Origin of the sequence: Agrobacterium burrii, assembly GCF_017313405.1 — a bacterium.
GTDB lineage: Bacteria > Pseudomonadota > Alphaproteobacteria > Rhizobiales > Rhizobiaceae > Agrobacterium > Agrobacterium burrii.
In genome coordinates, this window is sequence record NZ_JAFLNA010000001.1 from 106,504 (window position 1) to 162,922 (window position 56,419).

At 59.3% G+C, this 56,419-nt stretch carries 55 protein-coding genes and 1 pseudogene (2 of these 56 running past the window's edge); 24 read left to right on the forward strand and 32 right to left on the reverse strand.

Annotated features, from left to right (window positions below; translation table 11 throughout):
* Positions 1-456: the 3' portion of an LOG family protein gene (locus JZX89_RS00700; protein ID WP_080842185.1), read on the forward strand. 165 nt of this gene lie to the left of the window's left edge; 456 of the gene's 621 nt are visible here — the last part of the coding sequence; its start codon lies off the left edge, out of view; it ends in the stop codon at positions 454-456.
* Between the two features lie 242 nt (positions 457-698).
* Positions 699-2,459: a peptidoglycan D,D-transpeptidase FtsI family protein gene (locus JZX89_RS00705; RefSeq protein WP_207132803.1), complete on the forward strand. Its 1,761-nt coding sequence runs from the start codon at positions 699-701 to the stop codon at positions 2,457-2,459.
* A gap of 54 nt (positions 2,460-2,513) precedes the next feature.
* Here the strand turns inward: JZX89_RS00705 and rarD are convergent, their stop codons facing one another.
* From rarD to alr, 14 genes are all read right to left on the reverse strand, one after another.
* Positions 2,514-3,422: an EamA family transporter RarD gene (gene rarD / locus JZX89_RS00710; RefSeq protein ID WP_207132804.1), complete on the reverse strand. Its 909-nt coding sequence runs from the start codon at positions 3,420-3,422 to the stop codon at positions 2,514-2,516.
* Between the two features lie 241 nt (positions 3,423-3,663).
* Complete coding sequence (gene pip, locus JZX89_RS00715; protein ID WP_207132805.1) at positions 3,664-4,620, reverse strand: prolyl aminopeptidase; 957 nt, start codon at positions 4,618-4,620, stop codon at positions 3,664-3,666.
* The gene (locus JZX89_RS00720) at positions 4,617-5,102 is read right to left on the reverse strand and encodes a GFA family protein (protein WP_207132806.1); all 486 of its coding nucleotides are present in this window, start codon (positions 5,100-5,102) and stop codon (positions 4,617-4,619) included. The genes pip and JZX89_RS00720 overlap by 4 nt, the downstream gene beginning before the upstream one ends.
* Positions 5,102-5,563, reverse strand: coding sequence for a GFA family protein (locus JZX89_RS00725; RefSeq protein WP_207132807.1), 462 nt, complete (start codon positions 5,561-5,563; stop codon positions 5,102-5,104). The genes JZX89_RS00720 and JZX89_RS00725 overlap by 1 nt, the downstream gene beginning before the upstream one ends.
* Positions 5,560-6,036: a GFA family protein gene (locus tag JZX89_RS00730; protein ID WP_207132808.1), complete on the reverse strand. Its 477-nt coding sequence runs from the start codon at positions 6,034-6,036 to the stop codon at positions 5,560-5,562. Before JZX89_RS00730 ends, JZX89_RS00725 begins: the two co-directional genes overlap by 4 nt.
* Positions 6,033-6,401, reverse strand: a complete 369-nt coding sequence (locus JZX89_RS00735) for an endonuclease domain-containing protein (RefSeq protein ID WP_207132809.1) — start codon at positions 6,399-6,401, stop codon at positions 6,033-6,035. The genes JZX89_RS00730 and JZX89_RS00735 overlap by 4 nt, the downstream gene beginning before the upstream one ends.
* Before the next feature lie 253 nt (positions 6,402-6,654).
* Complete coding sequence (gene cysS, locus JZX89_RS00740; protein WP_207132810.1) at positions 6,655-8,040, reverse strand: cysteine--tRNA ligase; 1,386 nt, start codon at positions 8,038-8,040, stop codon at positions 6,655-6,657.
* Positions 8,041-8,256: 216 nt separating this feature from the next.
* Positions 8,257-8,997 (reverse strand): SDR family NAD(P)-dependent oxidoreductase, encoded by a 741-nt coding sequence (locus tag JZX89_RS00745; protein ID WP_149897962.1) that lies wholly within the window; start codon positions 8,995-8,997, stop codon positions 8,257-8,259.
* Between the two features lie 146 nt (positions 8,998-9,143).
* The gene (gene purF, locus JZX89_RS00750; RefSeq protein ID WP_149897961.1) at positions 9,144-10,652 is read right to left on the reverse strand and encodes an amidophosphoribosyltransferase; all 1,509 of its coding nucleotides are present in this window, start codon (positions 10,650-10,652) and stop codon (positions 9,144-9,146) included.
* Between the two features lie 138 nt (positions 10,653-10,790).
* Positions 10,791-11,378, reverse strand: a complete 588-nt coding sequence (locus tag JZX89_RS00755) for a CvpA family protein (protein ID WP_046798795.1) — start codon at positions 11,376-11,378, stop codon at positions 10,791-10,793.
* A gap of 89 nt (positions 11,379-11,467) precedes the next feature.
* The gene (radA, locus tag JZX89_RS00760) at positions 11,468-12,874 is read right to left on the reverse strand and encodes a DNA repair protein RadA (RefSeq protein WP_149897960.1); all 1,407 of its coding nucleotides are present in this window, start codon (positions 12,872-12,874) and stop codon (positions 11,468-11,470) included.
* A gap of 6 nt (positions 12,875-12,880) precedes the next feature.
* The gene (locus JZX89_RS00765) at positions 12,881-13,189 is read right to left on the reverse strand and encodes a type II toxin-antitoxin system RelE/ParE family toxin (RefSeq protein ID WP_153513491.1); all 309 of its coding nucleotides are present in this window, start codon (positions 13,187-13,189) and stop codon (positions 12,881-12,883) included.
* On the reverse strand, positions 13,128-13,439 hold the full coding sequence (locus JZX89_RS00770; RefSeq protein ID WP_207132811.1) for a type II toxin-antitoxin system ParD family antitoxin: 312 nt from the start codon (positions 13,437-13,439) through the stop codon (positions 13,128-13,130). Before JZX89_RS00770 ends, JZX89_RS00765 begins: the two co-directional genes overlap by 62 nt.
* A gap of 65 nt (positions 13,440-13,504) precedes the next feature.
* A complete protein-coding gene (gene alr / locus JZX89_RS00775) occupies positions 13,505-14,680 on the reverse strand; it encodes an alanine racemase (RefSeq protein ID WP_207132812.1) in 1,176 nt (391 codons plus the stop codon).
* 86 nt (positions 14,681-14,766) lie between these two features.
* Between alr and JZX89_RS00780 the strand changes: the two genes are divergently transcribed.
* The 3 genes from JZX89_RS00780 to JZX89_RS00790 all read left to right on the forward strand — a co-directional run bounded on the left by JZX89_RS00780 (position 14,767) and on the right by JZX89_RS00790 (position 16,719).
* Positions 14,767-15,624 carry an AraC family transcriptional regulator gene (locus JZX89_RS00780; protein WP_207132813.1) on the forward strand — a complete coding sequence of 286 codons (858 nt, stop codon included), beginning with the start codon at positions 14,767-14,769 and terminating at the stop codon, positions 15,622-15,624.
* A 91-nt stretch (positions 15,625-15,715) separates the two neighbouring features.
* Positions 15,716-16,420 carry an AzlC family ABC transporter permease gene (locus tag JZX89_RS00785; protein ID WP_207132814.1) on the forward strand — a complete coding sequence of 235 codons (705 nt, stop codon included), beginning with the start codon at positions 15,716-15,718 and terminating at the stop codon, positions 16,418-16,420.
* Positions 16,417-16,719 (forward strand): AzlD family protein, encoded by a 303-nt coding sequence (locus JZX89_RS00790; RefSeq protein WP_207132815.1) that lies wholly within the window; start codon positions 16,417-16,419, stop codon positions 16,717-16,719. The genes JZX89_RS00785 and JZX89_RS00790 overlap by 4 nt, the downstream gene beginning before the upstream one ends.
* A 202-nt stretch (positions 16,720-16,921) precedes the next feature.
* On the opposite strand, the gene JZX89_RS00795 is transcribed toward JZX89_RS00790, so the two are convergent.
* Positions 16,922-18,409, reverse strand: coding sequence for a replicative DNA helicase (locus JZX89_RS00795; RefSeq protein WP_149897954.1), 1,488 nt, complete (start codon positions 18,407-18,409; stop codon positions 16,922-16,924).
* A gap of 309 nt (positions 18,410-18,718) precedes the next feature.
* On the opposite strand from JZX89_RS00795, the gene JZX89_RS00800 reads away from it, so the two are divergent.
* From JZX89_RS00800 to JZX89_RS00810, 3 genes are read left to right on the forward strand one after another with little or no spacing between them, the layout of a single operon-like run.
* Entirely contained in the window at positions 18,719-19,174 is a 456-nt protein-coding gene (locus JZX89_RS00800; RefSeq protein WP_207132816.1) for a MarR family winged helix-turn-helix transcriptional regulator, read from the forward strand.
* Entirely contained in the window at positions 19,171-20,916 is a 1,746-nt protein-coding gene (locus tag JZX89_RS00805) for an MFS transporter (protein WP_207132817.1), read from the forward strand. Before JZX89_RS00800 ends, JZX89_RS00805 begins: the two co-directional genes overlap by 4 nt.
* A 19-nt stretch (positions 20,917-20,935) precedes the next feature.
* On the forward strand, positions 20,936-22,003 hold the full coding sequence (locus JZX89_RS00810) for an HlyD family secretion protein (RefSeq protein WP_153513497.1): 1,068 nt from the start codon (positions 20,936-20,938) through the stop codon (positions 22,001-22,003).
* Positions 22,004-22,272: 269 nt separating this feature from the next.
* Here the strand turns inward: JZX89_RS00810 and rplI are convergent, their stop codons facing one another.
* From rplI to JZX89_RS00840, 6 genes are all read right to left on the reverse strand, one after another.
* Positions 22,273-22,848, reverse strand: a complete 576-nt coding sequence (gene rplI, locus JZX89_RS00815; RefSeq protein ID WP_149897951.1) for a 50S ribosomal protein L9 — start codon at positions 22,846-22,848, stop codon at positions 22,273-22,275.
* A 14-nt stretch (positions 22,849-22,862) separates the two neighbouring features.
* Positions 22,863-23,837: a DUF2232 domain-containing protein gene (locus JZX89_RS00820; protein ID WP_174372785.1), complete on the reverse strand. Its 975-nt coding sequence runs from the start codon at positions 23,835-23,837 to the stop codon at positions 22,863-22,865.
* A gap of 185 nt (positions 23,838-24,022) precedes the next feature.
* Entirely contained in the window at positions 24,023-24,271 is a 249-nt protein-coding gene (rpsR, locus tag JZX89_RS00825; protein ID WP_003496832.1) for a 30S ribosomal protein S18, read from the reverse strand.
* 13 nt (positions 24,272-24,284) lie between these two features.
* Positions 24,285-24,746, reverse strand: a complete 462-nt coding sequence (gene rpsF / locus JZX89_RS00830; RefSeq protein ID WP_045016900.1) for a 30S ribosomal protein S6 — start codon at positions 24,744-24,746, stop codon at positions 24,285-24,287.
* Positions 24,747-25,012: 266 nt separating this feature from the next.
* Entirely contained in the window at positions 25,013-25,648 is a 636-nt protein-coding gene (locus JZX89_RS00835; RefSeq protein WP_207132818.1) for a DUF2272 domain-containing protein, read from the reverse strand.
* A 174-nt stretch (positions 25,649-25,822) separates the two neighbouring features.
* On the reverse strand, positions 25,823-26,866 hold the full coding sequence (locus JZX89_RS00840) for an aldo/keto reductase (protein ID WP_207132819.1): 1,044 nt from the start codon (positions 26,864-26,866) through the stop codon (positions 25,823-25,825).
* A gap of 221 nt (positions 26,867-27,087) precedes the next feature.
* Here JZX89_RS00840 and fabD point away from each other — a divergent pair, with 221 nt between their 5' ends.
* The 4 genes from fabD to fabF all read left to right on the forward strand — a co-directional run bounded on the left by fabD (position 27,088) and on the right by fabF (position 30,968).
* On the forward strand, positions 27,088-28,032 hold the full coding sequence (gene fabD / locus JZX89_RS00845) for an ACP S-malonyltransferase (RefSeq protein ID WP_149897946.1): 945 nt from the start codon (positions 27,088-27,090) through the stop codon (positions 28,030-28,032).
* 97 nt (positions 28,033-28,129) lie between these two features.
* On the forward strand, positions 28,130-28,867 hold the full coding sequence (gene fabG / locus JZX89_RS00850; RefSeq protein ID WP_149897945.1) for a 3-oxoacyl-[acyl-carrier-protein] reductase: 738 nt from the start codon (positions 28,130-28,132) through the stop codon (positions 28,865-28,867).
* Between the two features lie 351 nt (positions 28,868-29,218).
* Entirely contained in the window at positions 29,219-29,455 is a 237-nt protein-coding gene (locus JZX89_RS00855) for an acyl carrier protein (RefSeq protein WP_003502080.1), read from the forward strand.
* 250 nt (positions 29,456-29,705) lie between these two features.
* Positions 29,706-30,968 carry a beta-ketoacyl-ACP synthase II gene (gene fabF, locus JZX89_RS00860; protein ID WP_153513502.1) on the forward strand — a complete coding sequence of 421 codons (1,263 nt, stop codon included), beginning with the start codon at positions 29,706-29,708 and terminating at the stop codon, positions 30,966-30,968.
* Between the two features lie 226 nt (positions 30,969-31,194).
* Here fabF and JZX89_RS00865 read toward each other — a convergent pair whose 3' ends face one another.
* The gene (locus JZX89_RS00865) at positions 31,195-31,377 is read right to left on the reverse strand and encodes a hypothetical protein (protein WP_153513503.1); all 183 of its coding nucleotides are present in this window, start codon (positions 31,375-31,377) and stop codon (positions 31,195-31,197) included.
* Here JZX89_RS00865 and mltG point away from each other — a divergent pair.
* The 3 genes from mltG (at position 31,367) to gmk (ending at position 34,207) form a co-directional block, all read left to right on the forward strand.
* Positions 31,367-32,587, forward strand: coding sequence for an endolytic transglycosylase MltG (gene mltG, locus JZX89_RS00870; protein WP_149897942.1), 1,221 nt, complete (start codon positions 31,367-31,369; stop codon positions 32,585-32,587). The genes JZX89_RS00865 and mltG overlap by 11 nt on opposite strands.
* A gap of 65 nt (positions 32,588-32,652) precedes the next feature.
* The gene (locus JZX89_RS00875; protein ID WP_153513504.1) at positions 32,653-33,540 is read left to right on the forward strand and encodes a YicC/YloC family endoribonuclease; all 888 of its coding nucleotides are present in this window, start codon (positions 32,653-32,655) and stop codon (positions 33,538-33,540) included.
* A 4-nt stretch (positions 33,541-33,544) separates the two neighbouring features.
* On the forward strand, positions 33,545-34,207 hold the full coding sequence (gene gmk, locus JZX89_RS00880; RefSeq protein ID WP_149897940.1) for a guanylate kinase: 663 nt from the start codon (positions 33,545-33,547) through the stop codon (positions 34,205-34,207).
* A 13-nt stretch (positions 34,208-34,220) separates the two neighbouring features.
* Here gmk and JZX89_RS00885 read toward each other — a convergent pair whose 3' ends face one another.
* The 7 genes from JZX89_RS00885 to lptF form a co-directional block, all read right to left on the reverse strand.
* Positions 34,221-34,832 carry an alpha/beta hydrolase gene (locus tag JZX89_RS00885; protein WP_207132820.1) on the reverse strand — a complete coding sequence of 204 codons (612 nt, stop codon included), beginning with the start codon at positions 34,830-34,832 and terminating at the stop codon, positions 34,221-34,223.
* A gap of 73 nt (positions 34,833-34,905) precedes the next feature.
* The gene (gene rsmA / locus JZX89_RS00890) at positions 34,906-35,736 is read right to left on the reverse strand and encodes a 16S rRNA (adenine(1518)-N(6)/adenine(1519)-N(6))-dimethyltransferase RsmA (protein ID WP_153513506.1); all 831 of its coding nucleotides are present in this window, start codon (positions 35,734-35,736) and stop codon (positions 34,906-34,908) included.
* On the reverse strand, positions 35,736-36,758 hold the full coding sequence (gene pdxA, locus JZX89_RS00895; RefSeq protein WP_207132821.1) for a 4-hydroxythreonine-4-phosphate dehydrogenase PdxA: 1,023 nt from the start codon (positions 36,756-36,758) through the stop codon (positions 35,736-35,738). Before pdxA ends, rsmA begins: the two co-directional genes overlap by 1 nt.
* Before the next feature lie 26 nt (positions 36,759-36,784).
* Positions 36,785-37,732, reverse strand: a complete 948-nt coding sequence (locus tag JZX89_RS00900; protein ID WP_149897936.1) for a SurA N-terminal domain-containing protein — start codon at positions 37,730-37,732, stop codon at positions 36,785-36,787.
* 299 nt (positions 37,733-38,031) lie between these two features.
* Positions 38,032-40,413: an LPS-assembly protein LptD gene (locus tag JZX89_RS00905; RefSeq protein WP_207132822.1), complete on the reverse strand. Its 2,382-nt coding sequence runs from the start codon at positions 40,411-40,413 to the stop codon at positions 38,032-38,034.
* Complete coding sequence (lptG, locus tag JZX89_RS00910) at positions 40,413-41,501, reverse strand: LPS export ABC transporter permease LptG (RefSeq protein ID WP_046798818.1); 1,089 nt, start codon at positions 41,499-41,501, stop codon at positions 40,413-40,415. Before lptG ends, JZX89_RS00905 begins: the two co-directional genes overlap by 1 nt.
* Positions 41,498-42,667, reverse strand: a complete 1,170-nt coding sequence (gene lptF, locus JZX89_RS00915) for an LPS export ABC transporter permease LptF (protein WP_207132823.1) — start codon at positions 42,665-42,667, stop codon at positions 41,498-41,500. Before lptF ends, lptG begins: the two co-directional genes overlap by 4 nt.
* Positions 42,668-42,998: 331 nt before the next feature.
* Here lptF and JZX89_RS00920 point away from each other — a divergent pair, with 331 nt between their 5' ends.
* From JZX89_RS00920 to JZX89_RS28465, 3 genes and pseudogenes are all read left to right on the forward strand, one after another.
* Entirely contained in the window at positions 42,999-44,492 is a 1,494-nt protein-coding gene (locus tag JZX89_RS00920) for a leucyl aminopeptidase (RefSeq protein ID WP_207133077.1), read from the forward strand.
* 25 nt (positions 44,493-44,517) lie between these two features.
* On the forward strand, positions 44,518-44,967 hold the full coding sequence (locus tag JZX89_RS00925; RefSeq protein WP_149897932.1) for a DNA polymerase III subunit chi: 450 nt from the start codon (positions 44,518-44,520) through the stop codon (positions 44,965-44,967).
* Positions 44,964-45,165 (forward strand): annotated as a pseudogene (locus tag JZX89_RS28465) (GGDEF domain-containing protein); the annotation flags it as partial. The gene JZX89_RS00925 and the pseudogene JZX89_RS28465, both read left to right, overlap by 4 nt.
* Before the next feature lie 24 nt (positions 45,166-45,189).
* Here JZX89_RS28465 and JZX89_RS00930 read toward each other — a convergent pair.
* Entirely contained in the window at positions 45,190-46,116 is a 927-nt protein-coding gene (locus JZX89_RS00930; protein WP_207132824.1) for a Gfo/Idh/MocA family protein, read from the reverse strand.
* Between the two features lie 403 nt (positions 46,117-46,519).
* Here JZX89_RS00930 and JZX89_RS00935 point away from each other — a divergent pair, with 403 nt between their 5' ends.
* From JZX89_RS00935 to JZX89_RS00955, 5 genes are all read left to right on the forward strand, one after another.
* Positions 46,520-47,635, forward strand: a complete 1,116-nt coding sequence (locus tag JZX89_RS00935) for a GGDEF domain-containing protein (protein WP_246746641.1) — start codon at positions 46,520-46,522, stop codon at positions 47,633-47,635.
* Positions 47,636-47,749: 114 nt separating this feature from the next.
* Positions 47,750-49,690: an EAL domain-containing protein gene (locus JZX89_RS00940; RefSeq protein ID WP_207132826.1), complete on the forward strand. Its 1,941-nt coding sequence runs from the start codon at positions 47,750-47,752 to the stop codon at positions 49,688-49,690.
* A gap of 163 nt (positions 49,691-49,853) precedes the next feature.
* Positions 49,854-51,530 (forward strand): sensor histidine kinase, encoded by a 1,677-nt coding sequence (locus JZX89_RS00945; protein ID WP_207132827.1) that lies wholly within the window; start codon positions 49,854-49,856, stop codon positions 51,528-51,530.
* Positions 51,527-52,135 (forward strand): response regulator transcription factor, encoded by a 609-nt coding sequence (locus tag JZX89_RS00950; RefSeq protein ID WP_207132828.1) that lies wholly within the window; start codon positions 51,527-51,529, stop codon positions 52,133-52,135. The genes JZX89_RS00945 and JZX89_RS00950 overlap by 4 nt, the downstream gene beginning before the upstream one ends.
* A gap of 89 nt (positions 52,136-52,224) precedes the next feature.
* Positions 52,225-52,707, forward strand: coding sequence for a GlcG/HbpS family heme-binding protein (locus tag JZX89_RS00955; protein WP_207132829.1), 483 nt, complete (start codon positions 52,225-52,227; stop codon positions 52,705-52,707).
* A gap of 65 nt (positions 52,708-52,772) precedes the next feature.
* Here JZX89_RS00955 and JZX89_RS00960 read toward each other — a convergent pair whose 3' ends face one another.
* Positions 52,773-54,656, reverse strand: coding sequence for an ABC-F family ATP-binding cassette domain-containing protein (locus tag JZX89_RS00960; protein ID WP_149897925.1), 1,884 nt, complete (start codon positions 54,654-54,656; stop codon positions 52,773-52,775).
* Between the two features lie 172 nt (positions 54,657-54,828).
* Positions 54,829-55,875: a GGDEF domain-containing protein gene (locus JZX89_RS00965; RefSeq protein WP_207132830.1), complete on the reverse strand. Its 1,047-nt coding sequence runs from the start codon at positions 55,873-55,875 to the stop codon at positions 54,829-54,831.
* Between the two features lie 248 nt (positions 55,876-56,123).
* On the opposite strand from JZX89_RS00965, the gene JZX89_RS00970 reads away from it, so the two are divergent.
* On the forward strand, positions 56,124-56,419 hold the beginning of the coding sequence (locus JZX89_RS00970; protein ID WP_207132831.1) for a glutathione S-transferase family protein. The gene runs 400 nt beyond the window's last position; the window shows 296 of its 696 coding nt (coding positions 1-296); the start codon lies at positions 56,124-56,126; the stop codon falls past the right edge of the window.

Below are 56,419 nucleotides of genomic sequence, written 5' to 3' on the forward strand. Positions count from 1 at the left end.
GTCGCCAGCGGCGTTCTTTCCAACGGCGGCGAAGTAACCGGCATCATACCGGAATTTCTGGTCGATATGGAGGCAACGCGCCATTCTCTCGGACAATTGAACGAGCTTGTCGTTACGAAAGACATGCATGAGCGCAAACATATGATGTTCGAGCGCTCGGATGCCTTCGTGACCCTGCCGGGCGGTGTAGGCACGCTGGAAGAGATTGTCGAGATCATGACCTGGGCGCAGCTTGGCCGTCACGCCAAGCCGATGGTCTTTGCCAATATCAACGGCTTCTGGAACCCGATGCTGGAACTGGTGCAGCACATGCGCGACCAGGGTTTCATCCACCGCGCCCACCTGTTGAACCCACTTGTCGTCGACGAGGTGAAGGACATCGTGCCCGCCATCATCGACCGGGCGCTGGCGCAGCAGAACCCGGAAGGCGACCCTTCGGTCATTTCCCGCCTCTGAACCATGTCGCCCGAGAGCGTTAAGCGGTTTCGGGATAACGGCACGCATCGCGCATCGAAAAATCGTTAATGAACCGCCTCGCAGTTCATTATAATTTTAAGTGTATATTAATACCGATTTAACAGCGGCATCGCTCAACCAGCTCTTTTCATGGCCCTGCGACTGATCCTGTGCGAGCGTCACCAGGACGTTGGCCGTCGCGGAATCTCATTTCGCCGCCATGAGATTGGGTGCATCAGGAAATGATTGCTTTTGTGGTGCGGCTTAAAAGCCGGACACATTTCATTATTCAGAGAAGCCCGTTGCGGGGCAGGGAAGGCGTGCTTGGCTCTGCCGCTCGCCGCCGGGTGGATACGCGCATGCGGCTCGGTATCCTGATCGCCGTTTTCGTCGCGATCTATGCCGTCGTGGCTGCGCGCCTCGTTCAATATGGGATTGCGGAACCCGTCGCAACGGCGTGGATCAACACCGGCGCCACCGCCGTCGCGTCGCGGCCGGATATCGTCGACCGCAACGGCAAGCTGCTGGCGACCGATCTCAACATGGTGTCGCTTTATGCCGATCCGCGCCGGGTGGTCGATCCGGATGAGGTGGTGGAGAAGCTGGCGACCGTCATTCCCAATCTCGACTGGCGCGACACGCACCGCAGATTGCGCTCGGATACCGGCTTCCAATGGCTGCGACGCCAGCTCACGCCCCGTCAGCAGGCGGATATCCTCAATCTCGGCATACCCGGCATCGGCTTCCGGCCGGAAAAACGCCGGTTTTATCCGGGTGGCCCGACGGCCTCGCATATTATCGGCCACGTGAATGTCGATAATCAGGGCCTTGCCGGCATGGAGCGTTATCTCGACCAGCAGGGGCTCGCCGATCTGCGCGCCACCGGTCTCGCAAGCGGCGTGGCGCTGGAGCCGGTGAAACTGTCGATCGATCTGCGGGTGCAGAACATCGTCCGTGAGATCGTCATGAAGGCGAAAACCGACTATCAGGCGGAAGCGGCGGGTGCGGTGATCCTGGATGTGGAGACGGGCGAGGTGCTGGCCATGGCCTCGGTGCCGGACTACGACCCCAACGAACCGTCCCGTAACCTTGCCGATGGCAGCATCGACAGGGAGTATGAAAAGGGCTGGTTCAACCGGATGAGCAATGCCACCTTCGAGATGGGCTCGACCTTCAAGAGCTTCACGCTCGCCATGGGGCTGGATGCCGGCGCGATCACGTTGAATTCGGTGGTCGATGCGTCGCGGCCGATCCGCATGGGCGGCTTCACCATCAAGGATTTCTGGGGCAAGAACCGCCCGCTTTCAATCGCGGAAGTGTTTCAATACTCATCCAACATCGGCACGGCCGCGGTTGCCGACATGGTCGGTGTCGAAGGCCACCAGCAGTTCCTGACGAAACTCGGGCTGCTGTCGCGCATGGAGACCGAAATGCCTGGTGTGGCCATGCCTACCCAGCCGAGGATGTGGAAGAAGATCAATTCCGTCACCATTTCCTTCGGGCACGGTATCGCCACCACGCCGTTGCAGACGGCGGTTGCCGCCGCAGCGCTTATCAATGGCGGAAACCTGATTTCGCCGACTTTCCTGTCGCGTTCAAGGGAAGATGCGGCAACGGTTTCCCGTGCCGTCATCAAGGGAAAGACCAGCGCCGATATGCGGTATCTTTTCAATTGGAACGGTATCAAGGGCTCCGGCAGGCGTGCGCAGGTCGAAGGATTTCACGTCGGCGGCAAGACCGGCACCGCCGACAAGGTCATCAACGGCCGATATGCCAAGAATATCAATTTCAACAGCTTCGTCGCCGCCTTTCCGATGCACAGGCCGAGATATGTCGTGCTGTCGATGATTGATGCGCCGAAGACGGGCGAGAATGGCGGGCGCACGGCTGCCTCCACCGCAGCGCCGATGATCCGCGAAATCGTCGCCCAGACAGCAGCGCTCCTCGGTGTCAAACCGCGTTTTGGTTACGAAGCGGATCCGCAATTGCTGATGGACTATTGATATCTGCCTCTCCTTGTTCCCGCGACGGGCACAGGAACGAGGGAAGGAGCCAGATTACCGCTTGAGCCGCATCAGGCTGGAGCCGGTATAGATCGCCAACGCTACCCAGATCATCGCAAACGCCGCCATCCGCACGGTGTCGAAGGGTTCCTTGAAGATGAAGATGGCGATGAGGAAGATCATCGTCGGCGCAATATATTGCATGATGCCGATGGTCGATAGCCGCAGCAGTTTTGCGCCATTGCCGTAGAGAATGAGCGGAACGGCGGTGACTACGCCGCTTGCCGCCAGAAGCCAGGTGTCGGCGGAATTGCCGCCCATGAAATGCGCCTGTCCGCTGAAGCCCAACCAGGCCATGACCAGCACGGCCGGAATGGACAGCAGCATGACTTCCAGCAGGAAGCCCTGCGTCGCACCAATCGGCAATGTCTTGCGGAAAAAGGCGTAAAAACCCCAGGAAACAGTCAGCGCGATGGACACCCAGGGCAAGCTGCCGGCATGCCAGGTGAGGATTGCCACCGCCAGCGCGACGAGGCCGATGGCTGCGATCTGCGCCAGATAGAGTTTTTCCTTCAGGAGAACAGCTCCGAGGAAGATGCTGAACAGCGGATTGATGAAATAGCCAAGCGCGGCATCCAGCGCGCGGCCCGCGCCGATGGACCAGATATAGACGCCCCAGTTGATGCTGATGAGGGCGGCGGTGAGGCTCGCCATGGCCAGCATCTTCGGGTTTTTCAGTGCTGAGCGGATTTCCGTTGTCCGACCCAGCGCAATCAGCACTGCCGCTGCAATCGGCACCGACCAGATGACGCGATGCACGATGACTTCGATCGGAGAAATATGCGCAACCGCCTTCATGTAGATGGGAAGGAAGCCCCACAGCAGATATGCGGAGAGCGCGAAAGCAAAACCGCGCGCGCTGTCGCCGCCCTCTTGGGCCGGGAGCGATTTGTCGAGTGCCATGGGGAGTACCGCCAAAATTGTTCGGATGGCGTTTTATAGCGGATCGCCACAGTGGCGGCCAATTCATTTCCGTGAAGGGTTCATGAGAAAAACTGCATGAATAACAGGCGCTTTGCTCTTGAAATAAGCTGCTACCGTAACCGTCCGGGCGCTCCACGCGGGAAATCCCCCGTGAAACCCCATGTGAAACCCCACATGAATCATTGTCTCATCCGGCTGTTTTAAGCAGCTGAAAAGACTCTTATTTCCCGGCAAAGCGATCGTTGGCGCGGATCAGCTGGTCAAGAATGCCCGGCTCACTCATCGCATGTCCAGCCGCCTCGACAATGTGGAAATCCGCCTTCGGCCATGCCTTGGCCAGCTGCCAGGCATATTTCAGCGGGCAGGGCATGTCGTAACGCCCGTGCACGATGACACCAGGAATATCCCCAAGCTTGCCGGCATCGCGCAGCAGTTGCCCTTCCTCCAGCCAGCCGGCATTAACGAAGAAGTGGTTCTCGATGCGTGCAAACGCGATGGCATATTTATCTTCGCCGAAATCCTCGACACGGTCAGGATCGGTGACAAGCGCGATGGTCGCGCCTTCCCACTGGCTCCATGCCTTGGCGCATTCAAGCTTCTTTGCCTCGTCAGTGCCGGTGAGATAGCGATTATAGGCCTGCATCATCTCTCCGCGCGCAGCCTCCGGGATGGGCGCGATGAATTTTTCCCACTGGTCCGGATACATTTCCGAGACGCCGAACTGGTAATACCAGTCCAGCTCCGGCCGGGTGACGGTATAGATACCGCGCAGAACCAGTTCGCTCACGCGGTTGGGATGGGTTTCGGCATAGGCGAGCGCCAGCGTCGAGCCCCAGGAGCCGCCGAACACCAGCCATTTTTCGAAGCCGAAGAGTTCGCGCAGCCTTTCAATGTCGGCGACCAGATGCCAGGTGGTGTTGGTCTCCAGTTCCGCATGCGGCGTGGAACGGCCGCAGCCGCGCTGATCGAACAGGATGACGTCGTAAAGTGCCGGATCGAAAACCCGGCGATGCGTTGGGTTCACCCCGCCGCCGGGACCGCCATGGAGGAAAACCGCCGGTTTCGCGCCACGCGTGCCCACCCGTTCCCAATAGATCACATGCCCATCGCCGACATCGAGCATACCGGTCTCGAAAGGTTCGATCTCGGGGTAAAAGCCGCGCAGTTCTTCGGTCATGGATTACTGTCCTCTGGTGGCCATTTGGCCGTGTCGTGGTCCGGATGCTGCCGGCTGTTCACCGGCGCGGGCGCGTCATCCGTTGCAGGTTCCGGCTCGACCGGCAAGCCGTCAAGCTCGGAAAACCAGTGCATCTTGCTGGTGAGATTGGACTGCGCCTCCGGTTTTATCCGCTCTGGCTCATCCAGCGAACCAAGGGTAATATTGATGAAATCGGCGCCCGGCATGTCATAAAAAAGCGGCGTGCCGCAGCGGCCGCAAAAACCGCGGCGCACATGGTCGGAAGACTGGAACCATGATGCTTCGCCGCGGGTCATCTCAAACTGCGTGAGGGTACTTGCCGCAAGTGGCATGAAATAATTGCCCGACGCCTTCTGGCACATGCGGCAATGGCATAGATGCGGATAGCGCAACCCGCCCTTGATCCGGTAACGCACTTCGCCGCACTGGCAGCCGCCGGAAAAGCCCGTCAGCTCGCCCATCAGCGACCTTCTTCCGGCGGCCAGACCTGAGTGTCGTGATCCGGGTGCTGATAGGAGTTGATCTCGGCCTCGTCCACGCCCTGTTCCACGGCCGGTTTGGAAAATAGCTGCTCGATCCACGGCATGCGCTTGTGAAAATTGACCTGCACCTGCGGCTCGATCCGCTCGGGGTGATCGAAAGCGCCGATGGCGATCTCTACGCCACCCGGATAATGATAGGTCAGCGGCGTGCCGCATTTGTTGCAGAAACCGCGATGGATCTTGGTTGAGGAGCGGAAGAGGGCAGGCTGGCCGCGTGTCCAGACCAGATGCGCCTGATCGGCGCTGACCAGCGCGCCGAAGAAATTGCCGAAATGTTTCTGGCACATGCGGCAATGGCAGATGGAGGCCCGGCCAAGCTTGCCGGCGTGAAAACGCACCGCACCGCACTGGCAGCCGCCGGAAAAGCCCGCTTCACTCATTTTCTGCTCTCCGGCGGCCAGCTTTCGGTGTCGTGGTCGGGATGCTGATAGGAGATCAGGTTGGTGAGATAGTCCACCGAGGCCAGGTCGTCTTCCGTGGGAACGGCGGGCAGCGTGTGGATGCTGTCGACGAAATCGATCTTGCGCTCGACGCCCCACTGAATGGTCGGCGGCAGGGCGGCTGGATCGTCGAAAGCACCGGCGGCAACCGCCATGCCATCCGGCGCCTCATAGGTCAAAGGCGTGCCGCATTCCGGGCAGAAGCCGCGCTTGACGACACTGGAAGACTGGAAGCGCTTCGGCTCACCGCGTGTCCATTCGAATTCGACCTCACGCACGGAGACCAGCGGCGCATAATAAGCCCCGAAAGCCTTCTGGCACATGCGGCAATGGCAGACGGAGCTGTCTTTCAGATCGCCGGTCGCGCGAAAGCGGATCGCGCCGCACTGGCATCCGCCGGTATGGGTGGTCATGGTTGGTTCTCCTTTACCGTTCGGATAATGTGGAGACAGACATTATCGATGTCTTTGAGGATATCATCGTTCCAGAAGCGGAGGACGGTCCAGCCGTCTTTTTCAAGCCGGGCGGTTCTTTCATTATCGTACCGTAATGCTGCCTCGGATGTATGTTGAGAGCCATCGATCTCGATAACAAGGCGATGATCGGAACAGGCAAAATCGACGATAAAACCGGCAATCGGCATTTGTCTGCGGAAACTCAAGCCTTCAAGGCGATGGGCGCGAATAGCGTTCCAGAGCTTCAGCTCGGCATCCGTCATTACTTTCCGCATCTGCTTCGCGTATTTGCGATGCATCGGGTCTACGTCTGCATGCGGCATGATTTGGCTCGTCGTTTAGTGCCTCGCCTTAGATTGGTCGAGCTAGCTCAAAACCGCAAGCGGATTGTGGTGAGCGAGGATACCCCCCTCTGCCCTGCCGGGCATCTCCCCCACAAGGGGGGAGATCGGCATGACGCGCCTGCGTCGCTCAATTTCGACCGAAGAGAAATGCGGGGCCTAACTACGAGCCGATCTCCCCACCTGTGGGGGAGATGCCCGGCAGGGCAGAGGGGGGTAAGCGGCGAACCGCAGCTTACCGCTTCAACTCCCACGTCGTCGTCCGCTCGCCCGTCTCCTTGTCCTTGCCATCCTTCAACTGAATGCCCTTCTCCGAAAGCTCGTCGCGCAACCGGTCAGCCTCCGCAAAGTTCTTCGCCTTCAGCATCTCGAGCCGCAATTCCACCAGCGCATCGACAGCCGAAACGATAGCCTCATCCACTTCCGCCTTCTTGGGCAAAACACCAAGCAAAGCGGCGCTGGCCGCGAAGGCCGGCAGCTTGGAAGGGTCCACATTGGCGGCGTGCGCCAGCGCGTGCAGCGCCTGCACGGCGGCAACGGTGTTGAGGTCGTCGGCAAGCGCCTCGAGTACCGTTTCATCCGGTGCTGCGTCAGAGGCATCAGCCGTCGGCCACTTGGCCAGCAGGCGTTCGGCCTCTTCCAGACGCTTCACCGAAAAGTCGATCGGTTCGCGATAATGCGTCATCAGCATCGCAAGACGAAGCACGTCGCCCGGCCATTGGCGACCGCCGAACTTTTCCGTGTGCAGCAATTCATAGATGGTCACGAAGTTGCCTTCGGACTTCGACATCTTGCGGCCTTCCACCTGCACGAAGCCGTTATGCATCCACACATTGGCCATGACATGCGTGCCATGGGCGCAGCGCGATTGCGCGATTTCGTTCTCGTGATGTGGGAAGATGAGATCGAGCCCGCCCCCGTGAATGTCGAACACCTCGCCGAGGTATCGCCCGGCCATGGCCGAGCATTCGATGTGCCAGCCGGGACGACCACGGCCCCACGGGCTCTCCCAGCCCGGCTCGTTATGCGAGGACAGTTTCCACAGCACGAAATCGCCCGGGGTCTTCTTGTGGGCTTCCACCGCCACGCGTGCGCCCGCCTGCTGCTCGTCCAGAGGCCGCTTCGAAAGCTGGCCGTAGTCGGCCATCGAGCGGGTATCGAACAGCACCTCGCCGCCCGCCGTATAGGCATGGCCGCGGGCGATCAGTCTTTCGATGAGGTCGATCATCTCGGCGATATAATCGGTGGCGCGCGGTTCGACGGTCGGCGGAAGGCAGCCGAGCATGGCCACATCCTCATGGAACTGGTCGGCGGTCTTTTTCGTCACCGCATGGATCGCGTCGTTCAGCGGCAGATGCGGATAGTCGCGCAGCGCCCGCGCATTGATCTTGTCATCGAGATCGGTGATGTTGCGGGCATAGGTCACGTGGGTCTCGCCATAGACGTGACGCAGCAGCCGGTAGAGAACATCGAACACGATGACCGGGCGCGCATTGCCGATATGGGCAAAATCATAGACCGTCGGGCCGCAGACATACATGCGCACATTATCGGCGTCGATCGGCGCAAATTCCGCCTTTTCGCGTGTCAGGGTGTTGTGGAGTTTGAGGCGCAAGGACATGCGGGTGTTCCCTAAAGGCAGTCAATTGTCCTGACCGGACCGTTTGTCTGTTGGACCTTGCGGGGAGACGAAAACGATCTGGCCGGCGGCGAACCAGCAAAATTTATTCAGCAGCAGGTGCAGATCGTTGTTTTCATGTCTTGCCTTATGGCGCGGCGGTGCCGTCCGGTCAAGAGCATCCGTGGTGACCGCATCGGCTCCCAGAGCATGAAATAGTCACTCCGGCAGGCGGTAGTCCACGAATTTCCTGTCCCGCACGACAAAGAGCTTGCCGGTTTCGGCAAGCTCAGGCGATGCAAGCGGAAGAATGGCGGCGGCGACCTCGGAAGGATGCGGCACATCTGCGGGATCTTCGCCGGGCATGGCCTGGGCGCGCATGGCGGTGCGTGTAGCGCCGGGATTGACGCTGTTGATGCGCAGCGCGCTTTTTTCGGTCTCTGCGGCCCAGGTGCGGGCGAGTGCTTCCACCGCAGCCTTGGAGGTGGAATAGACACCCCAGAAGGGGCGACAGCTATGGGCGGCCCCCGAAGACAGGATCAGCGCACGGCCGGCGTCCGATCGCAGCAGCAGCGGCTCAACCGAGCGGATCAGCCGCCAAGTGGCGGTGACATTGATGGTCATCACCCGCTCGAAGACCTTGGCCTCGATATGGCCAACCGGCGAGATGACGCCGAGAACACCGGCATTGGCGACGAGAATATCGAGCTTGCCCCAGCGCTCGAAAATATTGGCGCCCAAAGCGTCAATGGCATTCATGTCGGAGAGGTCGAAGGGAACCAGCGTCGCCGTGCCGCCGACAGCCTTGATGGCGTCGTCCAGTTCCTCAAGGCCGCCAACCGTGCGGGCGCAGGCTATGACATGCGCGCCGGCCTTGGCCAGTTCCAGCGCCGTGAAATAACCGATACCGCGCGAAGCGCCGGTGACGAGCGCGATCCGGCCCTTGAGATTGATGGTCATGTTGCCCCTCCGAAATGATTGCGCCTCCTTTTACGAAGCCACAGCGGCCGGCTGCAAGCGATTAAATCGTCGCACGGGACGGCCTGAACAAAAGGCAAGAAAAAAGCGGCCCCCGGAAGCCGGTGGCCGCTTGTTCATTCGGGCTATCAGCCGTTGCTGGCCAGCATGGAAATCTTGCTGCCCATCGCCTCGCCATTCTGGTCGAGAAGGCGGGTTGGATAGTCGCCGGTGAAATAATGATCCGTAAACTGCGGCCGCGCATGGTTGCGGTTCTCGCCGCCGACGGCGCGGTAAAGCCCGTCGATCGACAGGAAAGCCAGCGAATCGGCGCCGATGAATTTCGCCATCGCCTCGACATCGGCATATTGGTTGGCGAGCAGCTTGTCCGCATCAGGCGTGTCGATACCGTAGAAATCCGGATGGAAGATCATCGGGCTGGCGACACGGATATGCACTTCCTTGGCGCCCGCCTCGCGGATCATTTGCACGATCTTGACCGAGGTCGTACCGCGCACGATGGAATCATCCACCAGCACAACGCGCTTGCCTTCGATCATCGCCCGGTTGGCGGAATGCTTGAGCTTGACGCCGAAAGCACGGATCTGCTGCGTCGGCTCGATGAAGGTGCGGCCGACATAATGGTTGCGGATGATGCCGTATTCGAACGGAATGCCGCTTGCCTGCGCAAAACCGAGCGCCGCCGGCGTGCCGCCATCGGGAACCGGGACAACGACATCGGCTTCCAGCGGTGCTTCTTTGGCAAGGTTCATGCCCATATTCTTGCGCGTCGTATAGACGTTGCGGCCGCCGACGACGGAATCGGGACGGGCAAAATAGACATATTCGAACAGGCAGAGGCGTTCCGGCTGCGGCTTAGACGGCTTGCGCGCATCGATGGTGATCGAGCCATCCGGCTGGATTTCGCAGATGATGACTTCGCCATTTTCAACGTCGCGGACGAATTTCGCGCCGATGATATCGAGAGCACAGGTTTCCGAACAGAAGATCGGCTTGCCATCAAGTTCGCCCATGACCAACGGGCGGATACCGATCGGGTCGCGCGCGGCGATCAGCTTGGTACGCGTCATCGCCAGCATCGAATAACCGCCTTCCATCTGCCTGATAGCGTCGATGAAACGGTCGGCGGTAGAGGAGTGGCGCGAGCGGGCGATGAGGTGGAGAACGACTTCGGTATCCGATGTCGACTGGCAGATGGCGCCGGTGGCGATGATCTGGCGGCGCAGCGTCAGGCCGTTGGTGAAATTGCCGTTATGGGCAATCGAAATGCCGCCTTCTTCCAGCTCGGCAAACAACGGCTGCACGTTGCGCATCGCCACTTCGCCTGTCGTGGAGTAACGCGTGTGGCCAATGGCGATGGAGCCGGGCAGGCGGGCAAGCGTGACGGGATTTGTATAATGATCGCCGACGAGGCCCATATGGCGTTCCTGGTGGAAGCGCTTGCCATCGAAGGAGACGATGCCCGCTGCCTCCTGGCCACGATGCTGAAGCGCATGGAGGCCGAGAGCGGTGAGCGCCGAGGCGTCGGCATGGCCGAGAATGCCGAAAACGCCGCATTCTTCATGCAGCGTATCGCCGTCGATCTCTTCCTTGAAAGTGGCCCCAGGGAACGGGGAATGCGAAAGCGGCTCAATCATCCGGCTTGCCCTTGCTCTCTAACGAGAAAAAAGAAAGACCCCTCCGGTGAGCATGTCTCCCGGTCGGTCTCTCTGTGTCATGCTTGATATTTAGCACAAATAGCGCGCCTTGCATGCATTGCAAGGCGCACCCTCGTGTCAATTATTCGTTGCCGGCGGATTTGTTGCCGGCACATCTTCCGCAGGCGCCTGCGCGGCCGTCGGTTCCTGTGGCTTTCCAAGGATACGGGCGCGGATCTGCGGCTCGATATCGTCAGGCAGAACCGCCTCCAGCTTGCCCACCAGCCCGTCGAGGAACGGCTTGGACTTGGCCTGCGTCACCCATTCCGGCTGCGTCTTCACATCCACCAGCCAGTTCCAGAAGGCGACCGCGACGACAAGCAGCAGAATGCCGCGTGCTGCACCGAACAGGAAACCGAGCGTGCGGTCCAGCGCGCCGATGCGGCTGTCGATGATGAAATCGGCAATGCGCGAGGTGATGAAAGAAATCACGATCAGCGAGACGAGGAAGACCACGCCAGCCGAACCGGCAATGGCGATCTTGTCATCATCGGTATAGTTGCGCGCATAGGGCAGCAGGACCGGATAGAGATAATAAGCGGCGGCGACCGAACCGGCCCAGCTTGCGATCGACAGAATCTCGCGGGAAAAACCGCGTACCATCGCGAGAACGGCGGAGAAAAGAACAACGGCGATGACGATGCCGTCGAAAATTGTAATGGGCATATACCAACTCCGGAGGTGCGACGCCTTGTCAGACGCTGCCTTGCCAATTTTGCGATCCTCTTACACCACTGTTTCCCTTGGCGAAAGGATCAATATTCGTCGTCCTCAACCTGTTTGAACCGGTTGCCGGAGCCGGCGATGCGCGCCACGAGGTCCGGAAGGCTTTCAATTTCCGTCCAGCGACCCTTGCCCGCTTTCGGCAATTCAGCCGAACCAGACGGCAGAAGTGCGGCGGAAAAACCAAGTTTCTCAGCTTCTTTCAACCGCTGCACCGTGTGCGCCACCGGCCGCACCGCACCCGACAGGCTGATTTCGCCGAAATAGACGCAATCGGCCGGCAGGGCAAGACCGGCAAGCGAGGAAACCAGTGCAGAGGCAATCGCCATATCCGCCGCCGGTTCGGAAATACGGTATCCGCCCGCCACATTGAGGTAAACGTCGTGTTGACCGAGCTTCACGCCGCAATGGGCCTCCAGCACCGCAAGAATCATCGCAAGCCGCGAACTGTCCCAGCCGACGACGGCACGGCGCGGCGTGCCAAGCGAGGTGGCCGCCACCAGCGCCTGCACTTCGACGAGCACCGGACGGGTGCCTTCGATACCGGCAAAAACCGCAGCGCCGGGGGATTTTTCATTGCGCTCGCCCAGAAACAGTTCGGAGGGGTTGGAGACTTCCCGCAGACCGCCATCCGACATTTCGAACACGCCGATCTCGTCCGTCGGCCCGAAGCGGTTCTTTACGGTGCGCAAAATACGGTAATGGTGGCCACGATCGCCTTCGAAATAAAGCACGGCATCGACCATGTGCTCCACCACGCGCGGCCCGGCGATCTGGCCTTCCTTGGTCACATGGCCGACAAGCACCATGGTCGCGCCCGTCTGCTTGGCGAAACGGATCATCGCCTGCACGCCGGTGCGCACCTGCGTCACCGTGCCGGGGGCGGAATCGGCCGTGTCGCTCCACAGTGTCTGGATGGAATCGATGATGATGAGATCGGGCCGTTTGCCTTCCGAAACCGTCGCCAGAATATCTTCGACATTGGTTTCCGCTGCCAGCAGCACATCGGTATCTGCAGAACCAAGTCGCTGGGCTCGCAGGCGCACCTGCGCCACGGCTTCTTCGCCCGAAACATAGATGACACGGTGTCCGCGCCGCGAAAGGGCGGCCGCCGCCTGCATCAGCAGGGTCGATTTGCCGATGCCCGGATCGCCGCCGATCAGGACCGCCGAACCGCGCACGAAACCGCCGCCGGTCGCCCGGTCCAGTTCGCTGATGCCGGTCGGAATGCGCGGCGCTTCCTCGATCTCGCCGGACAGCGATGTCAGCGTGACGGGTCTGCCCTTCTTCGGCACCTTGCCCGGCCCGGAACCGATGCCGCCCATCGGGTCTTCTTCGACGATGGTATTCCACTCGCCGCAGCCTTCGCATTTCCCCGCCCAGCGGTTATGCACCGTGCCACAGTTCTGGCACACGAATTGAGTCTTGGCTTTGGCCATGTGTTTTCAGTTTTCTTCTTGTTTGAAATCTTTGGCGGAGATGTCCTGATGGCCGTGCAGCACGCGCAGAACATACATCTTCTTGTCATCGACAACGAAATAGATGCACCGATCACGATAGGGGAAAGCCCGCAAATTCGGCGCAAAGCTCCGAGGTACGCCTGTTATCCCGTATCGTGCCAGCGAGATCATTTTAACGTTGATATCGTCCAGAAAGCGCCTTGCAGCAACGGGATTGAATTGCGCGATATAATTATGATCGGCGAGAAGATCGTCCAGCGCCCGTGCGGTGATCACCAGACGCCTTCGCTTCATTCTGTTCCCCCGCGAGCTTTATGATATGTGCGGTTAAATCATTCGCCGTGGAAAATTCCATCACCCGGCCGGCTTCCACATCGTCTAGCCCTTCCTGGATCAGTCGCTGAAGCTCTACGAGCTTGCCTTCCTTACTGCCAAGCAGACGCAAACCGGCGGATATCACCGCATCTGCATCCTCAAAGATGCCCGCCGCCACCTGCTCCTCAATGAACTTCTCGTCCTGCTCGCTCAAATGGATTTCGGGCATTTCGATCTCCTTTTGTTCTCTTGTAGCATAGGTCGCTTCCGCTTTCCAAGAGCTAAGGTCTCAGCTTACTCGTCAGCCATCAGATATTGCCGCTCGTAGCGCAGGCCAAGCCCTGTCAGCATTTCATAGCCGATGGTGCCGGCCGCCCGCGCGGTCTCATCGACCGGCACATTCGGGCCGAAAAGCTCGATGTAATCGCCGCTGCGAATGGCATTTGCGGGCACATCCGTGACGTCGAAAATGGTCAGGTCCATGGTCACGCGGCCGGCCACCGGCACCTTATAACCATTGACCACGCCATATGCGCCGCCATGGCCCATTTCGCGCAGCGGAATGCCAGAGCCGGAAAGCGAACGCTGATACCCATCGGCATATCCCACGGAGGCGATGGCGAGCCGGCTTGCGCGTTTGAGCAGGAAGCTGCCGCCGTAGCTCACCGTCTGGCCTTCGCCGGCCTCGCGTATCTGAATGATCCGCGCCTCTGCCTTGGCGACGGGCCGCATGGGGTTGGGCATATCGTTGACCGCCTCGCCGCCATAAAGGGCGATGCCGGGGCGGGTGAGGTCGAAGTGATAATCGGAGCCGAGAAATATTCCGGCAGATGCCGAAAGGCTTGATTCGATACCTTCGAAAGCACCGCTAACCCTGCGGAATGATTCGAGCTGGACCCGGTTCATCGGCGAAGATGGCGTATCGCCGCAGGCGAGATGCGACAGCACCAGAACCGGATCGAAACTCGCCGGCCGCGTCACGTCGTCGGCCAGAAACAGCGCGTCGTCGAGCGGCAGCCCAAGCCGGTTGAAGCCGGTATCCACATGCAGCGCGCAGGGGTGGTCGCCACGCTCGGCCACCGTCGCCATCCAGAAGGACAGCTGCTCCTCGGAGGCCAGCACCGGCACCAGATCATTGTCGAAGACCTGCCGTTCCTGCCCCTGCCAGATGCCTGATAGCACGAAGATGCGCGCTTCCGGGGCATAGGAACGCAGGGTAGCGCCCTCGGCCACCGTCGCCACGAAGAAATCCCGCGCGCCGGCATGGTAGAGGGTGGCACCGCAATCCTCGATGCCGAGACCATAGGCATCGGCCTTGACGACAGCCGCCGTCCGCGCGCTTCCCGAACGCTTTTTCATATCCCGCCAATTGTCGGCGAGCGCGCCGAGATCAATGGTGAGCCTTAGTGGCGCGTGTTCGAAAGCGTCGGTTTCATTTTCAGCAAATGTGTCTTCGAAGTCGTCTGTCATGCCATGCGTCCGGTTGATTTTTGAACCGGCCAGACCCTAGCACTTTTGTTCAAGACGGTAAGGATCGAATGCTTTAAACTCGGCTCATGCACAATGTTTCGCAGGAACAGGCCATAGATGTCATGCCGATAGCCGCGACGGAAACGACGCGTTTCTGGCGCGACCGGCGTTTCGGCGGCATGGAATGTCTGAGCGCGACGTTTCTCACCCACGAATATTCGCCGCATGCGCATGATACTTTCTCGATCGGCGCAATCGAAAGCGGCTCGCAGATTTCCACCATTCAGGGCACCACCGAACAGACGGGGCCAGGCCATCTTTATCTCATCAACCCGGATGAGGTTCACGACGGCGCGCCGGGCGGCGGCGGTTATCGTTACCGGATGATCTATCCCGACAGCTTGCTGCTGCGTGATGTCATCGAGGATGTCACGGGCAGGGTCTTTCACGGCACACCGTCTTTTCCAAGGTTTCTGCCGCGCGATCCGCAGATGGCCGCAGCATTCCAGATGGCGCACCGGCGGCTGGAAACGAAATCCGGCGCTCTGGAAGCGGATGAGGGCATGTTCTCGGTTCTCGCCGCCCTGTTCGGCAGGCACGGCAGCGCCATCCTCCTGCCCATCGAAACCCGCGAGAAAACGGCTGTTCATGCCGCCCGGGATTATCTGTCCGACAATTACGAGACGGATATCGGCCTGGAGGAGCTGGCCTCGATTGCCGGTCTCAGCCGCGCGCATCTGATCCGGGCGTTTAGGAGAGAATTTCATATCACGCCGCACGCCTATCTCACGGATGTGCGCATCCGGCAGGCGCGCCGGCTGCTGCGGGCTGGTGAGATGCCGGCTGATGTTGCGGCGCTTTGCGGTTTTGCCGATCAGGCGCATTTCACGCGGCATTTCAAGGCGCGCACCGGCGTCACACCGGGGCAATTCCGGCTGGCGTGATCTGCCACCTGCGTTTGCGCCGCGATGTCACTTTCATTCAAGACCTTTAGATTTTCCGGGCGTATCGCACTCTTCTGAAAAGGAGAATGCGATGTCCATATCGGAAAAGCGCGCGGAATTCGGGGCGGGGCTGAGAGCTGCTGCCCCCTTGCTGGTCGCCATGGTGCCGATTGGCGTGGTGTTCGGCGCGGTCGCCATCGGCAAGGGCCTGTCGCCGCTGGAAGCCTCGCTAATGTCGCTGCTGGTCTTTGCGGGCGGCTCGCAATTTGTCGCCATGGATTTGTGGACACATCCGGCGAGCTGGAGCGCACTCGGCTTTGCCGCGTTGCTGGTCAATCTGCGCCATGTGCTGATGAGCGCCTCCATCGCCGGCAAGCTGGATGATTTTACCGGCTGGCGAAAATATGCGGCCATGCTGGTGCTGACGGATGAATCCTGGGCGCTGTCGGAATTTCGGGCGATGACGGCAAATTTGACCGCAGCCTTTTTTATCGGCGCGGCGCTGCCGATCTATCTGCTCTGGAACTTTAGCACACTTGCAGGCGCGCTGCTCGGCTCGGTCATGGGCGACATGTCGATCCTCGGTCTAGATTTCGCTTTCCCGGCCGTCTTCATCGTGCTGCTTATGGGGTTCTGGAAGGGCAGGGAGACAGGCTTCGTGCTGCTGGCAAGCGCATCCGCCGCCTGTCTCACCCATGCGCTGGTTCCGGGCGCCTGGTATATTGCAGCCGGCGCCCTGGCGGGGCTTGCCGTCGCTGCCTTCGGTCACGAAGAACAGGCGGAGCAGCCGGCATGACGCTTGATGTCAATACCCTGCTGACGATCCTTGCCATGATGGCGGCAACCGTTGCCACGCGTCTGGGTGGCCTGCTGCTGGTCAGCCATTTCACCCTTACGCCCCGCCTGAAGAAGGCGCTCGGTGTGGTGCCGCCCGCCGTTCTGATGGCCGTTGTCACGCCGACAGCACTTGCCAGCGGCCCGGCTGAAACCATCGCCTGCGGGGTGACCGCGATTGCGGCGCTGCGTCTCAGCCTGCTGCCGGCCGCCACGCTCGGCGTCGTCACGGTGGCGTTGCTGCGCGGAATCGGATTGTAAGAAAACCCTGCCAAGGCCCTGAAAAGACTCCCTCGCTCATATCGAACGCAGGGTAGGCGGTGAGGGCGAAAACAGTTTCGCCCTCATGATCCGGTTCGAGCATTTCCGTCAAAAGTGCGAAGCGGTTTTACGTCCGCAAAATGCGTAAAACAAAGAGATAGAGCGCTTTCGCGTTTCGGAGAAAAGCGGAAGCGCTCCAGGATCAATGCTCCTCGTACTGGCTGAAGCTCGAGTCGGCCAGATCCGCGAAACGGGTGAATTCGGACTGGAAGGCGAGCTTCACCGTGCCTGTCGGTCCGTGACGCTGCTTGGCGATGATGACGTCGGCGGTGCCTTTTACCTTATCGAAAAGGGCTTCCCACTCCGCATATTTGGGATCGGAAATATCCCGCGGCTCCATGTTCTTGACGTAATATTCCTCGCGGAACACGAACAGCACAACGTCGGCGTCCTGCTCGATGGAGCCGGATTCACGCAGGTCGGAAAGCTGCGGGCGCTTGTCCTCGCGGCTTTCCACCGCACGGGAGAGCTGTGACAGCGCAATGATCGGAACGTTGAGTTCCTTGCCGAGCGCCTTGAGACCCGTGGTGATCTGGGTGATTTCCTGCACGCGGTTTTCACCGCTCTTTCCGGCGCCGGTCATCAGCTGAATATAGTCCACGACAAGAACGTCAAGGCCACGCTGGCGCTTCAGGCGGCGCGCGCGGGCGGAGAGCTGGGCGATGGAGATACCACCGGTCTGGTCGATGTAAAGCGGCACCTTCTGCATCATCTGGCTGCAGGCGACGAGCTTTTCGAAGTCCGATTCAGTGATGTCACCGCGGCGGATTTTCGAGGACGACACTTCCGTCTGCTCGGAAATGATACGGGTAGCCAGCTGTTCGGACGACATTTCGAGCGAATAGAAACCGACGACGCCGCCGTTTTTCGCCTTGAACGAACCATCAGGCTGCACTTCCTGATCATAGGAGGCCGCGATGTTATAGGCGATGTTGGTGGCGAGCGACGTCTTGCCCATACCCGGACGACCCGCAAGTACGATAAGGTCGGAACGCTGCAGGCCGCCCATGCGGGCGTCAAGCGAATGAATGCCGGTGGAAATGCCGGAGAGATTGCCGTCACGCTCGAAAGCGGCGCCCGCCATGTCGATCGCCAGCGCAACCGCATCGTTGAACGACTGGAAGCCGCCGTCGTAACGGCCGGTTTCCGCCAGTTCGAACAGACGGCGCTCGGTGTCTTCAATCTGCGCCTGCGGCGGCATGTCCAGCGGCGCGTCAAAGGCGATGTTGACGACATCCTCGCCGATCTGGATCAGCGCGCGGCGCAGCGCCAGATCGTAGATCGCCCGGCCGTAATCCTCGGCGTTGATGATCGAGACGGCTTCTGCGGCCAGACGCGCCAGATATTGCGCCACCGTCAGGTCGCCGACCTTGTCGTCGGCGGGCAGGAAGGTCTTGATCGTCACCGGATTGGCGGTCTTGCCCATGCGGATGATATCGCCCGCCACCTCGAAAATCTTGCGATGCAGGGCTTCGTAAAGATGCACGGGCTTCAGAAAATCCGAAACACGGTAATAGGCGTCGTTATTGACGAGGATAGCGCCAAGCAGCGCCTGTTCGGCCTCGATATTGTTCGGTGCCTCGCGGTAATGCGGTTCTGCGGGGGTGATCTTTCTCACAGCGTCGTTCATGGTTTGCGCGATCTCCCTTGCCTTGTCCTTAAGCCTTGGGTTTGGCTTCCTGGGGCATGGCAGTCAATGATATTGTTGCAACACTATACGGCAGGCTGACGTCCGCTCTGTAAAGCTGGATCACATCTTCAGTTGTCCCCAGCAATCCACAGGCGGGTGGGGACAAGGCGCCGGAATTTTCCGGCAACGTGATTCGCTGCCATGAGTTTACCGCATAGCAGACCCGGCATGAAAGAAACTTGAAAATCGTCAGGCTTACGAATAAATAGGCAGAAAATAAGTAGTGTGCTAATTATAAGGCTTGCTGACATGTCCCGCGAGACCGACAAGGAACAGCTTCTCGATGAGGTTTCCGCTTTCACCCGCAAACTGCGCGCGTTTTTTGATGCGCGGGTAGGGGAAAGCGGCCTGACGCTGGCGCGTGCCCGTGCGCTTTTTGCCCTGTCGCGGCGTGGCCCGCTGACGCAGACCGAGCTTGCCGAAGAAATGGAAATCGAAACTCCGACGCTGGTGCGGGTTCTCGATGGCATGGAAAAACAGAACCTTATCGAACGCCGCTCCGATGAAAACGACCGCCGCGCCAAGCGCATCCACATGACGGAAGAGGGTGAAAAGACCTCCGGCGCGGTGCAGGCGGTGGCAAAGACGCTGCGCTCGGAAATCACCGCCGATATTTCCTCTGAGGATCTGGCCAAGACGCTGGATGTGATGCGGCGGCTTTCGACCAATCTGCAAAACCTTGCGGCCGGGAGGGTGCAATCATGAGCACCGTGTTGCCGCAGACCACGGACGAAGCTGCCGCTGAAAAGGATGTGACTGTTGTCAGGCCAGAGGAAACCGTGGCTACCACTCAAACGGCGAGCGATGCCGATGGTGGTGAGATCTCGACGGAACCTGCTGTTCCCGCCGCACCGCAGCCGGTTGAGCGGCCGGTGTGGCTGCGGCTGTGTTTCATTTTTGCAGGCCTGTCGTTCTTCATAACCCAGGGTCTGGGCATGAACCTCGTCATGGCCAATATCTACCAGTTACAGGGCGAATTTTCCGCCACGGTGGCTGAGGTGGCATGGCTTTCCGCCGCCTATATGGCACCCTATGCCACGTTTTCCATCGCGCTCTTCAAGATCAGGGCGCAATATGGCCTGCGACCCTTTGCAGAAGTCTCGATCATCACCTTTGTCGTCGCTTCCTGTCTCAATCTGTTCGTGACGGACCTGCATTCGGCAACCGTGATCCGTTTCGTCAGCGGCATGGCCGCCGCGCCGATCTCGTCACTTGGATTCCTTTATATTCTCGAGGCCTTTCCGCCGGCGCGGAAATTCTCGCTCGGTTTCAGTATTGCGCTGACAGGCACATTGCTGTCGGCACCCATCGCGCGCATGGTTTCTCCGTCCCTGCTGGAAATCGGCGGGTGGAACGCGCTGTATTCCATGGAAGTGGGCTTTGCGCTGATCTCCTTCGCCATGATCTATGTGCTGAAAGTCACGCCGCCGCCGCGCGCCAAAGTCATCGAGCGCATGGATATTCTGAGCTATCTGCTGTTTGCGGGCGGTCTCGGTTGTCTGGCGGTCATGCTGACGCTCGGCCGGTTCTACTGGTGGTTCGAAACATGGTGGCTGGGCGTGCTTCTGGCGACGTCGATCGCGCTCCTGACGCTCATGGCCTTCATTGAATTGCCGCGCAAGAACCCACTGCTCGACCTGCGCTGGATTTTCTCGAAAACCAACCTGCATGTTATCGCTGTCCTGCTCGTCTACCGCGCGGTTTCATCCGAGCAATCCTCAACGGCGGTCGGCTTTTACCAGCAACTTGGCCTGCTGAACGAACAGACGACGACGCTTTATGCGCTGGTGCTGCTGGCGACGGTGCTTGGCGGTGCGGCCTGCGCCTGGCTGATGCTGACGAAATATGTCGATACGGCCCATGTGATCGCGCTGACGCTGATTGCGGCCGGCTCGTTCATGGACAGCCAGTCCACCAATCTGACGCGGCCGGCGGAGATGTACCTCAGCCAGATGATGATCGCCTTCGGCGCTGCCATGTTCCTGCCGCCCGTCATGTCCAAGGGATTTGCCGCAGCACTTGCGCGTGGCGCGCCCTATCTGGTGAATTTCATCGCCATCTTCCTGTTCACCCAGATCACAGGTTCGATGCTGATGACCGGGTTGCTCGGCAGTTTCGTGACGCTGCGCGAAAAATTCCATTCCAACGTTCTGGTGGAAAATATCCTGCTCACCAACCCCGTGGTCGCCCAGCGCGTATCCCAGCTTTCCGGCGCTTACAGCCATGTCATCACCGATCCGGCGCTGCTGAAGGCCGAGGGGCTGTCGCTTCTGGGACAGCAGGTCAGCAGGGAGGCCTATGTGCTCGCCTATAACGACACATTCCTGCTGATATCGGTTGTTTCGGCGCTGGCGCTGGCAGCGCTTTTACTCCACCTTGCATGGATGCGCATCCGTCCGTTCCTTTTCCGGGACAATGTCGAAGCCGCACCGGCACTACAGTCTTGAACATTCCAAGAGTGACAAAATGCTGAAGAAGTTTTTTACCCCCGTTTCCATTCTCGTGCTGCTCGGCGGTCTCGCCGGCATAGCGCTCGTGCTTTACGCCTGGCGGCTGCCGCCGTTTCTCTCCACCGTGGAAATGACCGACAATGCCTTCGTGCGCGGTTACGTCACGACCATGAGCCCGCAGGTCAGCGGTTATGTCGTCGATGTGCCGGTCAAGGACTATCAGGAGGTCAAACAGGGCACGTTGCTGGCAAAGATCGACGATCGCATCTACCGGCAGAAACAGGCGCAGGCGGCTGCATCGCTCGATACGCAAAAGGCGGCGCTCGACAATTCCCGCCAGCAGGAAAACGCCGCCAATGCCAATATTCTCTCCAGTCAGGCGGCTGTCGACAGCGCCGGGGCTTCGCTGAAACAGGCGCAACTGGCATCCGACCGGCAGGATAATCTCATCAAAAGCGGCGTCGGAACCTCCAGCCTGCAGGAAGAGGCGCATGCCGCGCTTGAAAAGGCCCGGGCATCCCTGTCGCAGGCGAAAGCCGCCCTCGAAGTTTCGCGGCAGGATTTGCAGACGATCATCGTCAATCGCAGCTCGCTGCAAGCCGCTGTCGCCAATGCCGAAGCCGCCGTCGAACTCGCTAAAATCGACCTCGACAATACCGAAATCCACGCGCCGGTGGACGGCAGGCTCGGCGAAGTCGGCGTGCGCACCGGCCAATATGTCACCGCCGGCACGCAATTGATGGCTGTCGTGCCGCATGATGTCTGGGTCATCGCCAACTTCAAGGAAACCCAGCTTGCTGGCATGCAGGTCGGCCAGCCGGTAACGATCTCGGTAGATGCGCTGCATCGCCGCAAGCTCAACGGCCGTGTCGAGCGGTTCTCGCCGGCCACCGGATCGGAATTCGCGGTCATCAAGCCCGACAATGCGACGGGCAATTTCGTGAAGATCGCCCAACGACTTGGAGTTCGCATCGCGATCGATGCGGATCAGCCGCTGGCGGCGGATCTGTCGCCGGGCATGTCGGTGGTGGTGCATGTGGATAAAAGCGCGGCGGTTGAGGGGGCGGAGACGGCGGCGAGGTAGCGGGTGTTGAGGGTGCGGAGAGGTTACCCCCCTCTGTCCTGCCGGACATCTCCCCCACAAGGGGGGAGATCGACAGGCGGCTACCGCTCGATCATCTCAACGCTGCGAATGTAGCGACGTAATATCGCCTTGCCGATCTCCCTCCTTGTGGGGGAGATGCCCGGCAGGGCAGAGGGGGGTGAACCTCTCCACACACTCAACATCCCAAAATACAAAAAAACCCCGGATGCTTCCATCCGGGGTTTTCCTTATGGCCGCTAGGCCAAGTCTTATTCGTCGTCGCCGTTGCCGTCAGCTTCCGGATCGAAGAAGTCTTCCGGACGCAGTGCGTCTTCGTCAACGCCGTAGATGGCGTCGGCGGAGGTGAGGCTTTCGCCCTTGGACTGGCGTTCGGCTTCTTCGGCGGAACGGGCAACGTTCAGCGAAACCTGAAGCTCGACTTCGGCGTGCAGGTGCAGGGTAACGTCGTGCAGGCCGATGGTCTTGATCGGCGTGTTCAGTTCAACCTGGTTGCGGCCGATGTTGAAGCCTTCGGCAGCCAGGATATCGACGACGTCGCGAGCAGCGACAGAGCCGTACAGCTGGCCGGTTTCGCCAGCCGAACGGACGACGATGAAGGACTTGCCTTCAAGCGCTTCGGCAACCTTCTGGGCTTCCGACTTGCGCTCGAGGTTACGGGCTTCAAGCGTTGCGCGCTCGGTTTCGAAACGGGTCTTGTTGGCGGCGTTGGCGCGCAGCGCCTTGCCCTGCGGCAGCAGGAAGTTACGCGCGTAACCGTCGCGAACCTTGACGGTTTCGCCCATCTGGCCGAGCTTGTTGATACGTTCGAGAAGAATGACGTCCATCTTCTTGATCCTTTCTATGGTTTGGTTTCGTTCGTTGTGTCGGTTTTCCGTGCAGGCGTCAGAGAGATCGTGCTGCGCACGTCGCTCAAGCCGAGCACGAGAATGATGAACAGCGGAAAGACAAAGACCGCCGAGAGATAAGCGAGGATGAGAACCGGCAGCCGCCAATCCTTTCCGCGCGCCTTTTTATGCAGCGAGGCAAACCCCGCCATCAGGAAGCCCGCGCCGAAGGTGCCGCAGATGACCGCGCCGACCATGGCGGCAACGCCCCCGAAGAACATGGCGACGATGCCGCCGAGAAAAATGAAGATGGCGTTGCGGTGCATGCGCAGCGCAGACGCGATGTCTTCGCGCGGGCGAAGGCCCTTGCCGAAGGACCCGACCAGCCGGGCCGCAAAATAATAGGCCGCAAACAACAGAATGACCCACAGACCGCCCTGAACGATCGGCAACATCAACACCAGCAGCGATTTCGTCTGCGTCAGCGCCTCGGCATTGGCCTCGAACAGCGGCTCGCGGCTCTGCACTGACGTCATCATCAGGTCGACGATGCGGGCGACGAGATCGGGACCGTAGCCGATCATCCAGCCGAGTATGATGACGGCGACAGAGACCAGAATGCACAGGTGCAGCACGATGCCGGACAGCGGATACCATGCAAGCAGATCATCCGGACCGCCGAGTTCGGAGGCCGGGCGCGCCAGATTGGCAAGATGCGAAAGCCAGCCCGCCGGGATCAGCGTGAAGATGGCGATGGTGAGCGCGAAAAGCGGCGACATGACCAGCGCGCCGATAATGGCGGTGGTGATGATCGCGACGATGGCGGCGCGGTTGCCCCAGCCCATCCCGGCGATGAAGATCGGCATGGCCGATCCGGCGTAGAGCAGGAAGGAAAAGGACGACTGTGCCGTTGCGCCAAGCGTTAAAAACGCGGCGCATATGCCGGCGAGAACGCCGGAGATCAGCACTGTCTGGTTCAACTTTTGCACTTCGCTGTCCTGCTGAAACTTAAGCAGTTAGAGGATCGTTCCTAAGGAGCGTCATCCCCAACATGGGTTTTATGGTATCGATCCGCGCCCAACGCGGAAGGATTTGAACTCGCAACCTACTGATTAAAAGTCAGTTGCTTTAGAGAAAACGAGGCCGCGCCAAAACGCAGCCTCGCTTTAATTCATTACGCTACGACGTAAGGCAGCAGGCCGAGGAAACGGGCGCGCTTGATCGCCTGGGCGAGTTCGCGCTGCTTCTTCTGGGAAACGGCCGTGATGCGGGAAGGAACGATCTTGCCGCGCTCGGAAATGTAGCGCTGCAGCAGACGAACGTCCTTGTAGTCGATCTTCGGAGCGTTTGCGCCGGAGAAAGGGCACGTCTTGCGACGGCGGTGGAACGGGCGGCGTGCCTGGGAAGAGGATGTATCAGCCATTGGTCAATTCTCCTTATGCACGGTCTTCGCGCGGACGGCGCGGACGATCTTCGCGGTCGCCGAAGCCACCTTCACGCGGCGGACGCGGACCACGATCTTCGCGCGGGCCACGGTCCGGACGGTCGCCGTCACGGCGCGGACGGTCGTCACGATCGCGCTTCTGCATCATCGCGGACGGGCCTTCTTCGTGGGCTTCGACGGCGATGGTCATGTAGCGAAGAACGTCTTCGTTGATGCGCATCTGACGCTCGATTTCATGGATCGCAGGCGCCGGAGCGTCGATGTCCATGAGAGCGTAGTGAGCCTTGCGGTTCTTCTTGATGCGGTAGGTAAGGGACTTCAGACCCCAGTTCTCGACGCGTCCGACTTTACCGCCGAACGATTCGATAACGCCCTTGTACTGCTCGACAAGTGCGTCGACCTGCTGGGCAGAAATATCCTGCCGGGCAAGGAAGATGTGTTCGTAAAGAGCCATTTAAGCTTTGCCTTTCTTGCGTTTCATCCTTCACCCGGCAACGGCGCTAAGCCTCAACGACTGCTCCTGGTTAGGCGATAAAGCCTTAAAGCAAGAAAAGCGTTGTTCGAGACGGTCGAGAGCGGAGACACGGGAGGCCGGAAAAACCTTATGGTTCCTGCTGTTTCGTTACCGAAACCAGCCCTCCGTTCAGCCACCAGCCAATTGGACCGGGTGTTGTGAACAGCGCGCTTATACGGATTTTTCACGTTTTGGCAATGGTTTTGTCAGTTAAGCGCGTTTTTCTTCAGAACGACGAACCATTTATGCCTGGTATCGGCGATATGGCCGCTTTCACTGAGCGGGATCGTTTTCTTTGTCACCGAGTCGAGAACATTGAAGCCTATGACGTCGATTTCGCCCGGTCGTCTGGCAACGACAATATCGGTATGGGACTTATAGCTGCCCACCTTGTCATAATAACCCTGCGCTTGCTGGAAGCTGACTTTGTCATAGGTGTAGCCAACGATATCGCCGACATCCGGGGTCGCACCAGCCTCCTTCAGCCGGTATCCGTGATAGAGGGCGCTCGTCGAGTTTTGCTTACGCGCTTTTATGAAATGGCGAATCCATACGGAATGCGATTCCGCGAAAGGAAACTCTTTCTTGCTGAATTGCGCGGCATGGAACACGTAGGAAATTCCGACGGCCGACCAGAAATAGTGGTCGTTCATAACATCATCCTCCGTCGGCGTTCCACCTCCAACGGAATTATAGTTCTTGATGACGTATTTTGCGAATATGCGGTCGTCATCCTTGTGCCGGATGTGTTTGGCGTCAGTAGAAAGGTTCCATGTGGAGTTTCCCCAGTGCTTCCACTCCTGATCGGCAACATTGAGAATATCTGAGACTGTCTTGGCCATCGAATTCTCCCAATTGTAATATATTTGTTATTTTTGTAAAAAATCCGGTCAATTATTTTATCTATTTATGAAGTTCACCGGCGTGTACCGATATACGCGCCGGTGAACATAATAATACAGAATTCAATTGGTATTGAAAGATGGTTTTATTTGAATTTAGGGCCCGGGGATAGTTTAGATCGCCATCGGATACTTCCGATGGATCGCCGCAATCCCCTTCAGCACCTCTTCTGACAGCTTCACATCCGCAGCCGCAATATCCACCTTCAACTGCTCGTTCGTCGTCGCGCCGATGATGGCCGAGGCCATGAAGGGGCGGGTGAGGCAAAATGCGATCGCGAGCTGCGCCGGATCGAGCCCATGTTGCGCCGCAAGCTCCAGATAGGCCTTGACCGGCGCTTCCTGATACGGCTGCAGGCGGCCGCCGAGCTCCCTGTTGATGGTGCCGCGGGATCCCGCCGGATATGCGCCATTCTGGTATTTGCCGGTGAGAAGTCCGGCCGCCAGTGGCGAATAAGCGAGCAGGCCGACATCCTCGTGATGAGCGACTTCCGACATGTCCAGATCGAAGCTGCGATAGAGCAGATTATATTCGTTCTGGATGGTGGCGACGCGCGGCAGGCCACGGGCCTCGGCGATGTCGATATATTTCTGCGTGCCCCAGGCGCTTTCGTTGGAGAGGCCGATGGCGCGGATCTTGCCGGCTTTCACCAGTTCGCCGAGCGTATCGAGCTTTTCCGTGATTTCGGCGATCGTGCGCTCCTTGTCCTGGCCGGAGGCATCGAAACCCCAGGCGCCGCGGAAGTGGTAGGTGCCGCGGTTAGGCCAGTGGATCTGGTAGAGGTCGATATAGTCAGTCTTCAGACGTGCAAGGCTGGTATCCACCGCCTCGCGGATGGCGCTCGCATCGATATCGCGGCCACCGCGAATATAGTCGCGCCCCGAACCGGCGACCTTGGTGGCGAGCACCACCTGATCGCGCTTGCCGGTCTTTTCGAACCATGTGCCGATATATTCTTCCGTCCGCCCCTGCGTTTCGGCGGAAACGGGGGTGGTGGGGTAAAGCTCGGCCGTGTCGAAGAAATTGACGCCGTTTTCGACGGCGTAATCCATCTGCGCATGCGCCTCGGCTTCAGTGTTCTGCGTGCCCCACGTCATGGTGCCAAGGCAAATTTCGGACACGGATATACCCGTGCGGCCCAATAGTCTCTGTTTCATGGAAATGTCCCGGTGCTTGGCGAGATGGTGTGAAAGGTCGCATGAAAGTAATAGGGAATTGCCGCAGTGCAAGAAAAAATATGACTAAAAGAAAGAGTGAATAGGGTGGCAAAACCCTGCGGATGCGCCTGCCGCAGGGCGTCAAGTCTTGACACCGCTGGCCGGAATGTGAATGGAAGTCGCTGGAATAAGGGCAATCCAGAAAAGAAGGACCACATCCCATGGGTATTGCATTCACATTTCCCGGTCAGGGAAGCCAGGCCGTCGGCATGGGCAAGGAACTTGCCGATACCTATGTCGAGGCGCGCGCCGTGTTTGCGGAAGTTGATGAGGCGCTCGGCCAGAAGCTTTCCGATATCATGTGGAACGGCCCGGAAGAAACGCTGACGCTAACGGCGAACGCCCAGCCCGCCCTCATGGCGGTGTCCATGGCGGTCATGCGGGTTCTCGAAGCGCGCGGCCTGAAACTGTCCGACGCTGTTTCTTATGTTGCCGGCCATTCGCTCGGCGAATATTCGGCGCTCTGTGCCGCCGGCACTTTTTCGATTGCCGATACCGCGCGGCTTCTGCGCATCCGCGGCAACGCCATGCAGGCCGCCGTGCCTGTCGGCGAAGGCGCGATGGCGGCGATCATCGGGCTGGAGCATGATGTGGTTTCGGCAATCTGCGACGAGGCCGGTGTTCTCGGCGTCTGCCAGATCGCCAATGATAATGGCGGCGGCCAGCTGGTCATTTCCGGCTCCAAGGCCGCTGTCGAGAAAGCCGCCGCGATCGCTTCCGAAAAGGGTGCCAAGCGCGCCATCATGCTGCCGGTTTCCGCGCCCTTCCACTCCGCGCTGATGGCGCCGGCTGCGGAAGCCATGCGTGAGGCGCTGGCCAAGGTCGAAAAGAACAATCCAGTCGTGCCTGTTATCGCCAATGTGCGTGCCGCTCCCGTTTCCGACGCCAATGAGATCGCCGCTTTGCTGGTAGAGCAGGTGACGGGCCAGGTACGCTGGCGCGAGACGGTGGAGTGGTTTGCCGCCAACAACGTGACCCAGCTTTACGAGATCGGCTCCGGCAAGGTGCTGACGGGCCTTGCCCGCCGCATCGACAAGACCGTGAACGGCGTTGCCGTCAACGGCGCTGCCGATATCGACCAGCTTCTTGCCACTCTGATAGGCTGATAGCGGGTTTCGCCCGCAATGGCTTTTTTGTTTTTGACAATTCCCGATGCAGAACCGCAAAATTTCCTGCGGAGTTGCTCTAAAGAAGGAACAGGACATGTTAGATCTGACAGGCCGCAAGGCTCTCGTTACCGGCGCGACCGGCGGCATCGGCGAGGAAATCGCCCGCCTTCTGCACAAACAGGGCGCAACCGTCGGCCTGCACGGCACGCGCGTTGAAAAACTCGAGGCGCTGGCGGCGGAACTTGGCGATCGCGTCAAGATTTTCCCGGCTAACCTTTCCGACCGTGCCGAAGTCAAGGCGCTCGGCGAAAAGGCCGAAGCCGAGCTGGAAGGCGTCGATATTCTCGTCAACAATGCCGGTATCACCAAGGACGGCCTCTTCGTGCGCATGAGCGACGATGACTGGGACAACGTCATCGAAGTGAACCTGACCGCCATGTTCCGCCTGACGCGTGAGCTGACGCACCCGATGATGCGCCGCCGTTTCGGCCGCATCATCAACATCACCTCCATCGTCGGCGTCACCGGCAATCCCGGCCAGGCAAATTATTGCGCCTCCAAGGCCGGCATGATCGGTTTTTCGAAGTCGCTGGCGCAGGAAATCGCCACCCGCAACGTCACCGTCAACTGCGTGGCCCCGGGCTTCATTGAAAGCGCCATGACCGGCAAGCTGAACGACAAGCAGAAAGACGCCATCATGGGCGCCATTCCCATGAAGCGCATGGGCACCGGCGCGGAAGTCGCGTCTGCCGTTCTTTATCTGGCTTCCAACGAGGCAGCCTACATGACCGGCCAGACCCTGCACGTCAACGGCGGCATGGCGATGATCTGACGGCGCTTCCAGCCGTCATGAAAACGATTGCGGCGCTATTTCAGCACCTTGTTGGGTAGCTTGCGCCGCAAGGCCCCGCCGACCGGTTTCCGGCTAAATTGCCTGTCATACGCTGTGCTTAGCGCGTTTTCAGGCTTTTCGACCGATTGAAACCGTGTTAATCGGGCCAAGACTGTGAACAGTCGTCCCGGAGAGACAGGAAGCCGTTGCGATTTTGCGTGACGATGTCTAGCTTGGACCGGGTTGAACGGGTTTGCCAGCGGTGCCGGATTTGAACGGCGCATGAGGGCTTCTAACAGGGCAGGGTGCCGCAAGGCATTCCCTTTCAAAATAAAGGTCGAGGAAACCGACATGAGCGATATCGCAGAACGCGTAAAGAAAATTGTAATTGATCATCTTGGCGTTGACGCCGACAAGGTTGTTGAAGGCGCCAGCTTCATTGACGATCTGGGCGCTGACTCGCTCGACACCGTTGAACTGGTCATGGCTTTCGAAGAAGAATTCGGCGTTGAAATTCCCGACGACGCAGCTGACTCGATCCTGACCGTTGGCGACGCCGTCAAGTTCATCGAGAAGGCCCAGGCCTGATCGACCTTCATGGGGAGGTGCAATATCCTCCCGTCTTGGCCCGGCTCGTCCGGGCCAATGTTTTATAAAGAGACGGTACGTGCCCGAACAGGCGCGCGTTCCGGCCTCCGCATAAGCGTCCCGGCCGGAAACGGTGCGTGACGAAGATTGTGCGGACATTCGAAATGCTGCAGCGTCTCGCAAACGTCACTCGATGGCGTCCGGCATTGCAGAAGAGACTGATGATTTGGATAAGGGCGGAGCGTTGGCGATGAGGCGTGTCGTTATCACCGGTACCGGCATGGTATCTCCTCTTGGATGCGGAACGGAAATCACCTGGGAAAGGCTGCTCGCCGGCCAGAACGGCGCCCGTCTCGTGACTGAGTTCGAAGTCGAAGATTTGCCCGCAAAGATCGCCTGCCGCATTCCCGTCGGTGATGGCTCCAACGGCACCTTCAATGCCGATGACTGGATGGAGCCCAAGGAACAGCGCAAGATCGATCCTTTCATCCTGTATGGCATGGCCGCCGCCGACATGGCGCTTGCCGATGCGGACTGGCACCCGGAAACGGATGAAGACCAGATTGCCACCGGCGTTCTGATCGGCTCCGGGATCGGTGGCCTGGAAGGCATTGTCGATGCGGGTTACACGCTTCGCGACAAGGGTCCGCGCCGTATTTCACCATTTTTCATTCCCGGCCGTCTGATCAACCTCGTATCCGGCCAGGTTTCCATCCGCCACAAGCTGCGCGGCCCGAATCATTCCGTGGTGACGGCCTGCTCGACCGGCGCGCATGCCATTGGCGACGCCGCCCGGCTGATCGCGCTCGGTGATGCCGAGGTCATGGTTGCCGGTGGTGCCGAATCACCGGTCTGCCGCATTGCGCTTGCCGGTTTTGCCGCCTGCAAAGCGCTTTCCACCCAGCACAACGACGATCCGCAGAAGGCATCCCGCCCCTATGACCGCGACCGCGACGGTTTCGTCATGGGTGAGGGTGCGGGCATCGTCGTTCTGGAAGAGCTGGAACACGCCAAAGCGCGCGGCGCGAAGATTTACGCCGAAGTCGTCGGTTATGGCCTTTCCGGCGATGCCTACCACATCACGGCCCCGTCCGAGGACGGCGATGGCGCCTATCGCTGCATGGCTATGGCGCTGAAGCGCGCCGGCCTGACGCCTGATGATATCGACTATATCAACGCCCACGGCACCTCCACCATGGCCGATACGATCGAGCTTGGCGCAGTCGAACGGCTTGTCGGCGATTCGGCTACGAAGATTTCCATGTCTTCCACCAAGTCGGCCACCGGCCATCTTCTCGGTGCTGCGGGTGCAATCGAGGCGATTTTCGCCGTGCTCGCGATCCGCGATAATATCGTGCCGCCGACGCTGAACCTCGATAATCCCGATGTGGAGACGAAGATCGATCTGGTGCCGCACAAGGCCCGCAAGCGCCAGGTCAACGTGGCGCTCTCGAATTCTTTCGGCTTCGGCGGCACCAACGCCTCCCTCGTGCTGCGTCGTTACGAAGCATAAGATTATATAAGCCGCGGCGGCTTTTGCCGTTGCGGTGGCAACCCGCGCCGCAAACCGCCTCGGACGGTTGCGGCTTTCTCCCGGCGGGTGCTGAAAGAGGGTGCTCTTTCCTTTGAAGAACGCATCGCGCGTCTGCGAAAGCCATTTCGATTTTCGCGCCGATATTGTAGTCGTTTACGGGAGACGGTTTACCGGTTTCGGGAGGATTATCTCGGCGTGGGCGATTTCACGCCGCAGAAGGTTGTTCCTGACCGGCTTTGCCGGAAAAGACGATTCGTGAAGGACGCAAAGACAACTTCACGATCTCTCTATGTGGTGCAGGAAGATATTCCGAACCTGTTTTTGCCGCATTACCTGCGCAAAAAGCGCTGACAACGCCGAACTGAAAAGGACCGACGGTGAGCGACACGAACCAGAACAGCCAGGGACCATACGGACGAGACGGTGGAAGCGAGGGCAATCGCGGCCCGATCATTCCGAAATCTCCGACCGAGGCGCTGCGCCCGGAAAAGGTGCCGGCTCCGCCCAAGCGCTCGCGCAAGGCCCATGGCCAGCTGGTGATCTTCCTGAATTTTCTGATGACGCTTGCGGTTGCCGTCTGCGTACTGGCCATTGCCGCTTTCTATTACATGATCAACGCGTTCCAGGAGCCCGGTCCGCTTGAGACGAACACGCATTTCACGGTGCGCAACGGCGCCGGCATCATAGAGATTGCCAATAATCTCGAACGTAACGACGTTGTTTCGAATGCCCGTATTTTCCGCCTGATGACAGGTAGCTACCTGCAGAAGGACCAGACGCTGAAAGCGGGTGAATACGAGATCAAGGCCGGCGCATCGATGAAGGACATCTTGACGCTGCTGGAATCCGGCAAGTCGATCCTTTATTCCGTGTCGCTGCCGGAAGGCCTGACCGTCAAGCAGATGTTTGCGCGCCTTGCCGCAGACGAGGTGCTGGATGGCGAGCTGCCCTCCGCCCTGCCTGACGAGGGCAGTCTTCGCCCGGATACCTATCGCTTCACCCGCGGCACCAAGCGCGAAGAGATCATCAACCAGATGAGCGCGGCGCAGGACAAGCTGATCGACATGATCTGGGAGCGGCGCGACCCCGACCTGCCGATCAAGACCGTCGAGGAATTCGTGACGCTCGCCTCGATCGTCGAAAAGGAAACCGGCAAGGATGACGAGCGCGCCCATGTCGCCTCCGTCTTCTATAACCGGCTGAAGAAAGGCATGCGGCTGCAATCCGACCCGACGATCATCTACGGTCTGTTCGGCGGTGACGGCAAACCTTCCGACAGGCCGATCTACCAGTCGGACCTGCAGAAGCAGACGCCGTTCAATACCTATGTCATCAAGGGCCTGCCGCCGTCGCCCATCGCCAATCCGGGCCGGGCCGCACTTGAGGCGGTCGCCAATCCCTGGCGCACGGATGACATTTATTTCGTTGCCGATGGCACGGGCGGTCACGTCTTTGCCAAGACGCTGGACGAGCATAACGCCAATGTCCGCCGCTGGCGCAAGATCGAGGCGGAAAAAGCCGCTGCCGGCGGCAGTCCCGATGTTGCCGTCGACGGCCAGCCGGGTGGCGCAGAGGCGGAAAAACCGGCCAATAACTGATAATTCTTACCGGGTCTTGTTAGCGCAAGGCCCGGTTTCGTACGGCATGACGGGGGCTTCCAGATATGACATTGCAATCGATGACCGGCTTTGCGCGCAGCGAAGGAACATCCGGCCGTTACCGCTGGGCGTGGGAGTTGCGCTCGGTCAACGGCAAGGGGCTTGATGTGCGGCTGCGGCTGCCGACCGGGCTTGAAGCGCTGGAAACGGCGCTGCGGGAAATCGCCGGCGAGCATCTTGCCCGCGGCAATATTCAGGCAGGTCTGTCGCTGTCGATTGCGGAAAACCGGCTGGAGGCCGTCATCAACCGTGATGCTCTCGCCGCTGTTCTGGCGCTCAAGAAAGAACTTGGCGATGTCGTCGAAGACAAGCCGCTGAGTTTCGATACACTGCTGTCGTTGCGCGGGCTGGTCGATTTTCGCGAGGCGGAAGATGACGCTGAGGCGCAGGCCGCACGCAACGCCGATGTGCTTGCCGGTTTTGCTGCGGCCGTCGAGAAGCTGAAGGACATGCGCGAGCGGGAAGGAGCATCGCTATTTGCCATCCTGTCCGGCCAGATCGACAGGATCGAGACGCTGGTGGCGCTCATCGAAAACGATCCTTCCCGCCAGCCGGAACAGATCGCCGCAAGGCTTGCCCAGCAGATCGCCCTGATCGGCGAGGGCATGCACGGGCTGGATCGTGACCGTCTTCACGCCGAGGCGGCGCTGATCGCCACCAAGGCGGATCTGCGCGAAGAGCTCGACCGGCTGCGCGCCCATGTGCAGGCTTCGCGTGAGCTTTTGGCAAATGGCGGGCCTGTCGGCCGCAAGCTCGATTTTCTTGCACAGGAATTTAACCGCGAGTCGAATACAATCTGTTCCAAATCGAACGCCAGTGCGGTAACCGCAGCAGGCATAGAGCTGAAAGTGGTTATCGACCAGTTCCGCGAGCAGGTCCAAAATCTGGAGTAGACCCATGGCCCCGGTGAATGATTCTCCCGTTACGATTGCCCGCAGAGGGCTGATGCTGGTGATTTCTTCACCATCGGGCGCGGGTAAATCGACGATTGCCCGCAACCTGCTCGAGAAGGACAAGAATATCAGCCTTTCCGTCAGCGTCACGACGCGTCCGCGCCGCCAGAGCGAGATAGAGGGTATCCACTATCACTTCATCTCCAAGCGCGATTTCGAGCGCCTGCGCGACAACGAGGAACTGCTGGAATGGGCTGAGGTCCACGGCAATTTTTACGGCACGCCGCGTGATCCGGTGGAAGTAGCGATGGCTGCCGGTCGCGACATGCTGTTCGACATCGACTGGCAGGGCGCCGAGCAGTTGCAGGACAAGATGAAGGCCGACGTCGTCTCGATCTTCATCCTGCCGCCGACCATGACCGAACTGCAATCGCGCCTGCACCGCCGGGCAGAAGACACAGAAGAGGTGATAAAGACCCGCCTTATCAATTCCCGCGCCGAGATCGAGCACTGGCGCGATTATGACTATGTCATCCTCAACGACGATCTGCAGGCCGCCTTCGAGGCCGTCGAAGCCATCGTCAAAGCCGAACGCGTCCGCCGCGACCGTCGCCATGGTATGTTTGACTTTGTGCGTGCGTTGCTCGAGGAAGAGCCGCAGCTCTGATTTATGCTGCGGGTCAGCGCGCCAGCCATTGACGGGACAGTCGCTCGTCCATCGCATCCTCTGCCCATCCATGGCCCGCGTCGATCGTCTCCAGAACAACCTCCGCACCGGCTGAAGCCAGCTGCTCGGCCAGATGCGGAGCATCGGAGGGGTGACGCCGGTCGTCACGGGTGCCCGCAAGCAGAAGTATGGGATATCCTGCGAGGTTTGGAAGAGGCTGTTCATTCCTCGGAGATAGGGGGCGAAGCAGGATAGCGCCCTTTGACTGATGGCGGTCCTGACATATCGCTTCAGCCGCGATGATCGCACCGTTCGAATATCCGACGAGAATGGGCCTTTGCCCCGTCTGCTGAAACACGAAGGTGACAAACCGGCATAATCTGACAGCTTGATGTTTCAGATCATCGATATCGAGCTGTCTGTCAGGCTTTCTGCGAAAAAACGCGAAGCCATTCTCCCAGGGAACAGCGCCTCTCGCCGCATATAAGATGCCATTGGGAAAGGTGGCGCGGCCAAAGGAGATGAGGTCTTCTTCCGTTCGTCCCGATCCATGCAGCAAGACAACCGCGCAGTCGGGCGTTTCGGCGGGAATGTCGAGCTTATAGTGAAAACCGGCATTCTCCACGCGCTTGTTCCTCTATTCGCCGGGCCAACGGACCTGTGTCCCACCGTCCAGAACAGTGCATCACAGAGCGTATTTACAGGCAATTCGCCAATGTCACGAATTCCTCCACAGACAGCGTTTCCGCCCGCCGTGTGGGGTCAATGCCCGCTTTTTCCAGCAGCGTTTCGCCGCCAAGGCTCTTGACGCTCTGGCGCAGCATCTTGCGCCGCTGACCGAAGGCAGCTTCGGTCACTTTTTCAAGCTTGGCGACATCGCAGGGCAGCGGCTTGTCCTTGGGCAGCAGGTGCACGACGGTGGACGTCACCTTCGGCGGCGGGCTGAAGGCCTGCGGTGGCACGTCGAAGGCCATTTCCGATACCGTGCGCCAGCCGGCGAGAACGCCGAGGCGGCCGTAATGATTGTCGCCTTCCTCAGCCACGATACGCTGGCCGACTTCCTTCTGGAACATCAGCGTCATCGAGAGCCAGAAAGGCGGCCACGCTTTTGGCAGAAGCCAGTTGACCAGCAATTGTGTGCCGACATTGTAAGGCAGGTTGGCGATGATGCGCACCGGTTCACCGGCGGGGATCATGGCCTCGAAATCGGTCTTGAGGGCATCGCCCTCAATTACTTCGAGACGCCCGGGATAATGCGCTTCGATTTCCGCCAGCGCCGGCAGACAACGGCTGTCGCGTTCGACGGCGATGACCTTCTTGGCACCGAGCGAAAGAATGGCGCGGGTGAGACCGCCGGGGCCTGGGCCGACCTCGATCACCGTCACGCCTTCAAGCGGCCCCGCTGTCCGGGCGATCTTCTGGGTGAGGTTGAGATCGAACAAGAAGTTTTGCCCAAGTGATTTCTTCGCATCGAGCCCATGGCGCTGAATGACATCGCGCAGCGGCGGCAGTCCATCTATGGTGGCCATTATGCGTCAACCCGGCTGCGGGCGGAAATTTCCGCCGCCATTTTCAGCGCGGCCACAAGGCTTGCCTCATTGGCGATGCCCTGGCCGGCAATGCCAAAAGCGGTGCCATGGTCCGGCGAGGTGCGGATGAAGGGCAGGCCGAGCGTGACATTGACCGAATCGTCAAAGCCGAGCGCCTTGGCCGGAATAAGTGCCTGATCGTGATACATGCACACGGCGACATCATAGCGTTTGCGGGCGGCGTCATGGAACATGGTGTCGGCGGGCAGGGGACCGAAAGCATCGATCCCGTCTTTGCGCAGCCGCATCGTCGCTGGATGAACCACGTCGCGGTCCTCGGTGCCAAGCGCGCCGTCCTCACCCGCATGCGGGTTAAGCCCGGCAACAGCCAGACGGGGTGCCTCTATACCGAATTTCTGCCGCAGATCGGCATCGATAATGCGGCATGTCTCGACGATCAGTTCTTCGGTCAGTGCCGCTGGCACATCTTTGACGGGGATGTGGATGGTGACCGGCACGACGCGGACCTTGGGGCCGGCAATCATCATCACCGGCATCACCTGCTCACCCTTAAGGCGCAAAGCCAGATCGGCCAGAAATTCCGTATGACCCGGAAATCCGAACCCCGCTTCGTAAAGCACGGATTTTGCAATCGGATTGGTAACGACGGCTGCAGCCTTGCCCTCAACGGTCAGGGAAACGGCGGTTTCTATCGCCTTGATCGTCGCATGGGCAGCGCCGACATGCGGCTGGCCCGCCTGAACCTCGAACCCGACGGGAAGAGGCAGGATCGGGAAAGCGCGGTCGAAAACGCTGACAGCATCCGCCACATCGCATGTCTCGATATTGACCGGCATGCCGATCAACGCCGCACGGCTGGCCACCACATCGGGATCGCCGATGAAGATGAACGGCGGCAGACCGTTCTCCCGGCGTCTGGCCCAGGCGGCGATGGCGATATCGGCGCCGATACCGGCTGGATCTCCCTGTGTCAGGGCAAGCGGCAGGGATGCATGTGTCACGGAAAGACCCGGCTTTCGTATCAGTATCAGGTGTTGACGATCTGCGCCTTCTTGCGCAGCTCATCCATATATTTCTTTTCGTTCGGGTTTTCGCCGTCCTTGGCCTTCATCAGGTCTTCGGACTTGAACACCATCTCCGCCGCATAGTCGTCGGAAACCTGACGCTGCTTGCAGATGGCCAGATATTCGACACCCTTTTCGGTCACGCGGGTGCCGGTGGTGCCGCCTTCCTTGGTTTTTTCCACCAAAGCCTTCCAGTCTTCCGGAAGTTCAGGCGCGAGAATGCGGCCAAGATCCTTGATCGCCACGTCGCGCATGGTTGCTGCGAAGGTCATGGCCTGGTCGCAGCCGGGATAACGCTTGCGCGAGGCTTCAGCCTCGGACTTGCGCTTGCCGGTAATGGAATTGCGTTTGGATTCCGGGATGACGAAAATGACCTGCTGGAGGAAATATTCCGTCGTGACCGGCTTGTCGCCGCGTTCCTTCAGGCGGGTGACGAGATCCTGGTTCGACATCTTGCCACGCGCACCGTAACGGGCGTTGACGAGGCGCGGCCAGCTCATCTGCACGGCGATGAAGGCTTTGAAATGGTCAGCGCCGACGCCCGCCTGTGCGAGCACCTTCGACAATTGATCCGGTTTCATCTTGTTGTTGCCGGCAAAACGCGCAAAAGCGGCATCGACCTCATCGGTGCTGACCGACATTTTCACACGGCCGATTTCCTCGCGTTTCAGCGCCTCATCGACCAGCTGCTCGCGCGCCTTTTCGTTTAGATTGCCGGACTGGCGCTGCAGCTTCAGGAAGGCGACGCGTTTGGCGATATCGTCATTGGTGATGGGTGTCTTGTTGACGACGATCTTGACCGTGGCGTCGGCGAAAGCCTGGCCGGTATAGGGCACGGCGGCCATGGGAACGGCAAATATCGCAAAGGCGAAAGCAGCGCCACGCAAAGCCGTCTTTCCGAAATTCATCATGTCCTTCTCCCTTTCGTCGGGCAGGGGCCTGTCTCCCTGTCCCGCCAGTCTGTTCTGCCTGACGGTGGAAATTTCGCATTCCCCGGCCTGTCAGACCTGCATTTGCGCGTCCGCGCCGCGATTTTGCCACGTATATATCATCGCGATCCGCAGGACGGCAATGTCTCGGTTTGTTGAAAGAAAACCCGATAGGGGTTTATACCCGGCCGACACTGGCGTGTTGTTGCGGCGAAACCGTGACTTTTACTGGCCGAACGGCAAAAAGGCGGGTCACGATGCTGCGTGACCCGCCTTTAAACTCAGTAATTATTCGGCTTCCAGCCGATATCCATATCGGCCCAGTCCTGGTTGGCGGAACCAATGCTGACATCACCGAGCGTGCGGAACGCCAGACGGGCGTTGATCGACCAGTCATTGGCGGCCTGCCGAGTGGAATTGATGTTGCCCTCGTTGGAATAGCTGACTGTCAAGATCGTGCATTCGTCCTGGTAGGCAATGCCGACGCGGCGCTCGGCGGCAAATTTTCCGTTCAGATCATAATTGATCGAGCCGAACAGCGACCAGTTGTCGTCCATACGCAGCATGCCGGAAGCCTGAACGATGTCGCGGTCTCCGGTATAACCGTATTTTGGCTGCGCCTTGAGTTGGGTATAGCTGACCTTGCCGGTGATGCGGCGGTCAGAATAGCTGAGGCCGGTCTCAGACCGGTTGATGTCGAAATCGTCCTTGTCGAGACGCAGGCTAGACGACAGCGAAAGGCCGATCGGCGCATCGAAGGCAGCCATGGCGACGTAATCCGACCGGTCGGACTCCAGACCTGAGTCAGCACCGACATTAGCCAGATCATAGGATGCGAAGGAGTTCTCGCCCGCCAGATGGAAAGACTGGCCGACAACGGCGCGAACGCCGTAGCCGTTGTCGAAGGTGCCGTTATAACGGAAGCCGAGATTGGCACGGGTGCCGCCTTCGATCCGGTCGAAACCGGAAAACTTGTCGCGCTCGAACAGATTGGTCGCGTCGAATACGAATGCCTGCGCATCTTCGTTGGGGAGACGGCCGGAATATTGTTCGTTCGGACGCACAAAAATCTGCGCGATCGGTTCGATCACGTGGCTGCTGTTGAGCGCCGTGAAGAGCCACGGATAACGCACTTCCAGACCGCCGGTGACCATACCGCGAAACGCCACGTCGTCATGCATCATGCCTTCGTAGGCGTAGGACGTACCGCCCGATGTAAAGCTTGAGGGCGACATGTCCGTCCACAGCGCATCGCCGCGCGCGGCCAGAATTGGCGTGATCTGCAGGCCGCTATCCATCGTGAAGGTGCGCTTCCACTCGGCCTCGGTGGAGAGACGGGTATAGTCGCCCTTGAGCCCGTTGAAACGCGAGTAGCCTCCAAGCGCGTAAGCGTCCTGTTCCAGGCGGGTGATACTGGTCAAATTAGTGGTCAGCGACAGTTCGCCGCCATAGATCGGATCCGGCACGAAATAACGATAGTCAACGACTGGATGGACGATGGCCTGCCGACGTTCCTCGGCTTCATTATTGTCCGTGTCCTGAACGTTGAAATAATAGCCGCGTGCATCGAAACTGTTCCGCGCGCTCTCACCGCTCAGGTAAATCTGATTGGTCTGAACGCTACCCTTGTAACCTGCGAGATTATAGGTGCGTGAAAAGTTATTATCGGTCTGCACCATGGCATCCCAGCCGAAGGCCCAGCGGGGATTGATTGTGAAATCACCCTTGCTGGCGATCATGCCGCGATTGTCGTTGAGCGCGTCGCTGGTTCCGGCTGTGAAAGTATCGGACTTCTGCTGGCTGATGCCGGCGATCGTCATCGTGTGCATGCCGGTTTCGAAACGCTGGCGCAGTTCAGCCTGCAGAAGCAGACCCTGCGTCGTATAATAGGTCGGCGTAACCGTCACATCCGCTGTGTCGGAGAGAACCTGGAAATAGGGTACACCGATGCCAAAACCGAGATTGTCGGTAATGCTCATCTGCGGGAACAGGAAGCCGGACTTCCGCTTCACCGTATTGTCCGGAACCGTCAGGAACGGCACATAGGCGATCGAATGGCCAAAAAGCTGCAGACGGGCTTTTTCCAGCCGGATCGTATGGGTCTTGCCGTCCTGGACGACGCGTTCCGCCTTGACCTGCCAGAGCGGCGCCTTTTCAGGCTTTGCGGCGCAGGGCAGACAGGCGGTGTAGACACCGTTGTTCAGGACCATCAGGTCGCCTTCGAGGCGTTCGGCACTTTCACCCGCGATGCGGGTATTATCAGGGGTCTCGACGCGCAGCGCGTTGACGAAGCCCTGACCGAAATCGTCGGTCACGTCCATCTCGTCGGCATAGATCTTGTTGCCGCCGGGCTCGATCAACTCGATATTGCCATGCGCGATCACACGGCCGGTCTGCTGATTATATTCCACTTGCTGGGCAACCATGCGGTAGCCCGAATATTTCATGCGAACCACGCCCTTCGCGATGACGCGCTGGGAGTCGCGATTATAGGTCAGTTCATTTGCTGTAAGCAGGAGTTTCGAATCGTCTTGGCTTGCAGACGCAAGCAACCCGCCCTGGCCGAAAGCGACCGGGCTTGATGCCAAATACGCGCACACAGCGGCACCCGTCAGAAGGGCCGTCCAAAGCCGCCTGATATTCCCGCGGTCATATACCGCCACTAGCCGTCCTCCTGATGAAGCAGAATGGTTGCCCCCAAAGCCAACGCCACGACGACTGGAACCCAGACCGCGACGGTGGGAGGGACAACACCACCACTCCCGAATGCCCTTACGAGCACGGTTACTACATAAAGCACGAAGCCGGAAACGATTCCACCCAGAATCACGGAGCGCGATTGGGCGAAGCGGCTGAACTTTAATGAAACGGTCGCGGCGATCAAGGTCATCGCAACCAGAAGCAGGGGCGTCGATAGCAGGAAATGATACTGCGTCTCAAGCGCTTTTGAAGACAGTCCAAAAGACTTTGCAACTTCGATCTTGTGAGAAAGATCAAAGAAAGCAACGGTTTCCGTCTGCGTCATACGTTCTTGCACGAATTCCCGTCTCAGATTGGTACTGATCCGCGTGCTCTCTTGCCGAACTGGCACATGTCCGGCGCGCGTTTCCGTCACCCCGTTAAGAAGCCAGTAACCATCTTCCAACTTTGCCGACTTGGCATCCTGCCGCGAGACGATGTTTCCGTCCTTGTCGAGGTGGATCAGAACCACGTCGAGCAGCATTGTTCCGTTGTCCTCGAAGCTCTTGGCGCCGATGATCGTGTCCTGGCCGCCGCTCGCCTGACGCATCCATGGAATGATCTGCTGCTGGCGGCCGCCATTGGCTTCGTTGCGCCATCCCGCTTCCATAGCCAGCGACCGGTTCTGGCCCCATGCGGCGATGGGGTTCAAAACGACGACGGACAGAATGCCGAGAAGGACGGATCCCAGGACGAAGGGAAGGATGAATTGCCAGGCTGAAACACCTGCCGCGCGCGTGACAACCAGTTCGTAACGTCGATTGAGCGAAATCAGCGTCGTCATGCCCACGAAAAGGGCGATGAAGGGAACGGTCTGCTGCAGGATCAGCGGCAGACGAAGTGCTGTCAGGCCAAGTGCGCCCGGAACCGAATAGCCCGGCACGCTGGACATGCGCCGTGCCGTCTCGCTGAAATCCGCGAGATAGATGATCGACGATACGCCGAGCACGAACCAGACGGCCGTCATCAGATATCGTTTGAGGAAATACCGGGCGAGGGTGTTGAAAATCATGCGTTGCCGCTCCCCGAATTGCGTGCCAGCCGGCTGGAGAACAGACGGCGCATCCGGCCCGCCGCATCCGCGATAATCTTCGGCATCCTCGGTTTGCGACCGGTCACCAGAATGAAGGCGGCCGCAGCGCCGCTGAGACCCGGCACGGCATAGACCAGCGGAATGAAGGCCGCGCTCTGCTTGACCTGATTGGTGACGTAAAAACCGAGCCAGCGCAGCATGAAGGCCGTCACCAGCGCGGCGACCATCGGGTGCATGCGCGCCTCGCGATGCGAACGGGCATCGGCGGCGATGACCAGCGAGATCAACGCAAAGGCAAAGGCGAACATCCAGTCCGACAGGCGCTTGTGCAGCTCGCTGCGGAAGTTTTCGGGCGACCGCTTGTAGCTCGCATTGTTTTCATCTGGCGATAGAAGGAAGCCGAGGCTGGCATCGCCCGGAGACAGCGACGGTTCCGAATCCTGCTTTTCCGACATGGTCGAAAGGTCGAAGGCATAGGACAGGAACTTGACGATCGACACCTTGCCGTCAGGCGTCTTCTGCTGCACTTCGCCGTCGCGCATGGTCAGCGACGTGCCGCTCTCGTCGATCATGCCTTCCTTGGCGTAATAGATGAGATCGAAATTCGGATCGCGCCGGTCGGCAACGAACAGGCCCTTGAGGATACGGCCTTGGCGTTGGGCGATCTGCACATAAAGACCGTCCTGAATGGTGCGGAAGGTCTTTTCTTCGATCACCGAGGACAGGAGGTCGGCATAGGCCGCAGCCACCATCTGCCGGGCGGAGTTACGCGCCGGCGGCTCGATGAAGTTGGTGATGGTGAAGGAAAGCGCGCTGAGAACAGCAGCCAGAATGAGAACCGGGCGAAACATCACCGAACGCGGCGATCCGGCCGCATCGATGATGGCAAGCTCGGAATCATTGTTCATCGCCGTGAATGTCTGGGTGATGCCGATGACGAGGGCGAAAGGCAAAACAACGGGGATCAGCGTCGGCAAGATCAGGGTCGCGAGCGCCATGAAGGAGCCCATCGACTGACCGGTGTCGGTGACGAGATTGATTCTCTGGAGAACCTGGATGGTCCAGATGATGGCGAGCACCGGCAACAGCGCGACCAGAAACATCTGCGTTGTCCGCCGCAGGATATAGTTCTCGAGAAGCTTCATACGGCCCTGTTCGACATTGTTTTCCCGTGCGATCGCCCGCCGGATTTCCGCTTATCTAATCGCATCGTTTGCAATTGGCTATTCCGGCGTGCTCACAAATATGTTTTGCACGACGTTTTTTCCATCGCCTGTGTCTTTTTGTGGAACAAGCTGTCGGTTTCATGACGTAATCGGCCCATCCGCAAAAATGTCATTCCTTTAACGAATGTGGACCTTTAAGGAATGTCTGCCTTTAAACAATGCAGGCCTTAAAAAATGTAGGGTTGCGCCGGGGGCTGAAAAGGCCATGATCGTGCGCATCATGCAATTTGACCATGAAGAGCAGGAAAACATGTCCGCCAAATTCGATATTTCTTTCGCCAATTCCGCTTCGCTTGAAAACTCTCTGGCCGTTGTGCTGCAAGCCTCCGGTGAGGCGCAGGCTGCCGCCGGTGCTTCCGAGGCCGATCCGGGTGGAGTGATCGAGAGAGCGGCGAAGATTGCGGGATTTGCTGCCAAATCCATGACGACACTCGATGTGATCGCGCCGCAGGGCTCGAGCGCCGACCGATTGCTCGTCATCGGCCTTGGCAAGCCGGCGAAACTTGTTGCGCATGACTGGCTGCGTGCCGGCGGCACTGCCGCCGCCAATTTCCGCAAGGCCGACAAGGTCGCCATCTATCTCGACGCTCCGGGTGTCGAAATCAGCGCGCAGGCCGCTGCGGATTTCGCACTGGGCCTTCTGCTGCACGCCTATAGCTTCGATGCCTACAAGACCAAGAAAAAGTCCGACGACGAAAAGACACCGAAGAAAGTCGATGTCGTCATCGTCACCGCTGCTCATCAGGAAGCGGAAAAGGCCTTTGCCGTCTCCGAAGCCGTTGCGGGCGGCGTTCTTCTGGCGCGAGACCTTGTCAACCTGCCGCCGAACGTTCTCGGCCCCGTCGAATTCGCCGAAAAGGCGGAAGAGCTGCGCAAGCTGGGTGTCGATGTCGAGATTCTCGGCGAAAAAGACTTGAAGAAACTGGGCATGAACGCGCTTCTCGGCGTGGCGCAGGGCTCGGCCCGTCCGCCCAGGCTTGCCGTCATGCAGTGGAATGGTGGTTCCAAGAAGGATGAACCCATTGCTTTCGTCGGCAAGGGCGTCGTTTTTGATACCGGCGGTATTTCGCTGAAGCCCGGCCTCAACATGGAGGACATGAAGGGCGACATGGGCGGCGCCGCAGCCGTCACCGGCCTCATGCATGTGCTTGCGGCCCGCAAGGCGAAGGCAAATGTCATCGGTGTCATCGGTCTGGTGGAAAACATGCCCGATGGCAACGCCCAGCGTCCGGGCGACATCGTCACTTCCATGTCCGGCCAGACCATCGAGATCATCAATACCGATGCCGAAGGCCGCCTGGTTCTGGCGGATGCGCTCTGGTACACCAAGGAACGTTTCAATCCGAAATTCATGATCAACCTCGCCACCCTCACGGGTGCGATAACGGTTGCCCTCGGCAATCTTCAGGCCGGCCTTTTCTGCAATGACGACGAGCTTGCAACGCGTCTTGCCCAGGCCGGTGATGTGACGGCCGAAAAACTGTGGCGCATGCCGCTCGGCAAGGACTACGACAAGATCATCGATTCCAAATTCGCCGACATGAAGAACAGCTCGGGCCGTCTGGCCGGTTCCGTCACGGCCGCACAGTTCCTGAAGCGCTTCGTGGGTGAAACGCCGTGGGCGCATCTCGATATTGCCGGCACCGCGATGGGATCGCCCATGACCGAGATCAACCAGTCCTGGGGATCGGGTTACGGCGTGCGGCTTTTGAACGAACTCGTTCGCGCCCATTACGAAGATTGATGCGAGCGGAGTTCGAAGTCTGCGGATGACTGAAATTCTGTTCTACCATCTGACGGAATCGAAGCTCGAGGATGCGTTGCCGCCTTTGCTCGAAAAATCGCTGGAACGCGGCTGGAAGGTCGCGATCCAGACGGTGGACGAGGCTCGCCGCGATTTCCTCGACACGCATCTGTGGACCTTTCGTGACGACAGTTTTCTGCCGCACGCCACCGATACGTCTTCGGCACCGCAAAGCCAGCCGATTCTCCTGACAGCCTCGGACGTCAACGACAATGGGGCAAATGTCCGCTTTCTGGTGGACGGCGCTGAACCGCCGGCGGTGGAGGCCTATGAGCGCATCGTCTTCATGTTCGACGGATACGATGCCTACCAGCTCGAAATGGCGCGAAATCACTGGAAAAGGCTGAAGACCGAAGGTCATGCGCTGACCTATTGGCAACAGTCGCCGGAGGGGCGCTGGCAGAAAAAGGCGTAGTAGCCGGCACGGCAGGCCGGCTTCTCTCCGCCTTCCGCAAACCTTTAGATGTCGATGGCCAGGAGGTCGCAGCGCGCCCCAGCATCGGTGGCGCGATTGCCCCGCAGGCGGGTGCGGATCGCGCGACGCTGTTATGCCGCGTCGATGAGGCAAGCCAAAAAATCAGGGCGCGGCCGTTTTGTCAGCCGCGCCCTCTGAGAAGTTCTGAAAACGACCATATTGTCAGTCGTAGAAGGAATCCACGAATTTGTGGCGGCCAAGCAGGAAGGCGTCGGCCACATGGGTTAGTGGCGCCAGATCCACATCGGAGCGGCCGGCCTTGATGATTTCCGCGAAACGCTCGTAAAGGGCGGGATATTCCCGCTCCGGCTCGGAGAGCTTCTCTTCGCCGTTGATGGAGAGCTTGGCGCCGCCTTCCGATAGCACCATTTGTCCGCCGGCCGTTTCGGCGACGATATCCCAGCTCTGCTTGCCGGTCTGGCGCCAGTCGAACTCGGCCCGCAAAGGCATTTTCGTCACGTCGGAAAAATGCAGGTCGGCAGCGATCGGCGCGTCGCGGTTTTCCGGGAATTCCAGCGTCGCCTTGGTCAGGAACAGCGCGCGGGGCAGGATATGGGTGATGATGGAAAGGGCGTTGATGCCGGGGTCGAAAACGCCAAGGCCACCCGCCTGCCAGATCCACGCCTGGTTCGGGTGCCAGTGGCGCACATCCTCTTTCCAGATCACATGCACGCTGTCGATTTTCGTTGAAGCCAGAAATGCCTTGGCCGCTTCCACAGCCGGCGCGTAACGCGAATGCCAGCTTGCAAACAGCGAAAGCCCCTTCGAATCCGCAAGACGCGCGAGATCCTGCACTTCAGAAAGCGTAGCGCCCGGCGGCTTTTCAAGGAAAACATGCTTGCCGGCATTCAGAGCCGCATAGGCTGCCTCGTAACGAAACTGTGGCGGCATGCACAGGGACACGGCCTCGATCTGCGGAACCGCTTCCAGCATTGCCTCGATGGTGCCATAGGAGGCGACGCCATCCACGGTGCCATGACGGCTCGCTGTGGCGATCAATTCGAAATCCGGATTGCCCGCGATGGCTGGAAGGTGCTGGTCGCGAACGATTTTGCCGACGCCGACGATGGCAAGCTTGGTGGCTGACATGGAGAGGTACCCGTGTGCGTGCTTCATGAGATAAAGTGTGACTTTACAAGTTTTTAGCAGAAACGGCCAAAGGGGCAAGGTGATCGTCCCGACCGGGAATGGCTTTTTTGATGAACAACATCACAAAATAAAATATCGAATATGCTGTTTCGGAATAAAGTAGTATTTAGGATATGAAATAATATTTTGAGTTTAAATCGTAAAATTCGTTTTTCAATATTTTTTAATGGTAATTTTGTAGTTGTTTTGCATCGATATTAGGTTGCGAATTTTATTTTTTCTTATGGGTGTTTTGAAGAGCGTTTGGATGATATTTTTACTTAAAGAGGACCGGTCTTCTGGGTTCATTCGCAAAGTCAATGAAAGCAACCATCGGTTCAATACATATGGATTAATTTTCGGAATGGTTGTCTATAATCTGTACCTGTTTGTCGATACGAACTGGGTGCCGGAGATTATCTGGCTGGATGTTGTCGTCCGGTTGTTTGTTGTCACACCGCTCCTGTTCCTTTATTTCCCGGCGCGGCATTATGCAGTGCTGGTGCGTCCGGATGCGATTGCGCATGAAGTCCTTCACGGGTTGGGATGTATGCTGGTCGTCGCATCGCTGATGTTCGTCTACGCCAATGCGCGCACCGCGTCGGCAAGCGAATATTACATGGGTGTCATCACCGTCATACTCTATATGAACACGGTGCATCGCAAGCCGCTTCCTCTCGCTGTCATGGGAACGGTCGGCTGCTTGGTCGTCTTCATCATCGGCATGCAATATGTGACGGTGACGAGCGAGGCGGCGAAGCTGCCGGCGATCCTGTGTTCGGTCGGGATCAGCGCCGTCTCGCTGTTTGCGGCCTATCGCATCGAGCAGGTGGAGCGGCGGGACTATCTGGCCTCGCTGCGCGAAAAGATGCTGCTTCAACAAATTCAAAGCGCCAATCGGGACCTGCAGCAGCTTTCCAATACCGACCAGCTGACAGGTATTTGCAACCGCCGCAGCTTTGACGAGGCGGCACGCGAGATTTCCGCCAGCAGCAAGCCTCGGGCGCTCATTCTTCTCGATGTCGACTATTTCAAGAACTACAATGATTCAGAAGGGCATGTGGCTGGCGATGACTGCCTGCGCGAGATTGCCGGCAGGCTGCGCGCCGCCCTGCGCAGGGATGATGGTGACAGGAGTTTCGTTGCGCGTTATGGCGGCGAGGAATTTGTGGTCCTGCTCGACAATTGCGTCGTATCCGCAGCCCTTGCCGTTGGTGAAAGGCTAAGATCGGCGGTGTCGGGCGAGGCGATACCTCACCCCAACCGCCCGGACGGACAGACCGTCGTCACGGTCAGCCTCGGAATAGCCGTTTCCACCGATGGCCTGGAGACAATACAGGGCATGCTGAACCGCGCGGATGAAGCACTGTACGAGGCGAAGCGCCGGGGACGCGACAGGCTGGTGCTGGCCGCCGCGCAGGCCGGGGCGATTGCCGCTCCGGAGAATTTTGCCGGGATGCGAACGGTAGCGGCGATATAGGCCGGCCGTGGCGGCGGACGACGTATTATAGTTCGTCCTTCGCAGATACGGGAATTGTGAAAGGCCAACGCCGGAATTCCGGCGGCGAAACAAATAATAACCGGGGGTTTGCAGATGATGGAATTGATCGCCGTTCAGGCAGCGGCCGCTGCCGCCGAGCTTCCATTCCTGCTGCTCCAGGCAGCTGCGGTGATCGGCATGGTATCCGTGCTGATCCTCATGCGCCGCAACATCGCCCTCGATGACCCACGTTATAAGATCTATTACGGTATCATTTTCGGCGTGGCCGGATTTCTGCTGACGCTTCTGGTTTCCGAGTTCATCAAGCTGCCTTCCAAACCTTATATCCGCTCGGATCTGCTGTTCCTTGCCGGGCTTCTGGGGTCATGGCAGGGTGGGGGAATAGCGCTGCTTCTTGTTGCTGTCGGTCGCTACGTAATCGGCGGCCCGGTGCTGTTTTTCGCCGCTTTTCAGGACATGGTCGTCATCTCGGCTTTCGGGATATTGATGTATGGCTGGATGCGCCGCCGGCGTCTGACCGAACTGGGGATGCGCGATATTTTCGCCGTTTTTGGTGTGCGGTTTGTCGCCGTGCTGTTTGCCATCTCCGTATCGTTCGGTCTGGGTCTTATCGATCAGGCGCTGTTTTTGAGCGCCGTCGGCCGCCGCACTCTGGGGGCGGTCGTTGTTGGTCTGCCGATGATCACCTGCCTGTTTCTTGTTCTGCGCAGCGAGGCGCGGGCGCGGGAAGAAGTGAGGAAGCGCGATATCGCGGCACGGACGGATTCCCTGACCGGCTTGCCCAACCGTCGCGCCCTCAAAGACCATATCGAAACGATGGCACGGCGGGAGCCGCCCGTGCCGCACGCCCTCCTTCTCATAGAAATCGTCAATATTGCCGATGTCGCCGCCTGCGAAGGCGAGGACTGGGCCGATCTTTTCTGGCCGCGACTGGCGCGGGAAGTATGTGATGGTGATAGCAGCCTGCTGTCGTACTCCAATGCGCCGCGCAGCTTCATGTTCGGTGATACGACGCTTGCGGTGGTCATCGAGGGAGTTTCGCTGGAAAAGTCGGAAAGCGCGCGACTGATGATCCATCTCCATGACGGGCTGAGCGCATTTTGCCGGTCCGCGGAGGCGGGGCCAGTGCCGCATCTGAAGATCGGCGCAGCCAATCTGGATAAGCTTTCCCGGCAGAACTTAGCGTCCTTTCTCCGGCATCTCAGCCTGGCGCTGAGGAGAAGCGAAAATCCGGTGCAGATTTTCCCCTTCTCCTTCGCCGAAAAAGCCACCCGCGACGAAGTTGTGCGGCAGATGCTGGTCCATTGGATCAAATCCGGCCGGCCGCCAATATGCTACCAGCCGAAATTTGAAATGCACAATCGCCGCATGATCGGTGCGGAGGCGCTTCTGCGGGCAACCGATGCGCGCGGGCAGGCGCTTTCGCCCTATTACGTGCTGGAGATTGCCGAGCGCCACCGGCTGCTGGTGGAATTTGAGTGGTCGACGATCGAGGCGGTCGTCTGCGACCTCAGCAATCTGCGAAGCCTTGAGCCGGATTTTCATCTGGCGGTGAATATTTCCGCCTCGTCATTTTCGACCCCGCGTTTCGGAGACCGGGTCGTGGCGTTCCTGAGTGAAATGACGGTGCCGGCGCATCGGCTGTCGATCGAGGTGACGGAGATGAGCCGTGTACCGGCCATCGACGTCGTGCAGCAGAATTTCGACAGGCTGAGTGAAGCAGGCGTGCGGCTGTCACTTGATGATTTCGGCACCGGTTATGCCGCGCTCACGCTGCTTGCGAGGTTCCCCTTCGAAGAGGTCAAGATCGACCACTGGATGACGTCCCGGCTCGATCAGTCACGCTTCAAGGACGCGATCGCACTCGCATTCGAAAGCGCCGAGCGTTACGGCGCCAAGCTGGTGACGGAAGGCATAGAAACGGAAGAGCAGAGCCGGCTTCTCATGCAGATGGGCATCCGTTTCGGTCAGGGTTATCTCTATTCGCCCGCTGTACCGCTCGATCGTTTGCAACCCCGCAGGGAATGCGCCTAGAGGGTTTCCGACAGGGCTACAACGCAGCACTATGTGATCCTATTCCAGCGCGAGCGGCAGGCGAGCCTGTTTCAGCCGGATTGAATGTTTGGCCAGTCTGTGCTGAGAGGTTCTATGACGAACCAATGTTCCGGCCGCGTTTTCCGGTCGAGCGAGCGAAGAGATGCTTGAAAACAACGACGCATGGAACAGGCGATCCGGGCATTCCGGCCAATCTACGCCGGAGGCAATGAGAGCAGGCGCGGGCAGCGTCACGCAGTCGCTCCGCACGATCGCCGATGCCATATCCGGCCGCCGACCAGCGTCAGGTGATCCGCGCTCTCCGGCCGCCTGGCCGTTTTTCCGGGTGCTCGCGGTCTGGGCATTGTTGATGGCGGCGGTCATCTCCGCTCTGGCGGCTTACCAATATGTCAGCCTGCTTGGCGAACTGGAGCGGCAGAGCGACGCCTTGCAGGCTGAGGCTACGCGCCGGGCGGATCAGCACGATGCCCATGTGACGGCGCTGTCGGCGGTGGCGCAGGCCGAGCAGGGGCCGGACGACGGCCTGCTGCTTGCGATTGCTGCGCCGATCCTGCAATTTTACCCGCGCATCGATGAGGTCCAGCTGGTTTCCCTCAATGAGGGAGATCCCGCCATCGGCACCCGGCCGTTGGAAAATGAACTGGCTACGGATATTCGCAAGGCGGCATCGGCTTTCACGGGCAAGCCGGCATTGCTGGCAAGTGCGCTGAGGCCTGGCCATTACCTCATCGTCAAGCGCAGTCCCAATAGCGAGACGGCACGACAGGCGCTGGTGCTGGCCGTCGATGCGGCACGGCTGCTGGCATCCGATGCCCCCTTCTGGTCGGCGCAACGGGCAGTGACCCGCCTGAAAATGCCGGATGGCACCCTGTTATACGGCCCGCCGCAACTGCCTGTAGAACCGCAATATGCCCGGCAGCTGAGCAGTGCCACCCAGCCGCTGCTTCTGGAGGTGGCGCTTCCCATCACCTGGCGGGAACTTTTGCCGGGCCGCGCCCTGCTGGCGGCGCTGGCCGGTGCCAGCATCATTTTTGTGTTCGGCATCGTAATGGCAAGGCAGAGAACACGTATACGCGCCGCCGAAAGGCGGGCAGAGCTGAGCGGCATGGAGGCGAGGCTGACCCATGCCTCACGGGTCAATGCGCTTGGAGAGATGGCGAGCGGCCTTGCCCATGAACTGACCCAGCCCCTGACGGCAATCCTGGCGCAGGCGCAGGCCGGGCGACGGCTTCTTGCTCGTCAGGATGTCGCAACGCTTTCCGGTGCGCTCGACGATATGATCGAGCAGGCGCGATGCGCCGCCAACATGCTCGACCGTTTCCGCAACTGGTCGCTGCCGCACCGCCATCCGGCCACGGCGCATGACCTGCGCGTCGCGCTGCGTAATGTCGATGCGCTTTTGACCGGTGAGGCGGCGCGCCAGCAGGTCGTCATCGATATCCGGCAGCCAGAGGTGCCGCTTCTGGTTCGGGTTGATCCGGTGGAAATGGAGCAGGTGATGTTCAATCTGCTGCGTAATGCCCTTGATGCGCTGGCCGGTGCCGACGAGGGCAAGGGCGTAATCACAGCAACGCTCACCTGCAAGGGCGATCTTGCCCTGTTCGAAGTCGCCGATAACGGTCCCGGCGTGGAGCCGCAATTGCGCGACCGGCTCTTTACCCCCTTTGCAACCACAAAAAACAACGGCATGGGACTTGGTCTCGCGCTCAGTCAGCGGCTGGTGGAGCGCGCCGGCGGCGAAATCCTCTTCATCGAGCAGGAAAACGGCGCCTTGTTCCGTGTTGTCCTGCCTGTCACCACGGAGGCGATGAAACCGTGACGCTGCCCGTCTATCTCGTTGACGACGACGACGCCGTGCGCAAGGCGCTGATATTGCTTTTGTCCACGGTCGGCATCAAGGCGAAGGGATTTGCCGACCCAACGGTTTTTCTTGGCCAATTACCGGGGCTTGAGCCGGGCTGCCTGATCTTCGACATTCGTATGCCCGCCATTACCGGCCTCAAGCTTCAGGAAAAGCTGGTGGAGCAAGGCGTCGACTGGCCGGTCATCATCATTTCCGGCCACGGAAATATCGAGGCCTGCCGCCGGGCCTTCCGCAATGGTGCCGTGGATTTCCTGTCGAAGCCCGTGGATGAACAGGATCTTATCGACGCGATCCAGAAGGCGCACCAGACGCTGGCCCGCACACTGGATGCACGGGCGTTGCAGGCGGAAACGGTGGCGCTTCTGTCGCTTCTGACCGCGCGTGAGCGAGAGATACTCGAACGCATCGCTCTCGGTTTCACCACCCGCCAGATCGCTGACGGGCTTGGCCTGTCACCGCGCACGGTTGACAGCCACCGCGCCGCCATTGGCCTCAAGCTCGGCACGACCTCACAGGCGGAAATGACAAGGCTCTGGCTGGAAGCCGGCGAAGATCGGTAGAACTACCGACCGCCCGGCAAGGCTTACGGATTCGCAGCCTTGCTTCATTTTCCTAGATTGCAGTCCTCATCAGCCAAGAGGACCTTTTCATGATCCGCAATCTTCTCATCGCATCCGTTCTGCTCGCTCCTGCCGCCGCATTGGCCCAGACACTACCGACCGCTCCTTACCTGCCGCTCGAAATGGCTGAAAAGGCGGCCAAAGCAGCGCTTCAGGCTTGTGTCGCAAAAGGGAGCGCCGTCACCGTTGCCATCGTCACCCGCGACGGCGCCACCAAGACGGTACTGAAGGCGGATAATTCCGGCCCGCATACGGTCTCCAGCGCGACCGGCAAGGCTTTCGCCGCGGCATCGCTCGGTCGTGATATTGGCGAGATCGCGGATTTCATCGCCTCCAAGCCTGCCAATGATGGTCTGCGCAATATGGACGAGCGCATGGTCATCCAGGCTGGCGGTCTGCCGATCAAGATCGGTGATACCCTGGTTGGCGGAATTGGTGTCGGCGGCGCGCCGTCGGGCGCCATCGATGCCGAATGTGCCCGTGAAGGCCTCAACGCCATCGGCGCCAAGTAAGCAGCGTCAGATAAATCCGACGGCTTCTGAAAAAGCCGTCGGAATTCGGCCCGCGCTGACGCGCATCACCCCGCCATTGCTTCCTCATATTCGCCGGAAAGCATCAGCCATTGCTCTTCGGCGTCGGAGAGTTTGGCAGCGGCCTCACCACGTTCCTTGACCTTCTGTGCAGCCTTGGCGGGCGCTTTTTCGTAAAGCGCGGGGTCCGCCAGCTCGTTGTCGAGCGCCTGAATCACTTTCTCAAGCTTCGCCGTCAGGGATTCGATTTCATTGATCTTTTTCTTCAGCGGCGCAAGCTGGGCGCGCTTTTCCGCATTCGCCTTGCGTTGATCTGCCTTCGACGCCTGATCGGTCGTGGCCTCGGTCTTGTCTTCCTTTTTCTTGCCGGAGGAAACGACGATGTCGCGATATTCCTCCATGTCGCCTTCAAAGGTTTTGACGGTGCCGTCGGCGACCAGCCACAGCCGGTCCACTGTCGCTTCGATGAGATGCCGGTCGTGCGAGATGAGGATGACCGCGCCGTTATAATCGTTCAGCGCCTCGATCAATGCCCGGCGGCTGTCGATGTCGAGATGGTTCGTTGGTTCGTCGAGGATCAACAGGTTCGGCGCGTGGAATGCGGCAAGCCCCATCAGCAGACGGGCCTTTTCACCACCGGACAGATCCTTTGCTGCCGTCGCCATCTTTTCCGTTGCAAGGCCCATCTGCGCCACGCGTGAGCGCACCTGCGCTTCAGGCGCCAGCGGCATCAGCTTGCGCACATGTTCCACCGGCGTTTCGTCCGGCACCAGATCATCCAGCTGGTGCTGCGCGAAGAAACCGATCTTCAGGCCGGAGGCGATACGAAGATCGCCCGCCTGCGGCGCAAGCCGCCCGGAAATGAATTTCGCGAAGGTCGATTTGCCGTTGCCGTTGGAGCCGAGCAGCGCGATGCGGTCGTCATTGTCGATCCGCAGATTGAGCTGTTTCAGGATGGGTTTGCCCGGTTCGTAACCTACAGCACCGCCATTGATGGCAACGATGGGCGAGGCGGGCTGCTTTTCCGGCTCGGGAAATATGATTGGCTGGACGTGGTCCTCGATCACGGCGGCGACGGTGCCCATGCGCTCCAGCGCCTTGATGCGGCTCTGCGCCTGCCGCGCTTTGGTGGCCTTGGCGCGAAAACGGTCGATGAAGCTCTGCAGATGTTTGCGCGCCGCGTCGCTTTTGACCTTGGCCTTCATCTGCAATTCGTCGTTCTCGGCCTTCTGGCGCTCGAACTGGTCGTAACCGCCGCGATAGAAGGTCAACTTCTTCTGGTCCAGATGCACGATGGAATTGACGGCATTGTTCAGAAGATCGCGATCATGGCTGATGATGATGACGGTATGCGGATAGCGGCGAATATATTCCTCCAGCCACAACGTGCCTTCGAGGTCGAGATAGTTGGTCGGCTCGTCGAGCAGCAAAAGGTCCGGCTCGGCAAACAGCACGGAGGCAAGCGCCACGCGCATGCGCCAGCCGCCGGAGAAGGAGGAGGCGGGGCGAAGCTGCGCCTCGTGGTTAAAGCCCAGACCGGCAAGAATGCTGGACGCGCGTGCTTCCGCCGAATGCGCGTCGATATCGACGAGCCGCATCTGGATTTCGGCGATCCGGTGCGGATCGGTCGCGGTTTCCGCTTCGGCCACAAGGGCGCTGCGTTCCTTGTCGGCGGAAAGCACGATTGATATCAGCGATTCTTCCGTTCCCGGCGCTTCCTGCGCCACCTGGCCGATGCGCGCCTGTTTGGGAATGCTGACCGAACCGCTTTCGGCCGAAAAATCACCGGTAATCACCTTGAACAGGGTGGATTTGCCGGCACCGTTGCGGCCAACGAGACCCACCTTCACGCCGGCGGGCAGCGCCACGCTGGCATGGTCGAGAAGCAGGCGCCCGGCGATGCGGGCGGAAAGATCGGTAATCGTAATCATGGCGCCGTTTTGGCCGAACTGCGTGTCCAAGGCAAGAGCGCGCGCGCCACATCGGATCAGATATGGCGTTTGAAGCGTGTTGGTTTAAACGGAATTGTTGGACGTGCACGCAATCTTTGGTTTTGCGCGTTTTCCGGGCGCAAAACCGCGGCACATTTTTACTGGAAATGCTCTAACAGCCGAGCTGCGCCAGGTAGCTGCCGCGGCTGTGCTGGGCCAGCTCCCGCGAATAACCGACAACGCAGTTGCGCGTGCCGCAGCGTGCGGAAAGCAGGGCAAGTTCGGCATGGCTGAAAAATTCCGCGGGCGTGGCGGTGCCATCCACCGCCGCAACGCCGATCGAAACCGTCAGATGTTCACCTTCGCCTTCGCTGGTCACGAAGCGCAGCGCCTCCACACTTTGCCGCAGCCTTTCGGCAATCGCTTCTGCGGTATTTTGCGAGACGTTGGCAAACAGAAAGGCAAATTCATTGCCGCCGATGCGGGCAACGAAATCGTCCTTCTTGATCGTCTTACGGAAGAGCGCCGCAAATCGCCGGAGCGCCTTGTTGCCGGCGCTCGCGCCGTATTTGCCGTTGATTTCGCGGAAGCGGTCAATGTTGAGCAGCATCAGCGAGGTGGCGGACGCCGCCTGATCGCCGGCGAAAAGGTCTCCGAGTTTTTCGAGGAAAGCCGCGCGGTTGGGAAGCGCCGTCAATGCGTCCCGCAGGGAACTCGCCTGCAGTTCGGCCCGGCGTTTTTCAACCTCGCGGATCTTCATCAGCCCCATGGCGATGAAGTGTCGCAGGCTCGTCTGTTCCTCGTGAATGTCGCCCATCAAGCGGGCGAGCCGCTCGGTTGCCGGCCGCTCCTGGTGATCTTCCTCAGCAATGCTGGCGATAAATGTTTCGGCGCGCTGCACGCCGGCTTCCAGCCGCGCTGAGATCTGCTTCAGCGTTTCGAAGGCCTCGTTGGCCATCTCCTCGGCTTCGATCTTCGAAAACCCCGGCAGATTGTGTCTATGGCCGATAATATCGATTTCATGCTGCTGTGGCGCGTTGCCAAGGGCCAATATATCGCGCCCCATAGCCGGATTGTGCCCCGACAATATTTCATAGATCAATTCATAATTGCGAGGCAGCGGCGCAATATTCATCTTGGCGATAAATTGCGTGATCTTGGTAACGACAAGACCGTTTTTTGATTGTTCGCGTTTTTTATCGCCAGCAGATGTCGTCACCGTCAGCCCCAAAAAGATAGTATTTATGAATTCAGCGAAATATTCAGTTTCCGAATGCGGCTATTCCTACACGCCACGGTTTAAAATAGACTAAACTCTTGGGATGTTTTCGTTGCCTTGATGCTGAAATTCACGTTTGACGGGGCGGCGGACGGCTTTTGATCGATAATATGACTAATGCTGATTTGATTTCAGGCCACTGCCGTTCTTATATCGCTGCATCGATATAGCCAAAGAGGGTGTTGCCCATGACGAACTCCAGAACCTTGTACTCGCTGTGCGGAAGCGACATTTCCCGGCCGTTTTCTCCCCATTGCTGGAAAACCGTGCTTTCGCTGGCGCATAAGGGGCTGGATTTTGAGGAGCGCCCCTTGCCCTTCACGGTCATACCGACGGTTGAGGACGGTTTTTCGAGGACTGTACCGATACTGCGCGACGGCGAGCAGCTGGTGAGCGACAGTTTCGAAATCGCGCTTTATCTGGATGACGCCTATCCGGAGCGGCCGTCGCTGTTTGACGGTGAGGGCGGCAAGGCAATGGCCCG

What these genes read in the sequence shown, in the direction of transcription:
- gmk (WP_149897940.1), top strand. Translation starts at nt 33,545, where the DNA reads ATGGCCCCGGTGAATGATTCTCCCGTTACGATTGCCCGCAGAGGGCTG.
- radA (WP_149897960.1), bottom strand. Translation starts at nt 12,874, where the DNA reads ATGGCCAAAGCCAAGACTCAATTCGTGTGCCAGAACTGTGGCACGGTG.
- rpsF (WP_045016900.1), bottom strand. Translation starts at nt 24,746, where the DNA reads ATGGCTCTTTACGAACACATCTTCCTTGCCCGGCAGGATATTTCTGCC.
- JZX89_RS00810 (WP_153513497.1), top strand. Translation starts at nt 20,936, where the DNA reads ATGCTGAAGAAGTTTTTTACCCCCGTTTCCATTCTCGTGCTGCTCGGC.
- rpsR (WP_003496832.1), bottom strand. Translation starts at nt 24,271, where the DNA reads ATGGCTGATACATCCTCTTCCCAGGCACGCCGCCCGTTCCACCGCCGT.
- fabF (WP_153513502.1), top strand. Translation starts at nt 29,706, where the DNA reads ATGAGGCGTGTCGTTATCACCGGTACCGGCATGGTATCTCCTCTTGGA.
- lptG (WP_046798818.1), bottom strand. Translation starts at nt 41,501, where the DNA reads ATGATTTTCAACACCCTCGCCCGGTATTTCCTCAAACGATATCTGATG.
- JZX89_RS00780 (WP_207132813.1), top strand. Translation starts at nt 14,767, where the DNA reads ATGCACAATGTTTCGCAGGAACAGGCCATAGATGTCATGCCGATAGCC.
- lptF (WP_207132823.1), bottom strand. Translation starts at nt 42,667, where the DNA reads ATGAAGCTTCTCGAGAACTATATCCTGCGGCGGACAACGCAGATGTTT.
- fabD (WP_149897946.1), top strand. Translation starts at nt 27,088, where the DNA reads ATGGGTATTGCATTCACATTTCCCGGTCAGGGAAGCCAGGCCGTCGGC.
- JZX89_RS00705 (WP_207132803.1), top strand. Translation starts at nt 699, where the DNA reads ATGATTGCTTTTGTGGTGCGGCTTAAAAGCCGGACACATTTCATTATT.
- JZX89_RS00730 (WP_207132808.1), bottom strand. Translation starts at nt 6,036, where the DNA reads ATGACCACCCATACCGGCGGATGCCAGTGCGGCGCGATCCGCTTTCGC.
- JZX89_RS00795 (WP_149897954.1), bottom strand. Translation starts at nt 18,409, where the DNA reads ATGAACGACGCTGTGAGAAAGATCACCCCCGCAGAACCGCATTACCGC.
- JZX89_RS00735 (WP_207132809.1), bottom strand. Translation starts at nt 6,401, where the DNA reads ATGCCGCATGCAGACGTAGACCCGATGCATCGCAAATACGCGAAGCAG.
- JZX89_RS00925 (WP_149897932.1), top strand. Translation starts at nt 44,518, where the DNA reads ATGACTGAAATTCTGTTCTACCATCTGACGGAATCGAAGCTCGAGGAT.
- rsmA (WP_153513506.1), bottom strand. Translation starts at nt 35,736, where the DNA reads ATGGCCACCATAGATGGACTGCCGCCGCTGCGCGATGTCATTCAGCGC.
- JZX89_RS00920 (WP_207133077.1), top strand. Translation starts at nt 42,999, where the DNA reads ATGTCCGCCAAATTCGATATTTCTTTCGCCAATTCCGCTTCGCTTGAA.
- JZX89_RS00755 (WP_046798795.1), bottom strand. Translation starts at nt 11,378, where the DNA reads ATGCCCATTACAATTTTCGACGGCATCGTCATCGCCGTTGTTCTTTTC.
- JZX89_RS00725 (WP_207132807.1), bottom strand. Translation starts at nt 5,563, where the DNA reads ATGAGTGAAGCGGGCTTTTCCGGCGGCTGCCAGTGCGGTGCGGTGCGT.
- fabG (WP_149897945.1), top strand. Translation starts at nt 28,130, where the DNA reads ATGTTAGATCTGACAGGCCGCAAGGCTCTCGTTACCGGCGCGACCGGC.
- JZX89_RS00800 (WP_207132816.1), top strand. Translation starts at nt 18,719, where the DNA reads ATGTCCCGCGAGACCGACAAGGAACAGCTTCTCGATGAGGTTTCCGCT.
- JZX89_RS00955 (WP_207132829.1), top strand. Translation starts at nt 52,225, where the DNA reads ATGATCCGCAATCTTCTCATCGCATCCGTTCTGCTCGCTCCTGCCGCC.
- JZX89_RS00935 (WP_246746641.1), top strand. Translation starts at nt 46,520, where the DNA reads ATGGTTGTCTATAATCTGTACCTGTTTGTCGATACGAACTGGGTGCCG.
- pip (WP_207132805.1), bottom strand. Translation starts at nt 4,620, where the DNA reads ATGACCGAAGAACTGCGCGGCTTTTACCCCGAGATCGAACCTTTCGAG.
- JZX89_RS00900 (WP_149897936.1), bottom strand. Translation starts at nt 37,732, where the DNA reads ATGATGAATTTCGGAAAGACGGCTTTGCGTGGCGCTGCTTTCGCCTTT.
- cysS (WP_207132810.1), bottom strand. Translation starts at nt 8,040, where the DNA reads ATGTCCTTGCGCCTCAAACTCCACAACACCCTGACACGCGAAAAGGCG.
- JZX89_RS00940 (WP_207132826.1), top strand. Translation starts at nt 47,750, where the DNA reads ATGATGGAATTGATCGCCGTTCAGGCAGCGGCCGCTGCCGCCGAGCTT.
- JZX89_RS00770 (WP_207132811.1), bottom strand. Translation starts at nt 13,439, where the DNA reads ATGCCCGAAATCCATTTGAGCGAGCAGGACGAGAAGTTCATTGAGGAG.
- JZX89_RS00840 (WP_207132819.1), bottom strand. Translation starts at nt 26,866, where the DNA reads ATGAAACAGAGACTATTGGGCCGCACGGGTATATCCGTGTCCGAAATT.
- JZX89_RS00835 (WP_207132818.1), bottom strand. Translation starts at nt 25,648, where the DNA reads ATGGCCAAGACAGTCTCAGATATTCTCAATGTTGCCGATCAGGAGTGG.
- JZX89_RS00855 (WP_003502080.1), top strand. Translation starts at nt 29,219, where the DNA reads ATGAGCGATATCGCAGAACGCGTAAAGAAAATTGTAATTGATCATCTT.
- JZX89_RS00785 (WP_207132814.1), top strand. Translation starts at nt 15,716, where the DNA reads ATGTCCATATCGGAAAAGCGCGCGGAATTCGGGGCGGGGCTGAGAGCT.
- purF (WP_149897961.1), bottom strand. Translation starts at nt 10,652, where the DNA reads ATGATTGAGCCGCTTTCGCATTCCCCGTTCCCTGGGGCCACTTTCAAG.
- JZX89_RS00805 (WP_207132817.1), top strand. Translation starts at nt 19,171, where the DNA reads ATGAGCACCGTGTTGCCGCAGACCACGGACGAAGCTGCCGCTGAAAAG.
- rplI (WP_149897951.1), bottom strand. Translation starts at nt 22,848, where the DNA reads ATGGACGTCATTCTTCTCGAACGTATCAACAAGCTCGGCCAGATGGGC.
- JZX89_RS00960 (WP_149897925.1), bottom strand. Translation starts at nt 54,656, where the DNA reads ATGATTACGATTACCGATCTTTCCGCCCGCATCGCCGGGCGCCTGCTT.
- JZX89_RS00720 (WP_207132806.1), bottom strand. Translation starts at nt 5,102, where the DNA reads ATGGGCGAGCTGACGGGCTTTTCCGGCGGCTGCCAGTGCGGCGAAGTG.
- JZX89_RS00945 (WP_207132827.1), top strand. Translation starts at nt 49,854, where the DNA reads ATGCTTGAAAACAACGACGCATGGAACAGGCGATCCGGGCATTCCGGC.
- JZX89_RS00930 (WP_207132824.1), bottom strand. Translation starts at nt 46,116, where the DNA reads ATGTCAGCCACCAAGCTTGCCATCGTCGGCGTCGGCAAAATCGTTCGC.
- alr (WP_207132812.1), bottom strand. Translation starts at nt 14,680, where the DNA reads ATGACAGACGACTTCGAAGACACATTTGCTGAAAATGAAACCGACGCT.
- JZX89_RS00790 (WP_207132815.1), top strand. Translation starts at nt 16,417, where the DNA reads ATGACGCTTGATGTCAATACCCTGCTGACGATCCTTGCCATGATGGCG.
- JZX89_RS00745 (WP_149897962.1), bottom strand. Translation starts at nt 8,997, where the DNA reads ATGACCATCAATCTCAAGGGCCGGATCGCGCTCGTCACCGGCGCTTCG.
- JZX89_RS00765 (WP_153513491.1), bottom strand. Translation starts at nt 13,189, where the DNA reads ATGAAGCGAAGGCGTCTGGTGATCACCGCACGGGCGCTGGACGATCTT.
- JZX89_RS00875 (WP_153513504.1), top strand. Translation starts at nt 32,653, where the DNA reads ATGACATTGCAATCGATGACCGGCTTTGCGCGCAGCGAAGGAACATCC.
- rarD (WP_207132804.1), bottom strand. Translation starts at nt 3,422, where the DNA reads ATGGCACTCGACAAATCGCTCCCGGCCCAAGAGGGCGGCGACAGCGCG.